Below are 57,671 nucleotides of genomic sequence, written 5' to 3'. Positions count from 1 at the left end.
GGGTTTGGTCTCAATGGTGTTCGCCTTCTACATGATCATTTTATTCGCAAGGACCGCGGAGGCAGCAACGGGCTCATACCCTGGCACCAGGATTCCATGTTCTGGCCAGTTGGCCGAACGGGACTATCAACATGGCTGGCAACAGACGATGTAGGCGTTACAGAAGGTTGCCTGCAGGTGATTGCCGGCTCTCATCGTCATGCCGCATCTGCACCTGTGGACTTCATGCAAAGCGAGTGTGAATTCGATTCTGCAAATGTAACTGTAATCCCGGTTCGTCGTGGCGATGTAGTGCTTCTAAACAGTAAGACATGGCACCGGAGTGAGCCGACCTCTGCGTTTAACTCCAGGCTCGCTCACCTGGCACTTTGGATCCCCGAGCAGACCCGTTATCGACCGGAAAAGGCAAGTTGGCATCCGTTGAATCAACAGGTAACGGTATCGGCCGGAGAGCTTCTTAATGAGGATGAGTTCCCAATCTTCGGTATGCGTGAGCAAGGACATGGTAATAGCCAGGAAAATGATCACAATGGCGTGGAAACGCAAACAGGGATGTTCAACGCGCGTCAGCGTATCGAGAACTTTGTCAGAGAACGATCCAACACGGATGGGACGTTGGGCCAACTGCTGTCCGATGTAGCTCTCAGGAACAAACTCGCCATGGAGCTTTCTGGAGTAGGTCACACTAATTTTGATGATTGCTTGTCGTTGGTAGAGCGTGTCTGGATCAGTGCATCAGCGTACGAACGCCATCGAAGCCGTAACGTGTTCAACAGTGCGTACGCGGAATGGGACCAATTAACTTTAAGCTTATATCGGACGAGCTGAAATGCAGTCGCAGTTAAAATCTTTTGAAGAGTTACATTCCGCTCTTGCAGAGTTCATCGCTATTCAGTCTGTGGCGGGCAACTCGAGAGAAAACAAACGCGCCGTTCATTTTGTTGCTTCGCACCTGCAGGAGCTGGGGTTTGATGTCCGTATCAAAGGAGGCGAGCTCCTGGAGCAGCCAGTTATCGTGGCAAAGCGACCATCAACCAATAGTGAGCGGAAAGTGGTTCTGTATGGGCACTACGATGTTGCTGAGCCCGGCGATCCAGATTTTTGGGCATCAGGGACACCTTATGTTCTTCAATCCCGTGGTGGTCGGCTCTATGGGCGAGGAGTGGCTGATAATAAAGGCACCTTACTAACCCGAATAATGGCGCTTCGGGGATTGATTCGAGCCGGGGAGTCGCTGCCAGAAATGTTGTTCCTTATTCAGGGAAAGGAGGAGGTTAATGTTCCTTGCCCGGAGACTCTCGATATATTCCGTCGCGAAGTCGCTCACTATGAGGCAGATCTGTTCGTGGATGAAACCGGATTCAATGACCTGGACGATGGATCTGCAATCATGTTTCTGTGGTCGAAACGCGGTAAACCGGTGAAAGACTCAGTGGGGAGTGACTATCTCGCTATGGCCGGATTAGACCGAATTGAATGGCGCCATCTGAATAAACTGAATGGTGGCGAGAATTGTCCATTTTTGAATGCCCTCCCTGCGGATGCTCTATACGTTGGTTTTGGTCCCAATGACAGGTTGCATCAAATCCATAGACCCAATGAGTCCTTGTCGCAAGATTTACTCGAAAAGCACTACTTTGATTTTTATCGCTTCATGAGTGCTTATGCTCAACAGTAAATGCATTGCAATTGTTGTTGCAGTCGATTGGGATTCGATCGAAAACGTTTACCGCCTCTCGGAGAGTCTCCGAGGACATTTGCATAGTTACGAGTTGGATATTCAGGTGTTGGTTTACAACGCCCCCGCCGAGCCTGAGAAGCACCATTTATCTCCATCAATCAATGTCTTTGCTTGGGTTCCTGGATACACACCGATCGTCGTCAATAGAAATCGATGTCAGCAACATCTCAAGCGCATAATGAGGGCCAACGGCTGTTTCGGCATGGTGTTGGATGATGATTTGGTCTGGCACATGAAAGAGGCAGAACTTGATTGCATTTTAGGTGTGCTGCTTGCCGATCAAAGTGACATGGCCTTCCTTGGGCTGGACGGCGATCCACCCATACCCAAGGAGTACAGCAGGGCTTGTCCGATTCTTGATGCTCTTCTCCATCTACGGAAAGCGGGGGAGCTCAGTCAAGGAATCTCAGATAGATACTTCGCGGATGTAAAGCTGGCCAATGGTGAGCCACCGCCGTTTAGTCATCATGATTATTACGCTCTGAAAAAAGAGAAATTTCATGCGAGGCCTTTCAGTCTTGACCTCAATGATTTTGTTTACAAGCTCTATCGGGGGCAAGCTACTACACGAACACAGCAGAGTATCTCCGCGGTGACTGAAGTTACAGGTCGAGAAAGAGGGGGAGCGACACTGGTTCTAAATCCGAAGATCTTATCCGTTCCAAATCGATCAATCTCACTTGGGGGCTATGTCAGTCGGCGAAGCGACATGGTTATGGCTTTATCAGCATTCCGAGAGGGGTTCCGGATGCACTGTACGCCTCCAGCATTGAGACATGTTCGCAGTGAATCATTCGATTCGCATGACCCTGCGAAGTTGGTCTCTGATGTATTGGGGGTTGCTCTCGTTGAGAGCATGATAAAAAAATCTAACTTCAAGTCGGAGTTTGAAGCTCGCGCTCGAGAAACCATTACTATCCTTACTGAGACTAATAAAATGTTCTCCCTTTTCAGCAAGGCAAATGGCTTGAAGCCTGACTCCTTATCATCCATCGATTTGATGCGATACGAGAATCAGCAGACCATCGAATGCATAAATCATTTGGTGAGTTATTCGTCCAAAGACCTACCAAGCATGCCACCATTTTCGTGAATGGCTCAAAGATGGGCTAAAAAATACCGCCTCGCCAAGGATGTTTTCCAGCTTCTCACTGACGTCCTCGCCAATAGGCTTGAGCTGACATCTGCTGCGGCAATGAGGGTTTTGGTGAATGAGAATCTGAGACAGCTCTGATGGCATTGGGGTGCACTTGGGTTTCTGAACTGGTCGAGCCGCTTTATGCTCCTCAGGCATCGCCTGATCCAGCTCCGTTTCGATCGCTGAAAGGTCGGTGTCGATCAGTTCGTCCTGCAGCTTGGGCCGCGGGGCATTCTGGTGCTCAACGCGCTGAGCGTATTTGTGGAGCTTAGGGATGGCTCCTTCGTGAGTCAGTTTTTCGATGATGGCGTTGCTACGCAATAGCTCCCAAGATTTTTGGCTCGAAGTTTGGTCATTGGCATCAAGAGAGTCCAACGGTTCTATTACCAGGGCACAGAGGTGATTGTCAGATCGAGAGTCTTTTGAGTGCCCATTCGGTGAGTAAAGCATTCGTGCTGCCTCCAAAACTTTGTCGATCCTGGCTAACGATCATAGCAAGCCCTCTGCAGGGCTTTTGACGGCAAATTGACAATTTTGGCTGCATTCGAGGGCTTATGAGCTTTTTGAAGGAGAATTTGTTACCGGAAGTTATCTGATAGGAACACTGCAGACCGGATGTCGTAGCTGACGTGAGAGTACGATGCTTACTTCGAACGGTCCGTTCTCTGCCCCTCCGTCTTCAGCAACAACCTACTTGAGGTCGATGTCCCTCCCGATTTCACCTCATTCAAGACGCTCAATTTTTCTCCCTATCTTAATCAGTACAACCCCTGATTAAGATAGCCATGCATCTTAATCAGGGAAACTGGCGGCTACATAAGGTGAGGATGAACCTTTGGTAATGTTTTTTTGAGATAGCTATCCTAAATTCGCCAAATACTGATTAAGATGAGGAGTTTCATATCAGCGCTCGGATTTCCGTTTAATTAAAACTATCTTAATCAGTATTGATTGATAGATAGTCATTCATCTAAATCAGTAAAGTTGGCGGCTAAAAAAGTGATGATGAACCGTTGGTAATGTTTTTTCGAGATAGCTATCTTAAATTCGCCAGATACTGATTAAGATGAGGAGGTTCATATCAGTGCTCGGATTTCCGTATTGCTATGGCAATCTGAATCGAGCTGCAGGAGACCAGCGCATTGTCTGTAAGGTCGAAAAGCTGGAATTAGTCGAATTTATCCTGAATTTTGCCGCAGGGGATCCGATCTTCCGGGATTTATCTAATTGTCGCTGGTCAAGTGTTGCATCTGCGCACGTCTGACGTGGTTGTGCGCTTCGAGTACGCAATTCTGGTTTTTAAGGATTCGAGCGGTTTTATGCATACGTTTGTGCGCGCTTGCGACACCTGTGTACGTCGGTTCGGCGTTCATTCCGGGAAGAGATTTGCCCGTGGCTGGCCAGTTTGGAAGCGGTCAAAAATGGCATGCCCAAGAGCTGAAGGTTTCTGTAACTTTGCTTCGGTTAAATACACGGTCGAGCACTGACGCTGCGTCACTTCGATTGTTTACGATGGCACATCCGACTCCATGCTTATCCCAGTATTCGTCACTACCAAGCACTGCCAAGGTCTTATTAGCCGGCGCGAGGATGATCGATAATAAGGGTGAAATGGAACCGCATCGTAAGGAGTCGCGGTAAATGTGCGCCGAAGACATTGAATCTAAAATTCTTCCACGGCTCGCCGTATATTTGCTGTCGAGACAGATGAACTGTTTATGCTCCTTTTCCGCAATCTCCAGCACCATGTCCGGTCTTCTTTCCCGTGAGATGGAAAAATACCCGTACTGGTTGGGTGTTTCGAGAGAGCGACATTTCATCTGGTAGTAGAGAGAAATGTGTTTTTCATCCGCATCTCCTCTTAGAAGGAGGTCTGCCGATCTGGGATTGTGTTCCAACCGCCAGACAAATCCCGGAAACCTCAATTCGAGCGCCTCGGCGATAGCTACAAAGCACCACGCCTCATATATCTCCCATGTTGGGGCAATATAGTGTTGTTCTTCAGACGCCATTTCAGATAGACCCTGGCGAAGAATCCTGATGCCAGTCTGGTGGGTCATGCTGTAGTGAGGATTTCCGGAAACCGCGTTGAACTCTGCTGCTCCTCGCTTATCCATATTTACTCTGGCAAACGGGTCTCTGCGTGAAAGCCAGCCCAGTTGCTTATCCACAGACTGTAGGAAGCGAATACGGCGGGGCAATCTGGCCATCAGATCGGTTTCGGTTTCGGATACCCCAACCCGAAGATCCCGTAAGTCAGCGAGCAAAAGTCTCGTCAGTCGTCGAACCTCGACCAATTGCCTTGCTATGAGCCGGTTTGCAGGGTTGTCCAGCGATGGTTCGTGAAACGGTACGTCCAGATTCCAGTCTTCTGGAGCCAGGGCCGTTTCAGATGTTCTGTCTTCAGCGAATGCTGCAAGCAGCCTGGGATTGCTGATCAAACGCCGAATGGTTGTCTCATCGACTCTTTTTGCCATGTGCAAAGGCATTTGTTCGCGTCGGCTGTTGAGTCGGATGATTGGCCGTTCGCAGATAGCATCTAAGCCAGAAAGGTAACGACCTATAAATTGTCGCAAACGCGAATAACGGAGCCACAATGAAACAAAATTGGAACGCCCGGCAAGATCTTGCACTGCAGGCTCGGTACCGGTCACTAGCTGGGGCACATAATCCACAATCTGCTGAAGATATTCGTTGAACTGCTCTCGCCCTGTTTTATGCATGGCCGGAGCGACGTCCACCGTATAACGGAGTGGGGAAGCCAGATCCGGAAGTTCCAGCTCAAAGAACATCTCACCCGCAAAAAAACCTGGCTGCCAGACCCAGTGTTCGCCGGAGTCGTCCATTTCCAACAGGGCGTCATCCGCATAGAGTTTGGCATTTCTATCCGGAACCTGTATCAGGTAGCTTTGCGCTTCATTGCAATCCAGCAGTTTTTGCTCAGGGTCGAGATAACCAAGCAACCCGTGTGATGAATCCGCTGAGAAAACCCGAAGTTTCATATCAGCGCCAGAATCGCATCATGCCCGTATCACTCAAATCTCTTTTCAACGTCTCCACCTTCGCGCGGCATCTCTTGAGGTCATACTCAGTGAGTACCTTGATCACCTGCAAAAGGGCTTCGTGGAGCCTTTGGCTCTCGGACCCTCGCAACTTGGGGAGAACTCGCGCATATATGACGTCATCCAATGCGTGAGAGAGTTCGATGTCCGGCATCTTTTGAGCGAGGGCCAAATAGGAGAGAACGTCCTCTACCGTGCGCCAGCCAAAGTGCATACGTTCGGTTTCTAACGCGCTGAGAAGGTCGGTGAGGCAACCTTTTACTCGTGATAAGTCCTGAACGTTCAGGCCGAATTTTTGCCAATTCGGATAGTTTTCCAAATTGATCTCCCAAAACTCCATTGTGAAAGCACGGTCGAGAACCTTGTCTGAAATGCCGTGAGTGGTTTCATCCATGTTCACGGTCCCGATAAAGGCCACATTACTTGGATATGGAATCGTGCTCGGTACACCGTCAAAGGATTTTCCTTCGTTGTGCAAGCGCAGGTGATCGCCAGTCTCCATAGCCGACAGTACTGGCGCAAAATACTGCTCTGGATGAGACAGGTTCATCTCATCCAGAATCACAATAAATGGCTCATTCGGATGGCTGGCAGCCTGCAGCAGGAAATCCAGCAGCGGAGAGCGGACATAATTATCAGGCCTTAAAGGATTAATGTGGCCGAAGAGTGGCGATGAGTCATACCAGCCTGGCTGTACCGCCTGAACAAACACGTGCTTGTCGGCTGGAAGGTTGAATTGCTGTGTAAGGGCTTGCCCATAGCGTTGGGCCAAGAGGGTTTTACCGGATCCGGAAAGGCCCGCAAGGATGGCAAAGTGACGACGCTCATGAGACCACAAACCAAAATGAAGCTGACTCACAAGTCTGGATGCAAAGGCAGTACTGGCGGTGACTTCGTTTACAAGGGCAATCTCGTCAATGGTGCTTATATTGAGAAAGTCAGTGTCGATATCTGGAGCATCTGTCTCTTCACCTAGATCCGTCGGTTTCAGGAACTCTGGCGTCCAGTGAATTTGGTCCGTCCATTCTTTGCCAGCTTCGGTCAATGAGAACATCCCATTCTCAGAGCTTTTGATCAGTTCAAAGCCTTTCAACCATTTTATGATGCTTCCCGGCATGAAGTCTGAGGTCCAGCCAGAATTAACCTTCTGAAGCAGGGTATAGAGTTCGCGGCTTGTCTGGTCCTGTGCTTTCAATGCAAGCAGAACATGATCAATTCCCAGAACCCGGGTCAGAAAGATGGGTATCAGTTCCCGAGGATCTTCCGTTTCCAGATACAGCTCGCCGCGAGTTGTCTTTGCGACAAAGCCTTCGTGTTCCTCGATCACGTAGAACTCATTCTTCAGAACATTAACCGTGGTTCTGAGGCTGCTTTCCCGGTAATCCGGGAACTCCGATCGCAGAAAATCAATGAGTTCGTCTCGTCGAACGCCGTCCTCAACAAAACTCAGAGCCTTGATCAGCGTTGCTATGCCACCTCGAATGCTCGTCAAACCTTTACGTCTTTGGAGCGCGGGCAAGGGTTTCAGTTTTACCTCACCCTGGTCATTTGCCACCTCAGCTACCGTTTCGGTATTGGTGCCCTGGACATGACCTTCATAAACAAACCAGGGGAGTGTCATGCGTTCGGCAAGAGCTTTGGGGGAACTTTCCACCGAGCCCAGTAGTTCCTCCAGGCGCAGCATCAAATCGTGCTGGCAAGTAACCACTTTCGGTCGGCGAGAAGAATCCCCGAACCACGCCCTGTGACATTCCTGCGCCATCAGGTCGTAGGTGATGGTACTAAAATAACGCGGATAGAAGGCAGCCATAACCCGACAGATTTTCACCCAAGCGATCCGATTGGTGTACTGCTTCATCCGTATGGCAATTTCATCATGAAAGGCCTGAAGTCGGGTAATTCGCTCTTCCGAACTTTCAGGTAGCGCCTTCAACGACTCCTCAGCAATCCAGGATCTGAATTCAGGATCCTCAAGAGCGGTAGATATATTAACCGTGCCCATTCCAACGCCGCTGACAGCGTTTTCCTCCCATAGCTTCTGCTGAAATTCCAGAGTTTTTCGGGTTTCTAGATCCGCATTGCCAACGTATTCAAGAAATTCAGCCAAGCTGGAAAGCCAGACAGGGTTCCTGTCAAAGGGCGATATACCGTCGAGAATATTCTTGAGCTGCTGTTCTTGGGTTAGATCCGTTTGCACTATGTGATTCTCCTTGAATCCTAATTAATCCTCGATCAGAGCCTTCCATTCGACTGCACTAACAATTTCGCACGTACTTTGATCGGTAGGGCGGCACCAGCGGGCAACTGACATATTCCGCATATAATCCAGAGCTTCGTCGTAATCGGTGAATTCCAGGCTCCCGTGTTTGCTTTCAATAAAATAACGACCGCCAATCGAGGATTGATGCCGGCAAAAATAAGAACCATCCCGGGCGTAAGGTACCGTAATCATCCTCACGAATTCAGGATCCGGCGACTCGGTACAAGAATCAACAGCATCGGAGTCCGGTGTTGAGATCTGGGACGGACTTGCGGAAGCAAGCCGATGTATGGCGTCTTCGTCCAGTTTTACCCATATTACGGAGCCACTAGCGTGTTTATAAGGAACCGGTTGAGCAAGGGGCTCTATCTCTGACAATACCCAGGCATAGCGCCATTTATAATCCGGAGACTCGTAGATATCAGAAGGGACTTGATGTTTGGATTGGTTCAAAGCTAGCTCACGATTATCGAAAGGTCCCTCAACGCCGTCCAAATGGCAGATACCAACAATCGTTTTACTACCTTTTTTGATCAGGGCAATCGGCCCGCGCATTTTTGTCCGTTGGCCCCTCATCTCCCATACCTTCTCACCATTCAGGATTTTGCCAATCCATGGTTCAGCGATGATGAGCCCACGGTTAATAGCTGATTTGTTGTGTTCTGGAGCGTTGTTTTGTGAGGTTCTGAATAAAGCCGGCTTCTGATCCACGAGCTCCCAGTTGGGCTTCCTCTTACCGGATTCTTCAATCACGATTTTAATCCGGAGTGCATCGCTTTCTGATTTACGTGGCTTCTGAGGCGCTTTGTTGCCGCCAATAAGAAGGAACAGAAAGATGACTGACCCGATTATGAGAGCAAATTCCATATGTATTCCCGTTAGTCCGTGCGCGCCCCGGCCACCCGTTTGCGTCACTCTAAGTTTCGTCGTTGCTCTGCCTCATCAGAGGTTAACCACTGAATGCTTGGTGACGACTTCTCAAGATGAACGATGCCATGGAGGGTATTTGTACGCCCCTCACCGGCCCGGTGCTGAATGAGGGTATTCAATAACTCCATAAGCATGAATTTGAAGTTTCGATCTTTCAAAAGGGCGTGATCTTCATCTTCAAATCGCCAAGTTGCGCCACTTGCTCCACCAGTGTCCTCGTCTGCGAAGAATATGATGTCTCCTGTAACGGGTGTTTCCGAAAGCAGTTGTTCAGTGAGCTGATTCAGGCGATTTTGGGCGAACGATAGTTCGGGATTCATGAAGTATGGTCTCCGTCGGTCCAGCTAAGCGGTTTCCACCAGACGCTAATAATTTTTTGAACGCTGATGCCAGATCGGCATACCTATCAGACATCAACGTCGCGACAAATGTTGTCGTTTTATGCTGTGCTGGATTCAAGGAGGGCCCGGGCCTCATTTACCAGTCTCACCTGATGCTCAACCATGTTATTAATGACGGCTTGCCGGTTTTCATCTTCCAGCAAATCAAGGACAGCCCCATCAAACGAGTGAAAGTTGAGGATGGCAGGCTCACGACTGGGGTACGGGTTGTAGTAGTAGCAAATCAGCCAATCTGCTTCCTTGTTGGCTACCGCGTTACCGTCGTTCAGCGTTTCCCTGAGTTTATCTTTTATGTCGGGTCGCGAGACTGCTGAACCCGAGGGGCTTTCGATGCGCAGACCGTAGTGGATGGCGTGGTAGATGTTCACGTACAGACAGAGCTTTTCTCCGTTGAGCTCTCCAATGGTGTGTTTGATGCCAACGTGTTTACCGCCGCGACCGTTGAAGTAATTGTGAGAAAGCTCCCTCAGGCTTTTATCCCCGTAGACGACGGGCGCTTCACCAAGCGCATTGGCCATAGCGGAAGATAGTTCCTCCCAGAACCGCAGCATGACCGAGGATTTGGCTTTAGGCAGTGCCTTCTCTACTGCCAGGGCAGTTTCCAGATCGTCACGGTTGTGGGCCAATTTCTCGGCAATAAGAGAGGTCATAGAGGTTCCGGCTCCGGTGAGGGTTTCGAGTAGGCGCTTGTATTGGATGAGGGCGTAAGATAGCTCTGGTTTATGCTCACAGAGGCCGGCAAAGTGATCGATCCACTGGCGGATGTCTTCTGCAAATGAGAGGCAATGAACATTCTCCTGTTCAAGATCCCTGAGGCTATACGCTGAAGGTGGCTTGCCATCCAAAGTGAGATAGGCCAGCACTGCGGTTTTACGATCTTTGGCCCGTTGATTGAGCTCTGTGAAATAGTCCTGGAGCTGAGCCTTTTGATCTCCGGCGTCGATCTTTACTTCAATGCCGATAATAAGGTCGGGAGACTCAACCACGATATCCACACGCCGTCGGCCTTCGGTTGCCAATTCTCTTGTTATCTTAACGCGCCCGCTCACATCCAGTGAAAGTCCCAGGATATCTTTGACAAATGCATCAAGAAATCGGGAACCCTCACCATGTCGTCCGGTAGGACTAAGCAACTCCGCGAGGTACCGGGAGTGGGTCCGGTTTTCATCGCGCTGGACGCCAAGGATGGAGAAAATATTGAAGCACTCTCCGTGCTGGTTGGCGCTTTCCTTACTGGTCTCGACCAGATCAGTCAAGCGGCGAAACCTGTCTGTGAATTCTGTTTTGTTCGAAGCGTCATTGAGCCTACTCATACTGCTACTTCTTTCCTATTGTGGTGTTTCCCGCAACGCGCTGACAGGCTAACTCCGCCACGCTGGAGGTTTGGTCATTTGCACAAAGTGAGTCCAACAGTTCCGTTGCTAGGGCACAGAGCTGATCTTCAGATCGAGAGTATTCTGATTGCCATTTCGGTGAGTGACGCATTTTCTCTGCCTACCTCCAAAACCCTGTTGATGCTGACTAAGGATGATAGCAAAACCATGGCAGAGCTGACCTGCTCCCCTCTAGCTTAACCGTTTTCAGCTTAGTAATGTTCATCACAGTAGAGGACGATGAACATGAAAAAGCGATTTTCAGAAGAGCAGATCATCAGCATTTTGAAGGAAGCCGAAGCGGGCCTGGCGGTGAAGGAGTTATGCCGCAAGTACAACATTTCTGACGCCACTTTCTACACCTGGCGCAAGAAGTTTGGCGGCATGGAAGTTTCAGAAGCACGCCGGTTGAAGGCTGTCGAAGACGAGAATGCCAAGCTCAAGAAGCTATTGGCTGAATCTCTCCTGGACAACGAAGCTCTGAAGGCTGCTCTTAACCGAAAGTACTGACCGTCGAGAACAAGCGCGAGGCCGTGCGGGCGATGCAGGAGCAAACGCCGATTTCACAACGCAGGGCCTGTTTTCTCGTCGGGTTATCCCGCGCTTCGTTTCATTACCGCTCCACCGTTGCGGCCGGTGACAATGTGCTCAGCGAGCGCATTACGGAACTGGCCCACGAGCGACGTCGGTTTGGTTACCGACGGGTTCACCAACTGTTGCGACGGGAAGGAATCGACGTGAATCATAAAAGGGTTTACCGGCTTTATCGGGAGGCTGGTCTGGCCGTACCAAAGCGCAAGCGTCGCAAAGGTATCGCCATGGAGCGTCAGCCACTGGTGTTGCCAGAAGCTCCGAACCAGACGTGGTCCATGGACTTCGTCATGGACTCACTGGCGTGTGGTCGGCGGATTAAATGCCTGACCATTGTTGATGACTTCACCAAGGAGTGCCTCGACATCCCCGTGGCAAACGGCATCTCTGGTAACCAGGTTGCCCGCACTCTGGATGCCATAGCAGCCTTTAGAGGCTACCCGCAGGCTGTCAGGACAGACCAAGGACCGGAATTCACCAGCAAGGCTCTGGACCAATGGGCTTATGACAACGGTGTGGAACTGAAGCTGATTCAGCCTGGAAAACCAACCCAGAACGGCTTTATTGAAAGCTTCAATGGACGTTTTCGTGACGAATGCCTGAATGAACACTGGTTCCGGGATCTGGCTCATGCCCGGGAGATCATCGGTAATTGGCGACGAGACTATAATGAAAACCGGCCCCATTCAGCTCTGAGCTACCAGACACCGCTGGAGTTTGCCGCTGGCTACCGGACTACGGGAAAAGGGTCGAAATTAACCGACATTACTAAGCAGTGAGTGGTTTAGTGATCGGGGGCAGGTCAGAGCTTTTGACGGCAAATTAATAATTTTGTGTGCATGCCAGAGCTTTTGAGCTTTTTGATGAAAAATTTGCTGCCAGAGTATTTCTAATAGACTCAATGCCACGCCTAATTCGGGGCCCTTGATTTTTCACTCCGTATTTAACAGTACAACCCCTGATTAAGATAGCGATTCATATTGATTAGGAAAATACCTGCTGCAAAGGAGGTTTATAAAAAACTGGTAATAAATTTTCAATATGGCGCTTCTAAATTAGCCAAATACTGTTAAATACGTAGCGCTTCATATCTACGCTCGATCTCAGTATTTCTAGGGCTATATTTAATAGTACTGATTAATATGAAGCCTCCAATCTCTCCATGCCCCGTAATTTCCAAGAATCCAGGGGTTCTCTGGAACCTCGGACGACTGGAATCAGTCGAATTCGGACTGAGGCCCTGATCTCCTCGCAGGGAGGCCAAGCCTCTGATCTGACATGCCAACTTTCCGAGGTCAAATGCTCTGTTGGGGAGAAGCTTCTTAAGTTGGGAGGGCTGGACGTTGCATCTGCGCACGTCTGACTTGGTAGTGCGCCTTCTGATTATTTATAGCGATTTTGAGAGCTTCGAGCAGTATTTTTAATGCGACTGTGCGCGGTTGCGACACCTGTGTACGTTGCCTTGGTGTCCAAGCTGGCAAGTAGAGGTGGGCCAGAACTCGAACACATCTACTTAGCGAAAGTTATGTCTGCGTCATAAACATCGATAAGGTTTTCACGGGGCCTAGTTCGTAGCCGCTCAAAAGCCATTCTCTCGGCGAGTGGCCATCCAGATCAGCAGTCGGTGTCAGCATGAAACGCGTCAGTGTGAGAGGACGATCAATTGCCTCAGCTGACACTAGTAATTCGGCAAGGTGGGGTAGTCTGCCTGAATCGCTAAACTGCCAACCGAAGAATACTGGCGTGGAATCTTCAAGTGTCAACGCCAGTAAGCTCGGGGGTGTGCGGTTTGATTCGATTATCACCATATCTTCCGGTGCGTGGAGTAATCTCGAGACCTCCTTAAGCGTGAGTGACTGGGCCGCAATGGACCTGCACTCTGAAATCACCTGCAAAGAAATCTTCGTGCGGTTTTTCAGCCCTTCAAGAGATGTGGGAGAAGCTTCGAGGCCCCGAGCCCCTCCTTGTTCGAGTACAGCTTTTTCAGAGACTGAGAGAGGTTCGGCTGATGGCCAAATTTTGTTTGGAATTGATTTGGTTAAATGGAAGTGATCGTCCAGGCCCTTGCCGGCTGGCAAACATGCCCCAAAGCCGAGCGCCCTAATGACTCGGGCTTCGAAATCAGTCAATGGGCTTAAGCTCTCCAAATCCTAACCTCCCATATCTCTGCTTGCGTAAGGACGAAGATAGCTGTTCTCCAACTATTTGTTACCTGTGTCGGGGCCTCTAACGGTTGCGTCTCATTGCAGATTTCTGCCTGGCTTTCCGCGCGTAGATTCGTGCGTAGTTCTCTAGTCGATCGGCTTGCCAATAGCCCAAGAGACCTATAACCAAACATGTGATGGTGAATACTGAAAAACCCAAAAAGCCAGCCATCAGGTTCATAAGAACTTCCTCATCAAACTATCCCAAATTAATCCTACACTTTTTTGGGAAGTCTCCAACATCGTAAGTCTCAGCAAATTTGGAGGATTTGGGATCTGTGCAAGCATTGGGTTTCTGACAACAAAAAGGAGCTCAGACTATGCAAACAAAATTTATCACCAACATCATCCGATCAGAAATTTTCGTGCAACTGCTGAAGGCGATTGTAGCCGCAATCATAGTGGGTTGGATCTTTCTGATAACCCCCTCCGGCTATGGAAGCGAGGAGGCCAGCGCCTGGGAAAACTTTGATACGGTGTATGCTGTCGTTACGCCGTTAATGAGGAACAAAATTACCCTTACATTTTTGGCGGCCGCTACAAGTTGTATGGTCCTAGAAGTGTTTAAGCAAAACCCATTCTTGAAAGAAAGGCTCATAGAGTTCGGACTGGATTGAGATGGGTGACTGGGCGGGGTTTATTCAACTCTCGATTCAAACTCCGCCTTGCGCTGCTGGTGCAGATCTTCGGTTACTCAGGTATGAGCAGGGAGCCAGGCTAGGGTAGTGCGCCCACAAGTGAAGCCGGACAAAGTAGATGGCGACAAAGGTAACGCAACTTATTGATATTACTGACGCCTAAAATGCCATTTTGGCTTCACTTAGTTTCTGAGAAATGTTTCTCAACTAATTGAAAATATAGTATTTATATTTATTAAAAGTGCCAGACTGCAACTCCGTGTACGCCGGTTCGATTCCGACCCGCGCCTCCATTTTTACCCTTTATTATCAACAACCTGACCCTTTCGGTCGGAGTCGAGTTTCTCACCCCAAAAATATCCAAATTAAACCCCAAAAATTATCCGCTTTGCCGAGCTGCCTTTTAAGCACCCCAAAATAACGCCCAATTTTCCATCTGCAAGGCACCTCCAGGAAATCTGAAAAGGTTTTGGGTAGGGATCTCAAAACGGAAAAAGCAGCGGCGTAAGCCAGATTACCACGCCCATGGCAAGCAGCTGCAGGGGCACCCCAACCTTGGCGAAATCGAGGAAACGATAGTTTCCCGGCGCAAGTACCAGGGTGTTGACCGGCGAGGCAATGGGGGTGGCAAAGGCGGTGGACGCCGCCAGGGCCACGGTCATCAGTACCGGTTCGGGACTGACCCCCATTTGCTGCGCAGTGGCAATGGCAATGGGGGCCACCAACACGGTGGTAGCGGTATTGGAGATAAACTGGCTGAACACGGATGTGAGCAGAAACAGGCTGACGCAAAGTGCACGGGGACCGGCATCGCCAAGGCCCGCCACAAGCTGGTCAACAATCAGCGCCAGGGCACCGCTTCGCTCCATCGCCAGCGCCAGCGGTAGCAGTCCGGCAATCAGGACCAGGCTGGTGGCATTGAGGGAGCGATAGGCTTCCGGCAGTGTCAGGCAGCCACTGCCGATCATGGCCAGCGCCGCCAGCAGAACAGCGGTCAGGTTCGATGTCAGGCCGCTGACCATCAGCACCAGCATCCCGAGCATAATCGCCAGCGCCAGAGGGGCACGCTGGCCGTGGCTGGGCACTTCTTCCATTTCCTCGGGCGTATCCAGCAGCACAAAATCACGCTCCTGCTGCAACTCACGAAGCCGGTTCCAACCACCGACCAGCAACAGCGCGTCGTTTTCTTCCAGGCGGGTGGCGCCAAAACGCGTGGCCAAAGCCTCTCCCGCCCGCCGGACACCAATAACACTGAGCCGGAACTGTTCACGGAAGCGCCCCTCCTTAAGGGTCTTCCCGATCAGTGAAGAACCGCGTCTCAGTGCCACCTCTGCCACCCCGAACTCCTTCCTGACCCGCTCCATTTCGCCCTCGGGAAAACCCAGGGACGACAGGCGCTGTGTCAGACACAACTGTTCAACGGCTTCGGGTGAACCATACACCAGCAGCCGATCGCCTGCCTCCACGCGGGTTTCCGCCAGAACCGGCACCAGAGTAGAAAGCAATCGCCCCGCCCGTCGGATGCCAAAAAGCGTGACTTCGTAGTGTGTGCGCAGGCCGGCCTCGGCCGCCGTTTTGCCAGCCAGCCCCGAGCCGGCCGGCACCGAAAGCAGGTGCAGCTGATCGGCAATGTCGTAGCGTTGGGCAAATTCTGCCAGGGGAGGGTGGGCTGCACCGTGTTTCTCCACGGTGCGGGTGGGCAGCAGGTGGCGGGCAACGAAAATGAGGTAGATCCCGGCCACCAGCAGAATCACCAGGCCAATCGGCGTGAAGTCAAAAAACCCGAAAGGGGTCATGCCCGATTCGCGCATCTGGCTGGCGACCACCAGATTGGGCGGCGTGCCGATGAGCGTCAGCATGCCTCCTACCAGGGAAGCATAGGCCAGCGGAATCAGCAGGCGAGCCGGGTTCATGCCTGAACGTCGGGCCATGCTCAGTACTACAGGCAGCAATAGCGCTACGGCGCCGGTTGAGCTCATGAAGGCTGAGAGCAACGCAACGAGCGGAATGAGTACAGCCAGCAGGCGGGTCTCGTCAGATCCACCTACCCGCAGCAGCCACTGCCCTGCAGCTGCAGCAACACCGGTTCGGAAAAGCCCTTCTCCCACCACAAACAGGGCAGCAATCATGACCACCAGCGGGTTACCGAAACCGGAGACCGCCTCGGCTGGTGAGATCAAGCCGGACAGGGCAAGCACAGCAACTACCAGCAGCGCGACCATATCCATACGGATTCTGTCGATCAGAAAAAGACCGACAGTGGCCGCCAGCAGCGTGAGGACGAAAATAATCTCGGCGTTCACAGGCAGTTTCCTTGAGCGGACAAAAAACGGAATAGGGAATCACGGATAAGTTGTCCTTAACTCAACAGATGAGTCAAGGGGTGTCCCTGCTGGCTCGCACCATAGCCTGAATTGTCTATAATCGGGCACCACCCATGAGGAAACGTTCGATGCCCGCTTTGCCCCGCTCCGCCAAATGCTATCCCTTAATTAACCACCATGGCCACGGCGCCTGCCAGTGCGGCTCGCCGATGCTGTCCCAGTTCCATGAGCGCATGATGGCGGATATTAGCCGCAGGCAGTTCATTGGGGGTGCTGCCGGTGTTATGGCTATGTTCGCGGGATTGCGCGCGCCTAGCGTTCTGAGCCAGCAGCCCCGGGACGAAAACCGACCGATTCTGCTTAAAAACCTGAGGCTTTTCGATGGTAGCGGCGGACCGCTGCGTGAAGGCGTCGCTATCCGCATTGAGGACGGTCGCATTCAGGCCCTGCTTGCCAACGGTGCAGACTTCGGTGATGCGGAAGTTGTGGATTGTGGCGGCCGAGTGGTGATGCCGGGTCTCATTGACGCCCACTGGCACACCACATTGGCTGGAATCAGCCAGCTTGAAGCCATGACAGCGGACCCGGGATATGTGCATCTGGTCGCAGCTAAAGAAGCGGAACGTACGCTAATGCGTGGCGTCACTTCGGTTCGAGATGTTGGTGGCCCTTCCTTTGCCCTCAAGCGCGCGATCGACAAAGGCATTGTCGATGGCCCGAGGGTGTTCCCCGCCGGTGCCATGATTTCGCAAACCTCCGGCCATGGTGATTTCCGCATGCGGCACGAGGTGCCTCGGGGTACTGCCTCGCCCCTGAGCGAGCAGGAAAAGCAGGGAGTCGCTGTAATTGCCGATGGTGAAGCCGAGGTGCTCCGCCGCACTCGTGAACAATTGATGTTGGGGGCATCCCAGATCAAACTGATGGCCGGCGGTGGTGTGGCCTCCACTTATGATCCGCTGGATAGCACTCAGTTTACCGAACGGGAATTACGCGCAGCCGTAGACGCCGCAGAGGACTGGGGTACTTACGTTGCAGTTCATGTCTACACGCCCAAGGGCATTCAGCGGAGTCTGCGGGCGGGTGTGAAGTCCATCGAACACGGTCAACTGGCAGATGAAGAAAGCGTTCGCATGATAGCAGGCGAGGGCGCCTGGTGGAGCTTGCAGCCGTTCCTCCAGGATGAGGATTCCAATGTTTATCCTGATGCCGCGCGCCGGGAGTCGCAACGCATGGTGGCGGAGGGAACGGTGCGGGCTTACGAGATGGCGCAGCATTTTGATGTCAAAACAGCCTGGGGCACGGATATTTTGTTCAGTCCCCAGAACACCCAGAACCAGTTGCGTCATCTCGCCAAACTCACACGTTTTTACGATTCGCTCACCACGCTGGCGATGGCGACTGGTCGCAACGGTGAGCTCCTGGCTATGTCTGGCAATCGAAGCCCCTACCAGGGCAAGCTTGGTACCATAGAGTCCAGCGCTCTGGCCGACCTCTTAGTGGTGGATGGAAACCCGGAGCGGGGGCTGGAGTTTTTGAGTGACCCGCAGGCCAACCTCCGGCTCATAATGAAGGGAGGTCGAGTCTACAAAAACACCCTTTAGCGAACCCGCCCGGGGCTGCTCACACCTGAATTATTCGCGCAGATCAACGGTTTCCACGACCGCTGCTGCGATGTCCTCTTCTTTAAAAAGAATCGGTCGCCACTCCAGGTCGCTGTATAGCTCTGTCTGATCTTTGAAGTGTTCGGCTTCGGGATCGTGATCCTGACTATAGCTAAGGAACATATCAGCCTTAGGGCCTTCATCTGTGTACTGAAGCGCCATCACAAAGCTGGAGCCATAGTTTATTCGGTAAGCCAATTCATCCTGACCATCACCGTCTTCGTCCAGTGCGAACAGAGGGCTGTCTTCAGTCGGCTGCCCCGTCAGAGTGTTCGCCAAATCAGAAGTGCTTCGGGAATTGGCTTTGGTTTCGGCCATGTTGAACACGCCCTCGAACGAATAACCCCCGGAGACAGGAATTGGCTGCTCGCCTTCAGCTTTGAGGACATACTGCAGCGAACCCAAAGAGGCATTCAGAGAAAGGCCATTTTCCTCTAGCCTTGCCGCCGCAGCCGCCAGCGCCTGAAGTACCGGATCATTGGTTGCGTCTGCCGGGTCGATCGGCGTCAGACCGGATGGCGTTGTTACCGGCGCATCGGGATCAAAGCCTGAGGCAAACAGGTCGTCGTCCAGTTCCCGGTGGCTCGATACACGGAACTCTGCAAGGAACTCCCGCATCAGGTGCGCACCCGTGCTATTGATGTTGTAGCGGCCATCCCAGTTGATCAAGACCTGACAGGCAGCGGTAAGGTCAAATGCTGCGCTCTGATAGGTCACCGTCGGGTAGTTGATACAACGCTGGGTTAGAGCGTTTTTCCACTCACCACTGAACAGCGAGCCATTGTGGGTCATCACACTCTTGAGCTCCTCCAGGGAGAATCGGCCGTCCGAACCGGCCAGCCCGGAACTGCTGGAGTCAGTGATCAATTTTGCATTGAAACGAGTGCGTGTGCTTCGAATGGTTTGTTCTGGCCCGTAAAGAATACTGAAACCTTCCAGCGGTTCATCGAGGTTCGAGAGCCAGTGGCTGCTGTTAGCATTGAAGACATAGTCGTTGCGGGTCTGTTTTGGCGCCTCGCTGAAAGGCACCAATCCTGGCGACAAGGTTTCACCGGTATCCAACCACTCAAAAATGGAACTGTTTCCGGGCAGCAGGACGCTGCCGGCACCATCCTGCCAGATTGGCGCCAATTGCGGAGACTGCGATGCAGCCCGCCAGTATTGCTCGGCCTGTGGAGTAAGGTTGGGTACCAGTGTGCCGTCAACATAATTGGCGGTACCTTCCCGGTCGATCATCAGGGTGTTTACCCAGGGAATGCCCTGGTTTTCTTCAAATGCCTGGAAGAAACCCTCACGACTTTCAGCCTTGGCCATCGCAAGCCACTGATCCAGCATCCGGGTATTGCCCAGATTGGCGTCCCGGAAGGCGACTGCAGAGTCCTCTGTCCAACCCAAAACTGGCGATAAAGAAGCCAGATTCACGACGGGGCCATGGTGGCTGAAATAGACTGCTTGACTGTAATCAGCAAGGCTACCGTCCGGCTGCTTCACTGTTATTTCCACGGTTTTGGTCGCCATATCACGGTAGGCACCGTCGTATTCATAGCGGGTTGCATCAGCCGGATCGAGTTCCAGTTGATACAGGGTAAATCGCTTGGATTGGGAGACTGTGTGAGTCCATCCCAGATGGTTATTAAATCCAATCACTACTGCCGGCAAACCAATCATCGTGATACCGGTCACGTCCAGTTCGCCCGGAATCGTTAGATGGTTTTGGTAAAAACGCAGCTCGCCATCCCAGGGGAAATGCGGGTTACCCAACAGCATACTGTTGGCACCGTCTGTTTTTTCATTCCCCAGTGCCCAGCCGTTACTGCCAATACCTTCTGAGGTAAACACTTTGGCAGGATCCAGCTGCACATTGAACTCGGCTATATTGGAAGTGGGCGGCCGCGCGGCGGCGATCGCTTCGAGGAAATTCCGGGCACTGGCCAGACCGGCAAGATCCAACTGGTAGGCGAGCAAATCCTGAGCGGTTATCGGCTCAACCCACTCGGCACCGCGGCAGGGTGATGGATAATCCCCGGGACCCTGACGTTCCGCAAGAGAACGATTGAAGCCTGCGGCGTAACCCTTCAAAAGTTCGCTGGACGTGGGAGACAGTTCTTTAAATAATTCAGCGGCCTGGGCCGGATAATCAAGCGCCTTGTAGCCTACGTCCGTCAGCAGGTTTCCGTTCTGCTCGCCAGGCCCGAAGTAACGGGATTTCTGGGATTTCAATTTGACCAATTGTTCGGACAGTGTGCACAGATTGTTTCTGGCATGGTCGTAACCAACACCGTAGCCGAGAGAGCCATAATCATTTGCGGTAATGTGTGGCACCCCATACTCGGTGTAACGAATATCAGCTTGATAGGACGGAGCCTGATCCGATGGTGACGAAGAACTTGCGTTATCCGACCCACCGTTGCAGCCTGATAAAATAATCGTGCCAAGTACGAGAAGGGTCGTGCCTGATCGAATTTCCATAGAGGAGTCCTCGTTGTTTTTGTGTTTCTGCGAGGTCTATTTAACGGTATCGGTTGGATTGGATCGTCCGCATCGATAGATTCGAATAATTTTTTATTTAACTTTAAAAAACAAAAGCCTGTGAGTTCGAATCGATCGATTCGCACGTGGAGACGAGATGAATTACTGGACGGGAACCGTCGCACTAGTGTGCCTTTGCATCGGAGTCATCCTGCTTTTCGCCAGTTTGAGCTGGTTTGTGAACAGACAGCAGGACAGGCTTCCAATGGCATACCTTCTTGCTCTGGTGTGCCTCGTTATCCTTCAGTCTCTGGAATTTATGTACCAGGCCAGCGATTTGATGGAACGGTTTCCGTTCTTTCTCAAGCTGTTCGACCCGCTAATCGTGATGATGCCGTTCTGTATCTATGGCTACATTCGAGCCATTCTGGGCGATAACGCGCTGAACAAGGAAAAAAATTGGTGGCTACATGCCGCTCCGATGATTGTGGTTGCTCTGCTTGCAATACCTTTCTGGAGCATGCCGGGGGAACTCAAGGTTTACTGGATGTTTCAGGGCAGAATTGCTGAATCGCTCTGGCAACCGATCACACTTTATGGCAATTCCTATTTAGCCGTGATCGGTGCTTCCAGTCTCTTTTACTGGTGGCTGCAACGAAAAAAGGGCATCAATACTCGAAAGGCGGCCGTACGTGAATGGGTGAGGCATCTTCAACTCATTCAGTTGATTATCGCTGCCAGTATGACTGCCAGAATTATTGTCTACTTTGTCTTTGGTGAAAGCTTTTCCGTCGCCTTTGTTCTCGCGCCTACAACGGCTTATCTTACCTACCTGCTGCTTACCCACGCTAACCCACCTATGCACGTACAGCGAACGGCCCCTGTGCCGTTAGCATCACAGGAATCAACCGAGCAGAGAAATCCAGCGCTGATTGACGAGACCGACTTAACTCTGTTCAAAGAACTTGGACAAGCCATGGAAAAAGGGCTCTTCAGAGAAAATACACTGACCCTTAGAATTCTCGCCGAAGCTTGTGGCACCACAACTCATCAGGCGTCGGCTGCAATCAACCTCTGTTCCGGTGTAAATTTCTATGAATGGGTCAATGGTTATCGTATCAAAGCAGCTTGCGAAGCCCTGAGCGAGACACCTCAGAGCGTTTCTGAGATCTGTTACGAGGTTGGGTTTAACTCGAAATCAACATTCAACACCGCTTTTCGCAGGCAATTGGGCTGCACACCAACCGAATATCGCAAAAAACATGCGCCAAAGTGAAAGTTGCTTGAGAGCCACACAACCGTGTTAGCCAGCCAGGGTGTTCGTAAGCCTAAAACCGTATTCATTCCGTTATTCATAGTCTGGCGTCATCCCGTCTCCATATGCTTCAATAATCGGAAAGCAGTCAAGCCAGCCAACAAGGCAGGTTTACATACCTCGGCGCCTGGTCAACAACAATGAGCACAGACGATAAGATGGTCAAACGCCGGCGCTCTGCTCTACGTGGCCGTCAACTGGAACCGGCGGTACTGTCGGAGCTGCGGGACCTGATCGGTGACGAACGTGTCGATTCGTCATTGCGAGACCGCGATCGCCTTATCGAGCACCTGCATGTATTGCAGGACGCGGACGGTTACCTCTCCTTGTCTCGCCTTCGGGCCCTTGCGGCTTTCATGAACCTGCCCATGGCCACCATTTATGAAACGGCCACGTTCTACGCCCATTTCGACGTTATTCACGATGAACAAGCCCCGCCGCCTGAGATAACTTTGCGGGTGTGTGACTCGCTTTCCTGCCAACTGGCGGGCGCAGGGGCACTGCACGAGGCGCTGTCTGATGGGACTGACCCGAGCCAGGTGCGTGTGGTCCACGCGCCCTGCATGGGGCGTTGCGATACAGCACCCGTGGTGGCCGTGGGACAACATCATGTATGCAACGCCACTGTTCAGACGGTAGGCAAGGCAGTCGAACAAAAGCAGGTTCAACCCGACGACATCCATTGGCAGAAGCTGGCGGATTACCGCTCGGTGGGTGGTTATCAGTTGCTGAAGGATTGCCGCGACGGACGGGTTACCGTCGAGTCCCTTGCGGAAGAACTTCAGCAGGCTGGTCTGCGCGGCTTGGGCGGCGCCGGTTTCCCCACGTTCCGCAAATGGCAGGCCGTGCGGGCCGAACTCGGGCCACGCTATGCGGTGATCAATGCCGACGAGGGTGAACCGGGTACCTTCAAAGATCGCTATTACCTGGAACGAGAACCCCACGTCTTCCTGGAAGGCGCGCTGGTGAGCGCCTGGGCGGTTGAGGCGCAGGCTCTCTACATATACCTGCGGGATGAATATCCCGGCCTCCTGGGTGTGCTGAAAAACGCCGTTGCCGAGCTGGAAGCTGCGGGCATCATAGAACCCGGTTTCGTAATCCTGCGCCGGGGCGCGGGCGCCTATATCTGTGGCGAGGAATCCGCCCTGATCGAGTCCCTGGAAGGCAAGCCCGGCAAGCCAAGGCATCGCCCGCCGTTCGTGGCGCAGAAGGGGTTGTTTAACCAGCCCACACTCGTTAACAACGTCGAGACCGTTTACTGGATTCCGCGCATCCACGCCCAGGGCGCCGACTGGTTCGCCAGCCAGGGGCGGCATGGTCGCAAGGGGCTGCGCAGCTTTTCGGTGTCAGGTCGGGTCGCGCGGCCCGGTGTGCACGTCGCACCCGCTGGCATCACCCTCAATGAATTGATCGAGGAATACTGCGGCGGCATGGCCGAAGGGCATCGCTTGCTGGCCTATCTGCCCGGCGGGGCGTCCGGTGGCATATTGCCGGCCAGCAAAGCCGACATTCCGCTGGATTTCGACACCTTGCAGGAACATGGCTGTTTTATCGGCTCCGCTGCCGTGATCGTTCTGTCTGATCAGGACGATTTGCAGGCTGCGGCTGCCAACTTGTTGGGCTTCTTCGCGGACGAATCCTGCGGCCAGTGCACGCCCTGCCGTGTGGGCACCGAGAAAATGCTCACCTTGCTGGAGCGGGATACCTGGGATGAGCAGACGCTCAAGCAGTTGGCCAGGGTGATGGCGGATGCGTCCATCTGCGGACTCGGCCAGGCCGCACCCAATCCGGTGCTGAGCCTGCTGCGGGATTTCCGCAGTGAACTCGCCAGCAGCAACCTGATAGCGAAAGGTTAGGGGAGGCAGCCATGAGCGAATCGAAAACAGCCATGATTGATGCGACCACAAGCTTCACCCTGACACTGGACGACGTGGAAGTTCAGGCCCACCCCGGCGAAACCCTTTGGCAGGTGGCCAAGCGCGCCGGCGAGACCATTCCGCACCTGTGCTTCAAAGACGCCCCGGGTTACCGAGCGGATGGCAATTGCCGCGCCTGCATGGTGGAAGTGGAGGGTGAGCGGGTGCTCGCCGCAAGCTGTATTCGCGAGGCCGCGCCCGGCATGGTGGTGCGAAGTGCCGGTTCCACCAGAGCCCAGGAAGCCAGGAAAGCGGTACTGGAATTGCTGCTGGCCGATCAACCTGCGCAAGATAGCAGCCCCGATCGTTCAAGCCACTTATGGGAAACGGTGGACCAACTGGCCATTGATGCAGCTGCCGTGCGTCAACGTCTCCCGGCCCGTTCAGAGCGTGACGATCCAACGGTTCACCATGTTGCGCCGCGGTCGGACTCGCTGGCCCACGCCCGGGGCCATGACGCCACTCACTCTGCCATGAACGTGAACTTGGACGCCTGCATCACCTGCGGGTTGTGCGAGCGCGCCTGCCGCGAAGTGCAGGGCAACGATGTCATCGGCCTGGCGCATCGCGGTGCCGCGTCCAAGGTAGTGTTCGATTTCGATGACCCCATGGGCGACAGCACCTGCGTTGCCTGTGGCGAATGCGTGCAGGCCTGCCCGACCGGCGCGCTCATGCCCGCCACCCTGATCGATGCCCAGGGCCACGGAGACTCTGCCACGGCCGACCGAACCGTGGACTCCATTTGCCCCTATTGTGGCGTGGGCTGCCAACTGACCTATCACGTGAAAGACAAGCCCGCTTCTGCCGAGGGAGCAACAGGCGAGCCGCGAGGACGCATCCTGTTTGTGGAGGGCAAAGACGGCCCCTCAAATCAGGGCCGGCTCTGCGTGAAAGGCCGTTTTGGCTTTGATTATCCGTCTCACCCGGCAAGGCTCACCCGGCCGCTGATTCGCCGGGAGGGCATCCCCAAGGGGCTCGACCCGGACTTTGATCCGGCCCATCCGTTAACGCACTTTCGAGAGGCGAGTTGGGAAGAGGCGCTGGATCTGGCGGCAGGGGGGCTCACCCAACTTAAAACCCAGCACGGACCGGATGCGCTCGCCGGCTTCGGCAGTGCCAAATGCTCCAACGAAGAAGCCTGGCTGTTCCAGAAACTGGTGCGCACCGGTTTCGGCTCCAACCACGTTGATCACTGCACGCGGCTTTGTCACGCCAGTTCCGTGGCCGCATTGATGGAGTGCCTGGGCTCTGGCGCCGTCACCGCCTCCTTCATGCAGGCGCTTGAGGCGGATGTGGTCATCCTTACCGGCTGCAACCCGGCGGTAAACCACCCGGTGGCTGCCACCTACTTCAAACAGGCAGCACGAAACGGCACCAAGCTGATCATCATCGACCCCCGGGGCCAGGCGCTGGATGCCTATGCCTGGCGCAGCCTGCGTTTCTCGCCGGGTGGGGATGTGTCACTGTTCAACGCCATGCTCAATGTGATCATCAGCGAAGGACTCTTCGACCAGGCCTACATTGACGCCCACACCGAAGGCTTCGAGGCATTGGCCGTCAGCGTTGAAGGTATGACCCCGGAGGTGATGAGCCCGGTCTGTGGCGTGGCGCCCGACACCATTCGTGAAGTGGCCCGGGCCTACGCCGAGGCTGACAGAGCGATGATTTTCTGGGGCATGGGCATCTCCCAACACGTGCACGGCACCGATAACGCCCGCTGCCTGATTTCACTGGCGCTCGCATGCGGCCACACCGGCCGGCCCGGTACCGGTCTGCACCCCTTGCGCGGGCAGAACAACGTGCAGGGCGCCTCCGATGCCGGTTTGATCCCCATGGTGCTGCCAGATTACCAACCCGTCGGGGATGCCCAGCTGCGCGCCGCCTTCGAAGAGCTCTGGAACACCGAACTGGACCCGAAGCCGGGACTCACCGTGGTGGAGATTATGGACGCCATCAAGGCAGGCACCATCAAGGGCATGTACATCCTCGGCGAAAACCCCGCAATGTCCGACCCGGACCTGACCCACGCCCGGGCTGCCCTCGCTGCCCTTGAGCACCTGGTGGTGCAGGACCTGTTCGTCACCGAGACCGCCCAGTTTGCCGACGTTATCCTGCCTGCCGCCGCCTGGTCGGAAAAATCCGGCACCGTCACCAACACCAACCGCCAGGTGCAAATGGGCCGTGCCGCACTGGCGCCGCCGGGGGAGGCAAAGCCCGACTGGTGGGTTATTCAGGAAATGGCCCGGCGTTTCGGGCTGGCATGGAACTACGCCGGCCCCGAGCAAGTGTTTGAAGAAATGAAGCAGGGCATGCACTCCCTGGATCATATCTCCTGGTCTCGCCTGGAGCGCGAGGGGTCCGTTACCTATCCATGCCCCGCGGATGACGCCCCGGGCCAGGACGTTGTCTTCTCCGATGCCTTCCCGCGCGCAGGCGGCCGCGCCAGATTCTCACCGGCCAGCCCGCTGCCACCGGACGAACCCGTGGATGCCGCCTATCCCATTGTGCTGACAACCGGGCGATTACTCGAACACTGGCACACCGGCGCCATGACCCGTCGGAGCCGGGTGCTGGATGAGCGGGAGCCGGAAGCGGCAGCCTACCTGGCTCCCGCTGAGCTGGATCGTATGGGCGTAGCACCGGGCAATGACATTCAAATTGCCACCCGGCGCGGCACCATCACCCTGACGGCGCGGGCCGATCAGACCATGCCGGAGGGCATGGTGTTTGTTCCCTTCGCCTTTGTGGAGGCGGCAGCGAACGTGCTCACCAATCCGGCCCTGGACCCGTTCGGAAAGATCCCGGAATTCAAGTATGCAGCTTGCAGGTTGAGCCCGGCGTAGCTTCCCAGACAAACAGGCTCCTCCCGAACGACGTTCATTGTCGCATCGCGTCTGTAAACTGCTCGCGGTTGGTCTAGAATAACGCCAAAATTCCCAGATCTTTCAGGTAGATAAAATGCCAAAGTTTTTGCATACGGCAGACTGGCAGATGGGCCGGGCCTTTACCCGTTTCGAGACCGAAGACGGCGCAGCCCTGGTCGAGGCCCGGTTCGAGGCCATCGAAACGCTTGCACGGCTGGCCAATGAGCATCACTGCGATGCGGTACTGGTCGCAGGTGACGTTTTTGATGCCCAAACGGTCTCCGACCGCACCATCCGGCGTGTATTCAACGCCACAAAGGGGTTTACCGGCCCCTGGATCATGCTGCCAGGCAACCACGACGCAGCGCTGGCAGAGAGCGTGTGGACCCGAGCCCAGCGATTGGGTGCGGTACCGGAGAACGTGCATCTCGCGCTTCAGCCCGGCGTTATTGATCTGGAGCCACAAGGCCTCAGCATCCTCTGCGCGCCGCTGACCCAGCGCCATACCTATGGCGATCTGACCGAGCCATTCGGCGGCTACGAAACCCCTGAAGGTTTTCTCAGAATCGGCCTGGCCCACGGCAGCGTCCAGGGCCTGTTGCCGGACGAGATTGATTCCACCAACCCCATAGCGCCAGAACGAGCAAAAGCCAGCAGCCTGGACTACCTCGCCCTTGGCGACTGGCACGGCACCAAACAGATTGATGAGCGCACCTGGTACAGCGGGACGCCCGAGCCGGAACGGTTTCGTAACAACGAAGCAGGCAATGCCCTGATCGTTGACGTGTCCGGGCCAGGGGCAACCCCGACAGTGACTCAACTACCAACCGGTCGGTATCAATGGCACCAGTTTCGGGAAACCCTGGCGGTCCACTCCGATCTTGAGCAACTGCTGGAGCGTTTGAACGCCTTGCCGGAATCCGCCGTGGTTGATCTGCGCCTTGACGGTTCGGTGACCCTGGCCGGAGAAGAAACACTCTTGAAGGCCTTGTCGGTTGCCGAAGCACGATTCCGCAGCCTTCGCTGTGAGCGGAGCGGACTTCAGCTGGCACCCACCGATGAAGACATTGCGGCCCTGAAAGCGGATGGCTACGTGGGCGAGGTGGTTGAAAGCCTGCGGGAGCGGCAGGAAGGAGCCCAGGACGATGTCGCCCGGGACGCGCTGGCCATTCTGGCGGGGCTGCTCAGGGAGCGGGAACAGGAGGTGGGGCAATGAAGCTGCAGCGAATGCGCATTGAACAGCTGCGCCAGTTCCGCAAACCCTTTGTTTTGGATAACCTGCAACCCGGCCTCAACCTGATTCACGGCCCCAACGAGTCCGGCAAAAGCACCCTGGTACGTGCCATTCGCGCCGCGTTTTTCGAGCGCTACCGTTCAACCGCCGTGGATGACCTGCGCCCGTGGGGCGACTCCGCCGCGGCGCCCACCATCGAGCTGGATTTCGAGCACGACAACCGTGCTTGGCGCCTTACCAAAAGCTTTCTCCAGCGCAAACGGTGCGACCTGGTTGTCGGCACTGATACCTACAGTGAAGACGACGCCGAAGAAAAGCTGGCCGAATTGCTGGGCTACCAGTACCCGAAACGTGGCGCCAGCAAAGCCGAGCACTGGGGCATACCGGGACTGCTGTGGGTGGAGCAGGGCACCGGGCAGGACATCGAGCAGGCCATCGAGCATGCCGGCGATCATCTGAAGTCCGCCCTGAACTCCATGGTCGGAGAGGTGGCCAGTTCCGGGGGCGACGACCTGATCGAGACGGTTCGCAGCCAGCGGGACACCTTGCTGACCGGCACCGGCAAGCCCCGGGGCGATTACCAGAAACTGGAAAAAGACCGCGCTCAATATGAGCTGGAAATAGAAGAGCTGAAGGAGCGGGTGCATAAATACCAGGAACAGGTCGACCGGCTTGGCAAATTGGCCCAGGAATATGATCAGGCCGAGGCCGAGCGCCCATGGGAAGACGCCCAGCGCCAGCTGGAGGAAGCCCGCGCACGCTATCAGCAGGTTGAGCGCCTGGAGCAGCAACAGAACCAGGAGAAAGCCACGCTCAGCCAGCTACAGCAAAACCACCGCCTGTTGCAGCAGAACAAGGAACACCTGGAAGGGCTCAGTCGCCAGCTTGAGGGCAGAAAAGCCGAACTGGACCGAGCGGAGCGAGACCTCGCTACCGCAGAAGCCCAAACGCCGACGATTGCAGGCCGTTTGCAAGAAGCCAGAACCGCCTATGAGCAAGCGGAAAAGCAACGCAAACTGGCGGGTTTGCTGCAAACCCGACAAAGGCTGGAGCAGGATGTCCGCCGGCTTGAACAGCAAAAACAAGTGCTGACCCAGAACCTTGCCAAAGCAAAGGAATACCACCAGCAGTTGGAGCAAGCGAGGCAGCAGGCCCGGGAAAACCGCATCGATGCAGAGTTGGTCAAGAAACTGCGAGCAACGGGCAACCAGCTGAACGAAGAAACCATTCGCTCACGGACCATCGCCACCCGATTGAGCTGGCAGCTGGATGCTGGCGCATCGCTGACGCTGAACGATGAATCGCTTACCGGACAAGGCGAGCAGCAGCTTCTGGAAGAATCGACCCTGGTGATTCCCGGCGTGGGTACCCTGGGCATAACGCCGGGCGGGGAAGAGCTGGCCAGCACCCGGAGGAAGCTAAAAGCCCTTGAGGAAGATCTGGAAGAAGAGCTGAAGACCCTTGGCGTGAAATCCCTGCAACAGGCGGAGGACCGTCTTTCCGCTTTTGAAAGTGCCGGACGAGCCGTGAAGCATGCCGACGAGTTGTTCAAATCTCTGGCGCCGGCAGGCCTTGAGCAACTTGCCTCCGACCACAAAGAGGCGGACGGCGAGCTGGAGAAAGCAAAAAAACAATTGGAAGCCACTCCCAAACCGGACCCGAAAGAGAATGTGCCGGCCCTGGAAGAAGCGGAGGCAGCGTTCACCCGGGCTGGCACCGCACTGGATAAAGCGGAATCCGATGAGCGCGCGCATCAGTCCAGTTTAGCCGCCCTGAAACAGGCCCGGGACAACGCCAAAACCGAATGGCAGCGGCTGGCGGATGAAGAAAAGAGCCCGGAACGGCAACAGCAACTCCGCCAGATAACCACCGACCTGGCTCACATCGAAAAACAGCAGGCCGAACTGCAAGCCAGCCTCGAACGCCGCGAACGGGAAATCCGCGAAGCCCGCCCGGAGTTTCTCCGACAGGACATCGAGCGTTACCAGAACGCGGTTAACCAACTGCGCCAAACCCAGGAGAACCGGGGGCGAGAACTCCGTGATATCAAAGTCAGGCTGGAAGCCTGGGGCGCAGAAGGGCTGGAAGAACAGCTCAACGAGAAAGAGGCGGAGTACGACCAGTGCAACCGCCGCTATCAGGAATTGCACCGCCGCGCCCAGGCACTGGATCTGCTCCTGAATTTGCTCACCGAAAAGCGCCAGGCCCTGACACGCCGCCTCCAGGCGCCGTTGCAGAAACACCTGAACCACTACCTTTCAGTGCTGTTCCCGGAAGCATCGCTGGAAGTGGACGAACAGTTACGGCCCGGCACCTTTAGCCGGGGCAGCGAACTGGGGCAGATCACCGAACTGAGCTTTGGCGCCCGCGAACAGATGGGCCTGATCAGCCGCCTGGCCTATGCCGACTTACTCCGGGAAGCGGGAAGGCCAACGCTGGTCATCCTGGACGACACCCTGGTGCACAGTGATAGCGACCGCCTGGAAGACATGAAACGCATCTTGTTTGATGCAGCCAGCCGGCATCAGATACTGCTGTTTACTTGCCATCCAGAGAAGTGGCAGGACTTGGGGGTGGCGCCGGTGGATATTCAGGCATCTAAGGAGCAGGGCGTTTAGTCCCCTTAGTGAAACAAAGCAGGGCTTCTCCGTCACTATGCGATCTTTTCGGCGCGACCTGAAGAGCACAATATCCAGTCAGTTTGTATTGACGTTTCTCAGACCAGCGACGACCATCCCAAAGCGGACACAGGTTACGAAAATAGTCACTCATTACCGGAAACATAATGTTCGAACAAACCTTCAGAAACATCGATAACGTCCTCTGGAAAGAGGCTGGTTGCGCCACCGAGCTGGACTATACGGAACAGACCTCCTGGATGCTGTTCCTCAAGTACCTCGACGACCTCGAATTTGAGCGTTCCCAGGAAGCGGAACTGCGTGGACTGTCCTATGAGTTCATTATTGATGATGCCCATCGCTGGTCCCGCTGGGCCGCGCCCAAAAAGGCGGATGGCAGCTTTGATCACGATAATGCCCTAACCGGGGATGACCTGATCCAGTACGTCAGCTTTGAATTGTTTCCCTACCTCCACGGGTTCAAAGAACGAGCAAGCAGCACCGATACGATTGAATACAAGATCGGAGAAATCTTTGGCGAGATCCGCAATAAGTTCGCCAGCGGTTACAGCCTGCGGGACGCCCTCGAACTGATCGATGAACTCAGTTTTGGCTCCCAGGCCGAGAAACACGAGCTGTCACACCTTTATGAAGCCAAGATCAAGAATATGGGCAACGCCGGGCGCAACGGCGGCGAGTACTACACGCCGCGCCCGCTGATCCGCGCGATGATCAAAGTGGTTAATCCGACCATCGGCGAGCGTATCTACGACGCTGCAGCGGGGTCGGCGGGCTTCCTGTGCGAAGCGCACGATTATTTGCGTTATGGTCCGGACGGGGAGGGTGATGACAAGCGACTGTCCACGACGGACCTAGAAACCCTCCAGACTCGCACCTTCTTCGCCAAAGAGAAAAAGAGTCTGCCCTACGTCATCGGGATCATGAACATGATCCTGCACGGCGTTGAGACGCCCAATATCGTCCACACCAACAGCCTTACTGAAAACCTGAGCGATATTCAGGAGAAGGATCGCTTCGACATCATCCTCGCCAATCCGCCTTTCGGCGGCAAAGAGCGCAAGGAGATCCAGCAGAATTTCCCCATCAAAACCGGCGAAACGGCATTCCTGTTCCTGCAGCATTTCATCAAGTACCTCAAAGCGGGTGGCCGTGCGGCGGTGGTGATCAAAAATACCTTCTTGTCCAACTCGGATAACGCTTCAAAGGCCCTGCGCAAAGAACTGCTGGAAAGCTGCAACCTGCACACCATCCTCGACTGCCCCGGCGGCACTTTCCTCGGGGCGGGTGTGAAAACCGTGGTGCTGTTCTTCGAGAAAGGTGAGCCAACTCAAAAGCTTTGGTACTACCAGCTAGACCCCGGACGTAGCCTGGGCAAGACTAACCCGCTGAATGACGACGATCTGAAAGATTTTGTCGCACGGCAAGCGAATTTTGAGAGCTCCGAGAATTCCTGGGCTGTCAGCATCAGCGATGTGGACCCGGAGTCCTTTGACCTGTCGGTGAAGAACCCTAACAAGGCCGAAGAGGAACCTCTTCGCGATCCGGAAGTGATCATCAACGAGATTGAGACGCTCGATAAGGAAAGCGAAGAGATTCTGGAAGGGATTCGGGGAATTTTATGAAGCCTGATGATTTTCCTTGGATTCCATTGAGAAAAATTGTTCATGTATTGAGTGGTTTCGCATTTAAGAGTAGCGAGTATGCGGAAAGCGGCCATTTTTTGGTTCGAATTGGGAACGTGCAGTCTAGTGGTTTGGTGTTAGATAAACCGAAGTATGTTGTCTTGAACTCGAGAACGCAGAGATTTGAATTGCATGCTGGAGATATCCTAACTTCTTTGACTGGCAATATTGGTCGCGTAGCCGTTGTTGAAGAAAGGCATCTTCCAGTGGCCCTAAATCAGCGTGTAGCGAAAATCACGCCGATCAGCAATCAAGAGATTTCTGCCGAGTACCTATATTATTTTTTGTCTTCTCAAAATTTTCGAGATTCCCTAAACGCAAGTTCGCATGGCGTCGCGCAAAAGAATGTCAGCCCAAAATCAGTTGGCGATATTTTAATCCCGTTGCCAGAGTTAAAAGCTCAAAAACGCATTGTCGCCATCCTCGATGAAGCCTTTGCCGGCATCGACGCAGCGATGGCGAATACCGAAAAGAACCTCGCCAATGCTCGGGAGTTGTTTGAGAGTTATTTGAATTCAGTTTTTAGCCAATCGTCTTCTTCCTGGACTCAAACAACGATTGGCGGGATATTAAGTAAAGGGGTAATAGAAAAACCGACAGATGGTAATCATGGCGAAATACACCCCAAAAAAGCAGATTTTGTTCAATCAGGTATACCCTTCATTATGGCCGCAGATTTGGTTAACGGGACCGTAAACCAAACCGACTGTAATTTCATAAGCCGAGGGCAAGCAGACTCGCTTCGTAAGGGATTTGCTATCAACGGTGACGTTTTACTGTCTCACAAAGGCACTATCGGCAGGAGTGCGATACTGGAAACTGAACTCGATTACGTAATGCTTACTCCGCAAGTAACGTATTATCGAGTGAAAAACACTGAAATATTATCGAAAAAATTTCTTTACTACGCTTTTCATTCTCCTAGGTTTTCACGCGAGATGGCCAGAATTGCTGGCGCTGGTTCGACTAGGGCCTACATTGGAATCACTAAACAACTCGAGTTGCCAATTGCTTTCCCACCTATGGAAGCTCAAGAACGTTACACGGAGATTTTTGGTGAACTTTCGAGGGAGTCCAGGCGTTTGGAACAGCTTTACAAAACCAAACTTTCAGCTTTAAAAGAGCTGAAACAATCACTTTTACAGAAAGCCTTCTCCGGCGAACTCACAGCGCAAGCAGGTGAACCAGAGGTGGATGAGGCCGTAGCATGAATGAAGCAGAAACCCGAGCCGAGCTGATCGACCCGGCCTTGAAAGAAGCGGGCTGGGGAGTGGTGGACTCGAGCCGGGTGCGGCGAGAAGTGATCGCGCCGGGTCGGCTGCAGGGCGGCGGACGACGGGCAAAGGCGGATATTGCGGACTACGTGCTGACCTATCAAGGCCAGAAGCTGGCTGTGATTGAGGCAAAGAAGCGGTCCCTGCCTGCAACAGAGGGTCTGGGTCAGGCCAAACGGTATTCCGAGCGGCTTCATGCACGATTTGCCTATAGCACCAATGGCGTCGGGATCTACCAAGTGGATATGCTCACCGGCGAAGAAGGTTTGGTTTCGGGCTATCCATCTCCCGATGAACTCTGGGCGAAGACCTTTGCCGAGCGCAATGTCTGGCGCGAACGCTTCGGCGCCGTGCCGTTTGAGGACAAGGGCGGCTTCTGGGAGCCTCGCTATTACCAGCACAACGCCATTTCCCAAGCGCTGGAAGCCGTCTCTGGTGGTCGCGACCGTATTCTTTTGACCTTGGCAACCGGCACCGGCAAGACGGCCATTGCCTTTCAAATCACCTGGAAGCTGTTTCATGCCCGCTGGAGTCTGGCTGCGCAGGCTTCTGGTGAGCCAGGACGGCGGCCGCGTATTCTGTTCCTCGCCGATCGCAATATTTTAGCTAATCAGGCCTTCAACGATTTCTCCGCTTTTCCGCAGGATGCGCTGGTACGGATCGATCCGGAAACCATCCGCAAGAAAGGCCGCGTGCCCAAGAACGGCAGCATCTTCTTCACTATCTTCCAAACGTTCATGACAGGGCGTGATGAAAACGGCGACCCGGCACCCAATTTTGGTGACTACCCGCCTGACTTTTTCGATTTCATTATCATCGACGAGTGTCACCGTGGCGGCGCGAACGATGAAAGCAACTGGCGCGGCATCCTGGAATATTTCAGCCCCGCTGTTCAGCTTGGCCTGACCGCAACCCCAAAACGCGACCATAACGCCGACACCTACGCTTATTTCGGCGAACCGGTCTACATCTATTCCCTCAAAGAAGGCATTAACGACGGTTACCTGACGCCCTTCAAGGTGAAGCAGATTGCCACCACCGTTGATGATTATGTCTACACCAGCGACGACGATGTGGTGGAAGGTGAGATTGAAGAAGGCCGGCGTTACACCGAGTCAGACTTTAACCGCGTCATCGAAATCGAGGCTCGGGAAAAATATCGGGTTCGGGTGTTCATGGACCAGATTGACCAGCGCGAGAAAACCATTGTTTTCTGCGCGACGCAGGAACATGCGCTGGCAGTGCGTGATCTCATCAACCAGATGAAGACCAGCACGAACCCGCATTATTGTGAGCGGGTAACGGCAGACGACGGTAAGGCTGGCGAACAGTTTCTCAGACAGTTTCAGGACAACGAAAAGACCATCCCTACCATTCTGACCACCTCGCAAAAACTCTCCACCGGCGTCGATGCGCGCAACGTTCGCAACATTGTTTTAATGCGCCCTGTGAACTCCATGATCGAGTTTAAACAGATCATAGGTCGCGGCACCCGACTGTTCGATGGCAAGGAATACTTCACCATTTACGACTTTGTGAAGGCCTACGAGCACTTTAACGACGAAGAGTGGGACGGTGAACCGCTTGCGCCTGAACCTTGCAGCCAGTGCGGCCAGATACCCTGCATCTGCGCAGTAGAGCCACCAAAGCCTTGTTCTGAATGCGGGCAACGACCCTGCGCATGCGAGAAGGAACCACCAGAGCCGTGTCCGAACTGCGGTGAGCGCCTCTGTATTTGCCAGAAGAAGCGCAAGGTGAAAGTAAAGATGGCCGATGGCAAGGAGCGCACTATTCAGCACATGGTTGCCACGACCTTCTGGGGCCCGGATGGCAAGCCCATGTCTGCCGCCGAGTTTATCCAGCGTCTTTATGGCGATCTGCCCGAGTGGTTTGCCGATGAAGACAAACTCCGCGAACTATGGAGCCGCCCAGACACGCGGAAAAAGCTGATGGAAGGGCTGGAGGAGAAAGGCTACGGCGCGGATCATCTCCAGGAAATTGGCCGAATGATCGAGGCCGAAAAAAGCGACATTTATGATGTGCTTGCCTTCATCGCATTCAATCAGCCTCCGGTCACTCGCTCGGAACGGGTCGAGGCTCATCGAGAACAGATTTTCGGTAAGTACGATTACCGACAGCAGGACTTTCTGCGCTTTGTTCTGAACCATTATGTGGAACGTGGTGTTGGTGAGCTGGACCCGGACAAACTGCCACAGTTGATTGAGCTGAAATATCACACCGTTCGGGATGCGGTTCAGGAGCTGGGGCCGGTAGCGAACATACGAGATGTGTTTGTTGGGTTCCAAAAGAATTTATATTGAAGTGCTGCTCGCCAACGTTACGAAGGCAACAGGGAGTTTGTAATGGAACAAAGCTGCCCATTTTGCGCTGTCGCAGAAACATCAGAACAAGGCGCAATGCCGTCGAACTCGTTGGCTCATATCCGCCTGGATGGCTTTCCGGTTTCTGAAGGCCACTTGTTAATTGTTCCCAATCGCCATGCCGCCGACTGGTTTGATCTGACTCCGGCTGAGCAAAAAGCCATCATGGAGCTGGTAGAGCAAGGCAAGCAGTGGCTTGAAGAGCGTTATCAGCCGGATGGCTACAATATTGGTATGAACTGTGGAACGGCAGCAGGGCAGACGATTCTGCACATGCATTGTCACCTGATTCCAAGGTACGCGGGAGATCAAAAAGATCCACGTGGTGGTGTGCGATGGGTCATCCCGGAAAAAGCTGATTACTGGAGCGGTCGGTGAGTTTGCTTGATTACGAGAAGCGCTTCTCAACGCTTCGAGTGAACGGTGGCGGTGCTAATAAGAGCCCTCACAAAGTGGCCATGTTGCAGGCGGTCATGGATCTCGTTGAGTCGGGTGAAGTTGCGAATAATCGTTTCTATTTTGACGACAATCTTAAAAGTCACTTTACCAGACGCTTTCAAGAACTGGCGTCTCCCTCGGATCGGAACAATCCCCATCTACCGTACTTCCATCTCCGAAGCGAAGGGTTTTGGCACCTCAAAGTTAGACCCGGTCAGCGCGAGTCATATGAGCAACTGACAACGGCAACATCGCCGGGCGTCATTAACGCCCACGTCGACCATGCGTATTTGGACGATGAGTTGTTCGAGCTGCTGGGAAACCAGATTGCCCGGGAGCTTCTTAGATCCGCGCTGTTGACTAGCCTTGATGAGAAGTCGATTCGTAACCTCCTTAAACCTGAACGTGGCGGCTGGGACTGGCTGGAGTGTGAATTTCTAGTCAATGATTACGTGACAATGCTCGAGAAACACCTCGTCGGTGCGCCGTACAGCAAAGCAGAGCACCGCAGGACGCTGCAGCCGCGTTTGAATAATCGCTCCGAAGGATCGATTGAATACAAACACCAGAACGTCAGCGCTGTGCTCTTGGAATTGGGGCTTCCATACATCCCCGGCTACAAACCTGCTTTCAACTATCAGCAACAGCTCAAACAGGTAGTTCTGTCTTATCTTGCGGGCCATCAGAAGGTCGTTGATGACGTTAATCTAGTTGCGGATAAGGTCGCCGAAGAGCCGGATCATAATGATCGGGCGTGGGATTCAGTGTTTGATCCGGAGCCGCCAGAGCGCATTCCTTATGTCGCTGAAGGCAGGCCAAGCTACCTGGCGAAACGTATCGACTTCTCTGAAAGGGAACGCCGAAATCGCCAGCTGGGCGAGCGCGCTGAAGAATTTGTTCTTCGCATGGAGAAGCAGAGGCTTACCGCTCAAGGTCGACCGGACTTGGCGGGAGATGTCGAGTGGTCGAGTAAGGAGCGTGGCGATGGATTGGGCTTCGACATTCGCTCTTTTGATGCGGCTGGAGATCAAGAGCGCTTCCTGGAAGTTAAGGCGACGAACTCAGGGAAGTATCTGCCGTTTTTCATTAGCGAGAACGAGCGGGCGTTTTCTAACGAATACTCAGACGCGTTCCGTTTGTATCGGGTTTACGAATTTACCACTGCTCCGAAATTCTTCATCTTGCCGGGGGCGATTGAGCAACATGTGCATTTGTTGCCGCAAAATTACAGAGCTCGGTTTTAATGCGAGACATTTTCCGGTCGTCTTATTCGAAGATAGAAAACTCCAGGAGCCATGCGCTGATTCTAGAGGGATGGTTACCGGTAGACCTCCAGCCTGAAGGTAAAAATGAAAGGAAACATTATGCACAAGCGGCAGGCAGCGCTCGTTTTCTCGCTTTGTTCAATGTTCTTATCGGCAACCACCATGGCGACAGAAGAAGCGGAATACACGGTACTCCTGAAGGAGGAGAATCTGGAGGTGCGTCAGTATAAGCCGCAGATCCTTGCAGAGACGGTCGTCGATACGGAATTTGAAGAGGCGGGCAGTGAAGCCTTTGGTCGCTTGTTTAAATACATTTCCGGCAATAACCAATCCCAGCAGGAAATCGCCATGACTGCGCCCGTTGGTCAGGTGGCTGAGAGCCAGAAAATCGACATGACAGCACCGGTAGGGCAGACGCAGGTCGACGGGAAATGGGCGGTCAGTTTTATGATGCCTGGATCATTTACGATGCAGACCACTCCGAAACCCAGGGACGAGAGGATCACCATACGCGAGGTGCCCGAGCGGACGATGGCAGCCATCGAGTACTCCGGGTTTTGGAGCAAATCGAGCTATCAAAAGAACAAGTTGAAGTTGGAGGAATGGATCAACAAAAAGGGATTCATTATTCAGGGCAAGCCAGTCTGGGCGCGATATAACGCACCGTTCATGCCCTGGTTTTTAAGGCGAAATGAAATTTTGATCCCAATAAACAATTTGCAGTGATAGCGCGTATCAGTCTACTCACCCAGGCATCACGATCATCATAGGAAGTTTATTCATGCAAAACGTGCGCGTCGCCATTGTTGGCGCCGGCCTGGCGGGTTTATACGCCGCTTATTCACTAGAGAAGAAGGGCATCAAAGACTATGTCCTCCTCGAGGCCCGGGAGATTCTTGGTGGGCGGATTGCTTCTACGATCCACTCTGATGGTAAACCGGATGCGTCAGGCGTTGTGGGCTTCGATCTCGGGCCCTCCTGGTTTTGGCCCGCATTCCAGACCGATATGGCGCGACTGGTAGATGAACTTGAACTAGAGACCTTCCAACAATTTGAAACCGGCGACATGCTTCTGGAGCGTTCATCGAATCAGCCGCCTGAGAGAACACGTGGGTACGTCAATTCTCCGCCCTCTATGCGAATCGCCGGTGGCATGTATACCCTCATTGATGCGTTATACCGGCGGATTGATTCAGCGCGAGTAGTGACGGGCCAGGCGGTTCGTCATCTGCGCATGTCAGAACCACATGTCGAGCTGGTGAGCGAAAATGCGAATGGAGAGACCTTTAGCCACTTTGCAGAACATGTGCTGTTGGCCATGCCGCCCCGATTAGTTGAGTCTCAGCTTACGTTTTCGCCCGCCTTGCCGAACGAGCTTGCAAGACGGTGGCGAGAGACAGATACCTGGATGGCCCCTCACGCAAAATATATTGCCGTGTTTGATCAGCCTTTCTGGCGAGAGCAAGGGTTATCCGGGGAGGCTCGGAGTGCCGTTGGGCCGATGGTTGAGATCCACGATGCCTCTACTCCGGGCGGGAGGGCGGCCTTGTTTGGTTTCCTGGGTGTACCTGCTGACGTGCGCAGTCGTGTTTCTGAGGAAGAGCTTATTACTGCTTGCCGCACACAGTTCGTGCGACTGTTTGGTTCGCAAGCGGAGAATCCAGAGGCAGAATTTATCAAGGACTGGGCTAGAGAGATTTACACCGCCACCGACGTGGATCAAAGATCCTCTGGCGATCACCCTGTGCCTGCCTTGTCGCCGAGCTCAGGTGCATGGGCTAACCGGGTAACCGGAATTGGCAGTGAGTGGTCACGTGAGTTTACGGGGTATCTGGCCGGCGCTATTGATGCGGTAAATCGCGGTTTGGATTCATTTTAGGACTGTTCGAGGGAAGGGGCGGAGCCCCGGCGCGAGCTGGGCTTCCGCCCGAGCCCGGGGAATAGTTGCCGGGTTACTTCTGTTTCTCAGGCGAGGATTCGTACTCGCGAATCATGCCAGAAAGCTGGTCTTTCAGATTGAGGCGCTGTTTCTTGAGATCCTCCAAATGCTCGTCAGAGGTTTGCTCTGCACCACCTTCGAAATGGTGAACTGCATGATCTACCTCGTGGTACTCTTCAAACAGTTTTGCGAAATGATTGTTGCTGGTTTTCAGGTTATGAATAGCTTCTTTTGATTCGGGGAATTCATGAATCAGATCGTGTTTTTCCAGTGACATAAAGACAATCCTTTTGAGCGCGAGGTGTGTTTAAAATTGCGCTGTGAACGGAGGACCATACGGCAGAGTGACGACCAGTGACAAGCCGCGCAGGCGTAGGCATTTTTGCTCATGATTGTCTTGAGCTCGTAACCCGGAAATTACCACATTCAAAACCATCAGGATGAAGTTATGCCCCAATCGCCCCTCGCCGAACCTCTGAAACTCCCCTGCGGAGCCGTCCTGCCTAACCGACTTGCCAAGGCTGCCATGACCGAGGGGCTGGCAGACGATCAGCTACACGCCACCCATCGCCATGAAACCCTTTATGGGCGCTGGGCCGATGGCGGAGCAGGGTTGCTGATTAGCGGCAACGTGATGATTGATCACCGGGTGCTGGAGCGACCGGGTAATGTGGCGATTGATCCGGCGCCAGATCTAACAAAAGGGGAGGGTGAGCCCGAGGGTATGGCGCAGTTGCGTGCCTGGGCCGAGGCGGGAACCCGCAATGGCAACCATCTATGGATGCAGATATCCCATGCCGGTCGGCAGTCGCCGCGATACGTGACCACACGCCCAATGGGGCCTTCGGCGGTGCAGCTTTCGCTGATGGGCAACTATGCCCGCCCACGGGCACTCACGGAGCCGGAGATTCTCGACTTTATCCAGCGGTTTGCCAACGTGGCCCGGATCGCCAAGGAGGCGGGTTTCACCGGCGTTCAGGTGCATGGGGCTCATGGGTATCTGTTGTCCTCTTTTCTGTCGCCGGTCACCAACCAGCGCACCGATCGCTGGGGTGGTTCGCTGGAAAATCGCGCCCGTTTCCTGATTGAGGTGGTGAGGGCGACGCGTGCCGCTGTGGGGCCGGAGTTTCCGGTGGCGGTAAAGCTGAATTCCGACGATTTCCGCAAGGGCGGCTTTACGCTCGACGAGTCTGTGAACGTGGTGCGGTGGCTCAATGAGGAGGGTATTGATCTGCTGGAGGTGTCCGGCGGCACCTACGAACAGCCGCGGTTGCTTGGATACAGTGGTGATGCCGGCACGGCGAGCGAGGGGCCGGCCATGAGGGAAAGCACTTGCAAGCGGGAGGCTTACTTCCTGGATTACGCTCAGAAGATTCGCGAAGTGTGCGATTGCCCGCTGATGGTCACCGGTGGATTCCGAACACGGGCGTTTATGGAAGAGGCGATTGCCAATCGCGAAACTGACGTGATTGGCCTTGGCCGGCCGCTCTGTACGGATCCAGATACGCCTAAGGATCTGCTAGAAGGGCGCATCGATAAGACGGTTTGCCACGAAGATCACATCAAGCTTGCCCAGCGAGGGTTTTTCTCGCCCGCCAGTCCACTGATGCCAATTAAAGTCATCAACGTGCTGGGCGGCCAGGCCTGGTACTACCAGCAGATTTTCCGGCTGGCGGATGGCGAGGAGGCTGATCCTGACCTGGGTATCCTCAAGGCCGTTGGGGCTTTTGTTAAGGATGAATTGAGCCGGTCCCGGCGGGTGAAGAAGGCCCGCCGTCAGCCAGTGGTATAGATTTTAAAATCCTGGTGAAGTTTACCCCAATGCTCTTTCAGCCCTCTTTTGTGAGTCTCATCCATCGGCAGTGTATCTAAAGCTTCCGGCCATAGGTCCCGTGCTTTGCTTAGCGTGTCGTCCAAATGCGGCTTGATCGCCCGCCACGGAACGCCTGACTTTTCCGCCCACCGCTGAAAGTGCGCCATGGTGACGGCATACCACTCCTTTGTTTTGCCGAGATTGAGCGCGTACTGGGTTTCTCCCTCGATATAAACATTGGTAGTCACAATATCGTAGGCGGGGGACAGTCGCGGTGTGACCTTGTCGGGGTATAGCAAGCTCCAGTTCTTCAGGTGCGCATCGCCATTTGCCAGGATAATATTAACCAACAAACGCCTGGCAAACTGTTGGGCGTCGGCCAGCCCATCGCCAGAAAAATCATAGATGACCTTGCCGATAGCCTCATAGTTCGCGGATGTGTATTTTTCGTGCGGATACTTCACCAAAATTTGGGCGAAGTCTTCCATGTGAATGCGCTGATTGCCCTCGCGGTCGAAGCGCTTGATGGCGAAGGCTTGCTTCTCATCGGGTAGGTTGATTTGCGGCAGATTATCGAGCTTGTCCAGCTCAACAAGACGGATCTCGGGAATATCAACACCCGCGAGCCCCGCCAGTGACATGGCGGTGTATTCGTTCAGCGGTGCAAATTTGTGCTTGGTGGAGGGCGTTTTGATGATCCAGTCACCCAGCACATTGTCTTGCGACAAATTGTAACGCCCATCGCTTTCCTTCATGGAAAATTTCATTTGCACGCCAGCGAGGGAAAACCGGTCTTTTCCTTTGTTACGAAGAGCCTCTGTATCGAATTTGACCGCTTTGACTTTCCCGTGAGTGTTTAGCACGTTGTCGAGTAAATAGGCGGGAACCTCCTGAGGGTCCATGGGGGTGGCTTCGATAGCCCCCGGCAAATCATTTCCGAGATACGAGAGTATCTGAAATTCATTATCAACATGCACCTTCAGGACTTGCGCTGTGAGTTCACGTAGGGCGCCTTCTGGGAGCAGATTAGACAGTACAGGATGCAGTCGTTGATTTCGTGCCCACGGTTCCGACATTAGCCTGGCTGCATTCGGAAACGTGGGGTGGGTAATTAAACTGAATGTCGGGCGTGCGGGATTATTTCTGAAGGTATCCGCAATGCTCAATACATTGCGACCATTCTGAAAGCCCGCGAGGTAGCCCACCAGAACGCCATGGATGGTGAGCTGCAATACATTGACTTCATCGTTGGCGTTTGGGCTCACTCGTTTTCTCCTAGCAATCCTTGCCATGGATCATCGGCTAGTGATTCACTTTTTATCCTGGTGGATTGATCTGGCCCGCCAGGTGTCGTTGAATCTTCCGCGAGTACAGCCAACACCGCGCTCAGCTTTTCCTGCGGAATAAGCAGCAATTCGCTTTTAAGTCCTTTGGCTACCAGCTCAAGAGTATCGAGCCTCGGATTGCCTTTGGATTCCAGCCGCTGATATTGCTGGCGGGACATCCCCACGCGCAGCATCATGTCGTGTTGCTTTAGCGCCAAGGCTTTACGGCGAGTTTTTATCTGTTCGAGTAGTGAATTCATGATGAAGCTTATAGGTTGCTATTAGTCCATATGAAACACGGTAGTTGCTATTTATAGTTTTTGCAATACATATGTTGCTATTCGGCTTGCCGCCCAAACGGGGCCGGCTTTAGCGGATGGTTGCCTACCTCAATAGGATTCTCTGGATCGAGCGGGGGATAAACCGGGTGACGAATTCGGCAGCGTAGGTCTGGGGTGTAACCAGATATCGAGGCTTGGGACGTCCTGCTTCTGCAGCCCTGACAATCTTTCTCGCGACGTCTGACGCACTGGCTGTAAAGGGCTTGATTCTGGCGCCCGGCGCGAGCGCTGCTTCCATTGCTTCGTATTTTTCCTGGTGCACGGCGCTTGCCTGCCCAAGCACGGGCTGCAAAGCGGCCAGGGCATGTTCTCTGAATCGGGTCACCACGGGGCCCGGAAGCACAAGTGAGACACTTTCCAGGCTGTTGCTGCCCTGTTCATCAAACCAGAAGCTTTCATGGGCCGTGTTCATCGCGGATTTGGCGGCACAGTAGGCGCCTTTCATTTTCTGGGGTGCGATGGAGAGAACGGAGCTAACCGCGATGACCCGCAAGGGTTTACCGTGCTGTTCGCAGAGCCCCAGGCAGACAGCAGCCAGCTTGATGGGGCCGAATACGTGGGTACTGAACTGCTTTTGCCACATGGATTCGGACAGGTCGCGAAGCGCGCCGAATTGCCCGTAACCGGAGTTGTTGACCAGAATCACCCGCTCGGCTGCCGCAATTTCTGCCTCCAGCGTGGCGGCAAGGCCTTCGATCTGCTCAAAGGACTCAAGATCGAGCGCCAGCTCCAGATCGGCAGACTCGACACCAGTTGGCTGTCGGGACAGCGCGATCACCCGGTAGCCTTTCCGGGCAAAGAGGGCACAGGCTTCACGGCCAATGCCGGCGCTGGCACCGGTTACCAGGGCGAGTTTGGTCATCAGTACAGAGCCCAATCCTGCATCTTCAGTTGAAAGTCACCAACCTGGCGCCCGGAAACAAATAGGCTGACTGAAGCCAGGTGCGAAAGATTCAGTGCTACCTCATCGGTCAATGTTTTGCCGCGCCAGGTAGGGATGAACTCACTGAAGGGGAGTCGGATGCGGCTCCATTCTTCTGTACCTGGTGTGAATGCATGCTGGTAAACAATGGTTCGCCGGTTGGTGCTGTTGCGAAGGCCGATCTTATAGGTTTTTCCGTCGCCCTTTGCCAGCAATTCAATGCCTGTCCATTGTGAGGCATCGACGGGTTCCGGCAAGTCTGCTTTGACAGAGGCAAAGCCGCCGCCGTTATCCAATCGCACGATGCCTTGAAAGAGACCGACGCCTTCCGCAGAGTTAACCAGCGCTCCGTCGGATTGTCCGCCCATTACTTGGTCACCCAGGGAGTCCCATTCCAATCGCTCGCCCTTGGTATCGAACGTAACCAGGGTATGGCTGCCGCGGCTGTTACTGTGCGTGTCTTTCATTGGCTTTCTTTCGGTCGCAGGTGCTCACTGCGCTGGGTGGTCGAAACGTTAATGATGCAATGTCGCTCTCTGCTCGGACGCGTTTATAAGCCCTAACCGATAGCTCTCTGGACTGCCACATAATGCGTGACTTCGTCGCCATCCATCAACGGTGCGATTTTCCATTCAATGACAAACGAGGAGCCGTCCTTGCGGTAATTAATGGTGTCGCCGTGAAAGGTCCGTTTATTTTTCAGATCGTCAGCCAACCGCTCTTTGACTCCGCTCTCGGTTCTCGGTCCCTGAAGCAATCCTGGTGTTTTTCCGATTACTTCATCTGCAGAATAGCCGGTTAGATTGCTGAAGGCCTGGTTTACATAGATGATCACAGAGTTTGTATGATCGGAAGTAGCTTTTGTCACCATGATCGATTCAAAAGCCAAGTCAGCGACGGTTTGAAACAGTGGAGATTGAAGAATGTCTTCAGAATTGTTCATACATATTCCTTTGCGTTAAAACTGGTTTTGTTTGGTGACTCCCTTCTAATCTACGAACCGCATCAGTCACTGTATCAGTTGGGTATGACGTCGAACATGTCCACGCCGCTGTCATCAAAAGGTTTGGATATATGGCTCATGGCGCGCTCTTGAAGTGATCTGGGGTTTCGTTCTGCTCGTTACCTTGTAAAAAGATCGTACGCTGAAGAAAGGAAATTGATGGTGTTTCAAAGTAAACGAAAGCAGGAACTGCAGGCCGCTCTGGAAAAGCTGGAGGCCGCCGAGAACCGGGTGGCTGAACTGGAGGCCGATTGGCAGGCAATTCAACGGTCGGTGGCGCTTGCGGTAATGAGCGGCGATGGATTGTTTGAGTCGGTCAGCGATGTGTTTCTGGATATGTTTGGCTACCAGGAGCAACACCTGATTGGTAAGCATCACCGGGTGCTTTGCAAGCCTGAGGATGCGCGTGGTGAGGAGTACATCAGGTTCTGGCGTGAACTGGTTACAGGCCACGTGCAACAGGGCCGATTCCTGAATCTTGGTGCCGACGGGCAGCCGGTCTGGCTGGAAGCTCGCTATTTACCGGTTTTGTCCGATAAGGGCATTGTAAAGCGCATTATCATGATGGCCAGCGGTACTACTGAAGCCTTGCCAGCCTAGCTGCTGAAAAGCCGCCACATCAATTATCCACAGCAGGGTTCCCGGCAGACGTTTGTATAACGGGATCAAAGGTTCTAGCATGGTTAATAAGCGGTCAAAAATGAAGTCTAAGGATCCAAGCATTTTGACCGAAGTTTGCTTGCGCTGAACGCAAAGGTTCTCAATGGCTTGAGTACCCTAAATGCTCGAATGGAGGCGACATGCAAGCCAATTCCTCATGGCCGGATGCCCGTCCGGCACTGAAACAGTACCGCACTCCAAGCCTTAACAAGGCGATTTGGCAGCTCATCAATACACTGGTTCCTTACGCCGGCTTGTGGTACCTGATGATCCTCTCTATCCGGCATGAAGTTTCCTATTTGTGGACACTGGCACTCTCGGTAGCGGCGGCCGCGTTTTTGGTTCGCCTTTTCATTTTGTTCCACGATTGTGTTCATGGGTCGTTCCTGCCATCAACACGTGCCAACACCTGGGTAGGGCGGCTGTTGGGTGTCCTCGTCTTTACGCCCTTCGACGACTGGCGCCTCAGCCACCTTCGTCACCACGTCAGCTACGCCAATCTCGATACCCGGGGCTTTGGTGATATCTGGACGCTTACCCTACGCGAATACAACGAGTTGCCGAGGCTTAAGCGTTGGCTTTACAGGCTCTACCGTAATCCGGTGGTGCTCCTGGGCTTTGGCGCCATTTTCAATTTCCTGCTCAGCAACCGGCTGCCGAGCAAGAAAGTTCAGCGCAAAGAGCGAAAGAGCGTCCTATTCACGAATCTTGCTATCGTTGGTGTATTCCTGATCGCCGCCCAAACGATCGGTTGGCAGACTTATTTATTGATTCAGCTGCCTGTGCTGTGGTTGGCGGGTATGGGCGGTATCTGGCTGTTCTACGTTCAGCACCAGTTCGAAGGCGGTTACTGGGCCCGAAAAGGGGAATGGGATGCGTTGCGGGCTGCCATGGAAGGCAGCTCTTACTATCAATTGCCGGCTATTTTGCGCTGGTTTTCGGCGAATATCGGTTATCACCATATCCATCATCTCAATGCCCGGATTCCCAATTATCGTTTGCCCGAGTGTTACAACGAGGTTCCCGCTGTGCGCGCCAGAGAGCCTTTGACCTTGCGGGAGAGCCTGCACAGCTTCCGGCTCAAACTCTGGGACGAAAGCCAGGAAAAGATGGTCGCCTTCCCCTAGCGAAAGTGGAGACCCCAGCCAGAGAGATTAGAGCTATGAGAATACTGATGGGTCAATCAGATAATCGGAAATCCGCATTGACCTCCACCGCGATGCTTGCCGTGATTCGGTACGCCATGGGAGTCAGGTATGTAGCATTGGGATCTCTGCTGGCACTTACGAGTCTTCCCGCCATTGTCTTCGCCCAACCATCATGTCCGGGAATTCATGTGAAAATTCCGAACATTGAAAACAACACAGGGACTGTCGCTTGCGCACTTTTCGAATCGCCGGAGGGTTTCCCTGCAGAGTTTCTGCACTCGGCGACCCATATAGTGATGATGAAAATCCAGGATACGAAGGCACGTTGTAGCTTTCTGGATATTCCTACGGGAACCTATGCGCTGGCCGTCATCCATGATGAAAATATGGATGGCAAACTCAACACGAACTTTCTGGGGGTTCCCACGGAAGGTTATGGTTTTTCAAGCGGTGCAGAGGCTGGGATGAGTGCGCCTTCGTTCGAGGCTGCCAGATTTTCGTACGATGGGGGAACTCTGGACCTGGCCATTAGGTTGAGTTATTGAGCGCCTCTATTCATTACTCAAGATGGAGTTACCGGACGGTTACACAATATCTCACTGGCGATCCAGTAAATCCGCAGTTAGTGGATGGCGAGCTGGAAAGCCATCATGCCCAGAAAGGCCAGTACAATCACAACACCAACGGAAGCCGGCTCCAGCTTTTTGTTGGCATCCGGCAGAAGCTCGGCAAACACCATCCATATCATGGCGCCCGCGGCCAAACCAAGGCCGAAGGGAAGCATGGGTTTGAAGGTACTTACGAACAGGTAGGCGGGAATGGCCATCAGAGGTTGCGGTAAGCTGCTGAAAACACTCCAGCCGGCTGCCTTGGTAACGGACATGCCTCTTGGCACCAGGATAAGTGCAATGGCAAGCCCCTCTGGGATGTTATGGACGGCGATGGCTGCCGTTATAAAAACGCCGAGATCCCGGCTGCCGCCGTAGGAAACGCCAACGCCAATGCCCTCTGCGAAGGAGTGGGCGGTCATCACGCCAACGATCAACAGTGCCTTTTTAGCGTCAGCGCCCTTCAATTCACTGACGTCAGGGGAACCCTGATTCTCGATCCATCGGTAGGCGAGGTAGACCAGCACCAGGCCTGAAACCATGCCAGCAAGGGTGAGCCATTCCTGCTTGGCCAGCCCTTCTTGAATGAGGCTGTGACTTGCCGCGAGCATCAGGCCGGCGGCGATTGCAGCACCGATACTGAGCCATTTCTGATCGATTTTCTTGCTGATAGCCAGCGGCAGCGCACCTAACCCCGTCGTCAGAGCCGTGATTAGCGCCGCTATAAAAACCGTTGTTAGGGTAACTTCCAGGACCATTTGGACTCTTTTGCTGGTGTGTATGAGTTACACTCTTGGCTAAACACACTACCGAAAAACCTGCTCCAGAGTAACAGCGGTGCATCCTTGAACGACTATCTCGACAAAATCCTGCGTGGCCAACCGATCAATTATGAAGCCTTCCTGAAGAAGCTTCCGGAGCAGTTTCGCAGGCGCCATCGGGACATGTTTGCCACAGAAAAAGTACAGTCCAACCGGTGGCTGGTCACGGTCCGGGATGAAACTGCTTTCGCGGAGCTGCAGAACGTCGCGGAGGCTCCCTTAAACAGAGTAGACGCCGCCAAAAAAGGTGACTCTCATCGCCATGGCACTGAAGTAAGTTTTCTTCTGATTTACCATGCGGGATTGGCATCCAGCCGTCCGGATGTGGCTGTTATCAAGAGCGATTCTGTTGACATCGGTTTTCAGCGCGCCGGCTCTGTGCTGGTAATAGAAAACGAGCGTAACTTCTACCAGTATCAGCAGATGCTGAAATTTACCGGTGAGGTTCTCGGCAGGCCCTTGCATCTGGTGGACTGCGATGTGCTATTGGGCGGTGGCAACCGTATTACCCGGCGCGCGATTCTCGACTGGTTGCAGGGCTATGAAGAAGTATTCTGCGCATTCGATTATGATGCGGGTGGTCTGCAAATGTTCTCGACGATCGCGGCCTCTCTTGGTGGGAAAGCCACCTTTGTTCAGCCGCCCGACTGGCAGACATGGCTGGCGTGGTTCCGCAAACTACCGGACTCCACCGAACGATTCACAAGGGCGATTTCGTTGGCAGAGGGGCTTGGTTTTGTGCCCCTGGCAGAAGCGTTTCGATCGACCGGCAAATTCATGGAACAGGAGATGATTCTGGATGAGTGACTCCCAGGGGAGCCCAGGCAATTTCAATTTTGGTATTCGCCGTCTGGTGTTGGTGGATTCCGCCGGCTTCTGTTACGTGGAAATTCCGGTGGACAACCATGGCTTGATCCTGGGCCCGGGCAATCTGGGCAAGTCCAGCCTGTTGAATTCGCTGCGTCTGTTTCTGCTGCCGGAAAACAACTTCAAGAACAGCCGCAAGAAATTCGCGTTCCGCAATGCCAGTGCCGGTAGCTTCTACACCAACGAGGAAAGCTATCAGCACTATTTCCCGAGCCAGTTCAGTTTTCTGATCATGGAAGCGGAAAACCCGGCTGGCGTGCATTGCCAGATCCTGTACCGGGACAGCGCCAGTCAGCTCAGCTATGGCCGCGCTTTCGTGCCGGTGGGCTACGACCAGCTGCGGCCGCTGTTCTGGAATGGCGATGATGAGGACGGTATCGGCCAGGCGGTGCCGGAGCTGTCGTTCAGCCGTTTGTCCGAGGCCTTGAAGAAGTTCTCCAAAGAAACCCGCCTGGTGAATGACCCGGCCAAACTCAAACAGATGCTGTACAGCAGCGAGCTGATGAACGCCGATGCCGTGCGCTATTCGGTGCTGCCTCTGGGTGAATCCGACGAGCGCCGGGTGCAGTCTCTGCGCACGCTGATCCTGTTGCTGTTTGAAATGAAGGCAGACGATCAGGCCATGGCCAATGCGGTGGCCAGCATTATCGAGGCAGACAAGAAGTTTGCCGACGATGCCTTTGATTTCAACATCGACGACTTCCTCAACCGCCATGATCAACTGAAGCAACAGCAAATCCAGTTGAACCGGATTGAAAAAGAGCGTTCACGGTTCGAGAAGCTTCAAAAGGATTATCAGGCCTACCAGACCCTGCTTCGCAGTCAGCACGATTTTGCCGCCTTCCGGGATGGCGTCACCCATGCCCTGCAGGACATCGGCTCACGGCGCAAAACCGCTGTAGAGGCATTCAATGAACAGAACGAGACCCTGCGCCATGTGCTCCAGGCTCTGAAAAAACTGGAGCAGGACGCCAGCGGCCTGAAGGGCGAGATCCGTTCCGCCGACCGGCGTATCAAGCAGGCCGTGCAGAACCAGAAAGATGGCGAGCTGCTGCTGTCTCAGTATGGCGACAATACCCTGCAGGAAATCGAGGACATCCAGAAAGAGGAACTCGATAGCAAGAAAGGGCATCTGGCTGCCCTCAAGAGTGCCGCCCAGGCGGAAATTCGTTTGGAGCAGATCGAGAAAAAGAAACAGGAACTCGAGCGCAAGTTGGAATCCCTGAAGGATCGGGAAAGCAAGCAACATTGGCAGCTGCAGAACCAGTTGGATGAAGCCACTGCGGCACCGCTGCGGGCCGTGGACCCGCGATTGGTGATGGCCAGCCCGGGCCAGGATCTGGACGCCGGCAGCAAGGCGGCCATCGAGGCCTTTGCCCGGCTGTTTGCGCCCACGGATAAAGGCTTTGACTGGTTCGATGCTGAATACCCGGGCCAGCCGGCCCGGCAGACGGATTTTGCAGAGCAGCGCCGGCATATCGAAGGTGAGCTTCATGGCCTGGAAAAGGAGCGGGCGGAGCTGGCAGACACCACCAACCAGGAACATGACCGGCCACGGTTGATCGAGCGCACCGAAAAGGAGATTCGCGCTATCGAGAAGGATCTGGATACCCTGAGCCGTTACCCGGGAGCAAGCACCACCCTGCGCGATGCCACCGAGGAAAAGCAGGCGGCGGAGGAACAGCTGGCCAAACTGGAAGAACAGGCCCGGCTGGAGCAGGAGAAGCAGGATGCGGTGCAGCAGAAAGCCGCCAAAGCCAGGGCCGAGAAAGAGCGTATCGAAGAACGGGAGCGGGAACTGGCGGGCCTCAGCCGCAGCGTCGGGACCGTGGAGCATCGCTTCCCGCATCTGAAAGCGGTGGAAGCCGAGCAGCCACTGGCGATTGAGGAGGTGTCTGTTGCCGCGTTCGACGACCTGCAAACCCAGCTGGACGACTTGGAAGAGCGCCGCCGCAGTATTCTCGACCACCTGCGACAGTTCGTGTATCTCGGCATCCACGAAGATACCGAAGGCGAATTGCAGAAAGACAGCCCGGTGTCATCCGTTATCCGGGAAACGTTCAAAAACCTCTCAGACCTGTTCGCCGGCATGGCCGAGCGCTGGAACGTTCTGGAGCAGCAGGTTGGTATCCACAATGAAACCGTTGCGAGCTATCGGCAGGCCCTGAAATCGAACCACGAGCACATTGCCCGTTTCGAAGCGCAGTTGAATCGCGAGCTGGAGGGCGTGCGCATCAACGATCTGGTGGAAATTCGCGTGGATATCCACACCGATCCGAAATTCCGCAATCTGGTGGAAGAAGCCAACAACATCGACCCCTATGGGAACCAGTTGCAGTCAGACGCGTTCTACGACCGTTTGCGGGTGTTCGTGGCGGACTTTTTCGGGGAGGGCGGTAGCAAACGCCTGACCATGGACAAGGTGATCACCGGCATTTCCTACCGCACGCGCAAGGAGAATGCCGCGAGCCTGGATAAGAAAGGCCAGTCCACCTCCACCACCGCACTGATCAATCTGGAACTGGTGTACCGGCTGCTGAAACGCGTGTTGTATCCCGGTGTGCAGCTGTCGTTCCCCATGGTGCTGGACGAGCTGGCCAGCGTGGATATCAGCCAGATGCCATCGCTGCTGGAACGGCTGCGCAAGCAGGGTTTTAACCTCTTTTCGGCAGCGACACACAGCGCCAGCGCGGAGGTGATTTATCTGATCGGCCGGCACCTGGAAGTGGGGCAGATGCGTACCGCGCGTCCCTACAGCCCCCAACGCACCCTGGTGTTCTGGGGCGGGGCCGAGGGTTTTACCAACGGCGAGCCCCTGAGCCACTGGGCGGACCAGACCCAGAACAATCTGCTGGAGCCGGCGGATGAGTAAACGCTTCAGCACTCTGGACACCACCCGGCTGCTGTTCGAACACCCGAAGATCCTGTTCCGGATGATTGAACGGATGGACCGGAACGAAGCCCGGTATATTCGCGAAAGCGATCTGGTGGCCGAGGTGATGGACTATACCCGCACGCTCGGCAATGCGGATCGGGACCGGGTGCGGCTGGCCTTGAATACCGACAACCTGTTCCGCAGCGGCCTGGTGATCGACATCATCAAGGCCGAGGGTGAGCGGCGGCTGGTGCTCCAGGATGCGCTGATCAACCTGATGCGCGCCTGTAACGCCTCGCTGTACCAGGAACTGACCGATGCCCGCCTGCGTGGCCATCTGGTGACCTTGCGGGATGTGCGCAATCGGCTGGAAACCAGCAGCTTCAGCGACGCGGACCCGGACTATACCGAACTGCGGGATGATCTGAACGAGCGGGTCAGTCAGCTCATTGGCTTGCTGCGCCAGAATGTGCTGCGCATGCAGACCATCAGTGCCCAGCTCGCGGACCTGTCCGGCGACGCCAGCCGGGCGCCGGAGAAGTTCCTGGAATTCCGTCAGAACCTGTTTGAGCAGATCGTTACGCTGTACGAGCGCCACATCAAACCGACCCTGGTGTTCCTGAATCCGGACACGAGGCTACCCGATGGCAGCAACCTGTTTGATACTCTGGAAGCGATGGTCCGGCTGCTGGAGAGCCACGGCGATGATAATCTGGCAGACCAGTTGTTCCGTTCCTCCATCAGTCTGAATGCCCTGTACAAACCCATTCAGGCGGTGGCCCAGGAAGTGGAGCACTTTCTGCGCAAGACCCGGCAGGGGATGGTTCAGTACAACGCCATGGAGCACTTCTACGGCAAATTGCGCGAACTCAAGGCCGAAACTGAGACCCTCAGCCTCAAGAGAAAGTGGTTGGAGGGTGGCGACTTTGCCCGCGGTACCGGCTTTCTGGTGGGGCTGCGGGCCCAGCAACGACCGAAACACTACGCGTTCGGAAACTCGTCCAGCTACTATCAGTTGCTGTTCAGTGAACTGGAACTGCGCCTGAACGACCTTCGCCGTAGAGCCGAGGTGCCGGTTCTGCAGGAGGTGGAGGGTAGCGGGCGTCACACACGGATCGATGTTCAGCGCATCAACCAGCTCTATCAATGGCTGGAAACCCTGGAACAGCGGCCAACCACGGATCTGGTTCGTGAGCTGCACGGCCGCCTGGACGGCTTTATTCCAGGCTATCGCTTTCCGGACCTGTTGGCAGCCCTGAACCGGCTGGTAAACTCGCCGCCGGAAGGACTGCAGGTGGTCACCACCAATCGCTTCCGGATCCTCGAGCAGTCTCCTGCCAATGAGCAGTTTGTCTACCGCAGGCGTCGTCTGGAAACAGAGGTGCCGATCAATCAGCAAGAGCAACACCATGCCTGAATTCGACGATATCCTCCCGGCCCACAGCGCCGCTATCTACCGGGAATTCCAGACGGGACGAGTAATCGTGCGTGATGTCTGGGACAGTAACCGCTCCGAGCTGCGGGCCAATCCGCTCTACAACCTGCTGTACAACCATCTGTCCCACTTCCGGACCTTTTACGAACACCTCGGTAGCGAGCTGGTGTTCAACGAAACCGGCGCGTTTTTCTTTCTCAGGGAAAGCAGTGACGATGAGGGCGAGGAGCATGACGAAAATGCCTTTCGGGTGCAGGTCATACTGCTGATTATCGGGCGGTATTTCGCCCGCAGCGGCCGGGACCTGGACTATCTCGGCCGCCCCGATGCTGGTTTGAATGAGCAGGACCTTGCCGCCCTGGCGGATGATGAGGAATACCAGGACATCCTGCGGGCAGCGCGTTTTGAAAAGGGCGCGCCAGAAGCGCTGGATTATCTGGAAAAGCGCAATCTGTTATTTCGTTCCGGCGCCGGCCGCTGTTTCCTGAGTTCTGCAGGGCTGTATTTCCTGCAGGAGCTGGTGCGGGAGTATGAGCAGGGGTAACGCCTTTAGGCTCTGAGCCCGGCCAGAAATGCCGGCATTTGGGCTTCCGGCATTGGCCTCGCGTACAGAAAACCCTGGGCCAGATCGCAGCCCAGGTCTTTCACGAGTTGATCCTGTTCAGTGGTCTCGACACCCTCGACGACAATACTCAAGCCAAGTGTATGTCCTACTGTAATCATGGCCCTCATAATGGCCATGTCACTCTCGTTCTCCATGGCGTAATGGAGGAAGCTTCTGTCAATTTTGATTCCGCAAACCGGCAGTTTGCGCAGATACACCAGTGAAGAATAGCCGGTGCCGAAGTCGTCGATGGAAATATGCACACCGGCGTGCTTCAGTCTTTCCAGTTGCTTTGTCTGTCCGTTATCTCCGCCGAACACTTCGTTTTCTGTCAGCTCCACGCCCAACTGGGCCGGGGTCAGTTCATAACGGTGGAGTGTCTGCAGGATCTTTTCTGCCAGATTCGGGTCGTTAAGCTGTTTTCCCGATAGGTTGATATCGACCCGTATGTTCTCGAGGGCTGTGCCTTTCCAAGCCTTGAGTTGACCACAGGCGGCTTCGATGACCCAATCTCCGATTCGATGTATCAGCCCCGACTTCTCGGCCACCGGTATGAATTCCGCAGGAGACACCGCCTTTCCATTCTCATCGAAACATCGCAACAGCGCCTCACAGGAATCTGTGCCGCCCTGCAGCAGGTCGATTTGCGGTTGAAAGTAAAGTTGGAGCGTGTTGGTAGCAATCGCCCGGCGCAGCAGGGAAGTAATGTCCTGATAGTGAATAAGCCGGTCATTTATGTCTGGTGTGTAGAAGCAGACACTGTTTTTACCTTTTTCCTTGGCCTGATACATGGCGGCATCGGCGTTTCCCATAAGCTCAGTGATCGTTGCTCCATTATCGGGAAACAGGCTGACTCCGAAACTGGCCGTTACCTGGTAGCTGTCTCCATCAAGGGTGAATCCATGATCCAGAGCGCCGATCAAGCGCCGAAGGAGTTCGTGAATGCCCTCCGGCCCGTCAAAATCGAACAGAAGCAACACAAATTCATCACCACCGAATCGACTAAGCAGATCGCAGTTACGAAGTTCCTTTCGCAGGGTGTCCGCAACCGCTTTTAAAAGTTTGTCGCCATGGTGATGGCCGAGGGTATCGTTGATGAGCTTGAAGTTGTCCAGATCGATAAACACCACTGCCAGTTCCCGTTCCAGCCGGGACGCTTCGTCAAGGCGCGCTGATAGTTCAGCTTCCATAAAGCGCCTGTTGGGCAGTTCGGTTAAATCGTCAAACGTTGCATTCCGATATAATTCTTCCCTGGCTTTTTTCTGTTCCTGCAGGCTGATATCAATACAGAACATTTCACACTCACCGGTGTCCTGCTTGATCATTACATGGCTGGAGTAAACGGGAACCAGATGACCTTCCTTGTGCTTAAGTTCCAATTCGGCTGCGGGAATACTGATGTTATTTTCGAGCCAGTTGTTATGCGCCTGGATAACACCTTCTCGCATGTAATCCGGGATTATCAGCTCTTCCAGTAACCGCCCCTGGGCTTCCTGCCGGGTGTAACCATATAGACGCCTGCTGGCTTCATTCCAATAAATAACCCGCCGATTCCTGTCATAGCCCTGAACGGCGACCATGGGCAGGCTCTCGATGAACTCATAAAATTTTCTCTCGCTCCGGTCGAGGGAAGATTGGGAATGTTCTTCATTAAATGCGGGTGAAACCTGAGTTTTCGGCCTTTGCTTATCTGGCATTAGCTGTCACTCCGAACATCGATTCAAAAACCAAAAGCCATTATGCATACCGTTTATACGAGCATAGGTTGGGATGCGGCCATTTTCTAGGCAATAGCGAATAGTCAGTGGCTTTCCTGGCGGCCTTTTTCAAGATCGGCTTCGAGCTGAGCAATGCATCGATCAAACGCCCGACTGATCCTCGTCTGATCCTTGATCATTGCCAGCTTCGGCCAGGTAGCCTGTTCCCCCAGGTTGATGAACATCTCCAGATCTTCTGGGCTTGGATTGGAGAGAACCTTGCGATAGAGCGACGGCCTGGGTGGAAAATGGATGTTGATGTCCCCGAGGTATTGCTGGCTGGTCATCGCGTTGGCCTGCTCGATGAGTGGCCGGATGATGCCAGGGTGCGGGCTCTGTCGGGTCAGTTTCAATGCAGTGGCGATCTGGCCATGGGCCAGGGACACCGCGGCCCGTTTTGCCCAGGCAGTCAGGCCGCTCTGGTCATGGTGGGCGATAAATGGCACCACATGTGGGTTGGCCTGGCTCACGATGGTTTTGTTCACATTGTGCAGGCGCGCCATCCTCATGAGCGGCAGATCGCCATGCACGCTGCCGTCTATCCAGCGCTCCGTGGGCATGTAGGGTACACTGCTGCCCCTGCCGCCGTCTGAATCCCGGGCTCGAAGTGTCACCGGTGGAAAAATTCCCGGCACCGCACAGGAAGCCATCACGGCCGAGTCCACCAATACGGCCGGTGAGGACAGCCAGTTAAGCAGCCTGGGTTTTTGTTGGGTGCGCGTGGGGGAGACGGAGATATTCAGCGTGCGGCCACTGTGTTCGTGCGCCTCCTTGAAACTGACGCTGCCGAGGTTGTGCTGGATATGTTCCTGCAGTTGGCCGGGATCCATGGCATGGCCGGCGCGCAGCGTTTCGGTGAGGCCCAGCCAGCGGAAGGCGTTGAGGTGAATTCGCTCGGGTTGGTTGAAGAAGTCGGCCAACTCCTGTTCGTCCCGGGTACAGATGGCGCCTGCCACGATCGCCCCCATACTGGAGCCGGCCATGACATTTGGCAGCAGATCCTCGCGCCAGAGTGCCCGGGTGACGCCAATGTGGTAAATACCGAAAGCCGCGCCGCCGCTGAGCATGAGCGCCGGCCGGCCATAGACTCTCTCGGCGTCCCGGAACATTTTCAGCTTTCGGGCGGTTGTGACGTCTGGAATGGGGTGGTCACAAATGAATGCCATGGACGTCTCGACCGCGTCCAGGAATTCAGCCACCAGACGGTTAGTGCCGCTACGGGCGACGGTGTACAGGTCGGGGTTGGATAGTTCCCCGAGATGGCGGTACAGACTCTCCTGCAAGACCCGGATCAAGCGCCGGGCATCCCCGTTTTGCCGGCAATGGTCCATGCTGGCCATATGCTTGCGCATCAGGCTTTCGTGCAGCATTCCGGTTTCTTCCTGCTCGCGCCAGGCCAGCAGGCCGTCCAGGTCGTCGAGCGCGGTGGCGGCCTCGCACCATTGCTCGTAGTCACGGGCTTGCTCAAGTTGCTGCGTTAACTGTCTGCGAGTCTTCGAGGCGGCTTTCATAGCTTTACCTTAACCGATCCTGGCAGACCTTTGCAGCGACTGGTTTCCTGGCTCCCGGTTATTTACTATGTTCGCGACCTTGGGTTGGGTTTTAGAAGTATCTCGTAATTCGTAAGAGTGTGACTGTTCTCCGGGAGACGCCATGACAAGTATTCGCCTGTGGGATCTGCCCTTGAGAGCATTTCATTGGCTGCTCGTTGTGGCTGTCTGCGGTTCTCTGATTTCGATCAAGCTCGGTGGAG

At 54.4% G+C, this 57,671-nt stretch carries 45 protein-coding genes (2 of these 45 cut by a window edge); 27 read left to right on the top strand and 18 right to left on the bottom strand.

The window, feature by feature from the left end; all coding sequences use genetic code 11:
- The 3 genes in view from ACESMK_RS04265 to ACESMK_RS04255 are tightly spaced (at most 1 nt apart) and all read left to right on the top strand, a layout consistent with a single transcriptional unit that may run on beyond the window.
- Positions 1 to 828, top strand: the 3' portion of a protein-coding gene (locus ACESMK_RS04265; protein WP_372995614.1) for a phytanoyl-CoA dioxygenase family protein. The gene continues 273 nt to the left of window position 1, outside the view; the window shows 828 of its 1,101 coding nt (coding positions 274-1,101); its start codon lies beyond the left edge, outside the window; its stop codon occupies positions 826 to 828.
- A 1-nt stretch (position 829) separates the two neighbouring features.
- Positions 830 to 1,678: a M20/M25/M40 family metallo-hydrolase gene (locus tag ACESMK_RS04260; protein ID WP_372995612.1), complete on the top strand. Its 849-nt coding sequence runs from the start codon at positions 830 to 832 to the stop codon at positions 1,676 to 1,678.
- Positions 1,665 to 2,834 carry a hypothetical protein gene (locus ACESMK_RS04255; protein WP_372995610.1) on the top strand — a complete coding sequence of 390 codons (1,170 nt, stop codon included), beginning with the start codon at positions 1,665 to 1,667 and terminating at the stop codon, positions 2,832 to 2,834. The genes ACESMK_RS04260 and ACESMK_RS04255 overlap by 14 nt, the downstream gene beginning before the upstream one ends.
- Here the strand turns inward: ACESMK_RS04255 and ACESMK_RS04250 are convergent.
- The 6 genes from ACESMK_RS04250 to ACESMK_RS04225 form a co-directional block, all read right to left on the bottom strand.
- The gene (locus ACESMK_RS04250) at positions 2,808 to 3,254 is read right to left on the bottom strand and encodes a hypothetical protein (RefSeq protein ID WP_372995608.1); all 447 of its coding nucleotides are present in this window, start codon (positions 3,252 to 3,254) and stop codon (positions 2,808 to 2,810) included. The two genes, ACESMK_RS04255 and ACESMK_RS04250, sit on opposite strands and share 27 nt — an antisense overlap.
- Before the next feature lie 1,040 nt (positions 3,255 to 4,294).
- Entirely contained in the window at positions 4,295 to 5,881 is a 1,587-nt protein-coding gene (locus ACESMK_RS04245; RefSeq protein WP_372995606.1) for a nuclease domain-containing protein, read from the bottom strand.
- Position 5,882: 1 nt separating this feature from the next.
- On the bottom strand, positions 5,883 to 8,138 hold the full coding sequence (locus tag ACESMK_RS04240) for an McrB family protein (RefSeq protein WP_372995604.1): 2,256 nt from the start codon (positions 8,136 to 8,138) through the stop codon (positions 5,883 to 5,885).
- 24 nt (positions 8,139 to 8,162) lie between these two features.
- Positions 8,163 to 9,068, bottom strand: a complete 906-nt coding sequence (locus ACESMK_RS04235; RefSeq protein ID WP_372995602.1) for a hypothetical protein — start codon at positions 9,066 to 9,068, stop codon at positions 8,163 to 8,165.
- Positions 9,069 to 9,112: 44 nt separating this feature from the next.
- Positions 9,113 to 9,451, bottom strand: a complete 339-nt coding sequence (locus ACESMK_RS04230) for a hypothetical protein (RefSeq protein WP_372995600.1) — start codon at positions 9,449 to 9,451, stop codon at positions 9,113 to 9,115.
- 119 nt (positions 9,452 to 9,570) lie between these two features.
- Positions 9,571 to 10,788, bottom strand: a complete 1,218-nt coding sequence (locus tag ACESMK_RS04225) for a PD-(D/E)XK nuclease family protein (RefSeq protein WP_372995598.1) — start codon at positions 10,786 to 10,788, stop codon at positions 9,571 to 9,573.
- 363 nt (positions 10,789 to 11,151) lie between these two features.
- Between ACESMK_RS04225 and ACESMK_RS04220 the strand changes: the two genes are divergently transcribed.
- A protein-coding gene (locus tag ACESMK_RS04220; protein ID WP_372995596.1) for an IS3 family transposase occupies positions 11,152 to 12,275 on the top strand; the annotation gives its coding sequence in 2 pieces (ribosomal slippage) (positions 11,152 to 11,410 and positions 11,410 to 12,275; 1,125 coding nt in all).
- Positions 12,276 to 13,019: 744 nt separating this feature from the next.
- Here the strand turns inward: ACESMK_RS04220 and ACESMK_RS04215 are convergent.
- Positions 13,020 to 13,625, bottom strand: coding sequence for a hypothetical protein (locus ACESMK_RS04215; RefSeq protein WP_372995594.1), 606 nt, complete (start codon positions 13,623 to 13,625; stop codon positions 13,020 to 13,022).
- 395 nt (positions 13,626 to 14,020) lie between these two features.
- Here ACESMK_RS04215 and ACESMK_RS04210 point away from each other — a divergent pair, with 395 nt between their 5' ends.
- A complete protein-coding gene (locus ACESMK_RS04210) occupies positions 14,021 to 14,317 on the top strand; it encodes a hypothetical protein (RefSeq protein WP_372995592.1) in 297 nt (98 codons plus the stop codon).
- 503 nt (positions 14,318 to 14,820) lie between these two features.
- On the opposite strand, the gene ACESMK_RS04205 is transcribed toward ACESMK_RS04210, so the two are convergent.
- Entirely contained in the window at positions 14,821 to 16,641 is a 1,821-nt protein-coding gene (locus ACESMK_RS04205; RefSeq protein ID WP_372995590.1) for an SLC13 family permease, read from the bottom strand.
- Between the two features lie 149 nt (positions 16,642 to 16,790).
- Here ACESMK_RS04205 and ACESMK_RS04200 point away from each other — a divergent pair, with 149 nt between their 5' ends.
- The gene (locus tag ACESMK_RS04200; RefSeq protein ID WP_372995588.1) at positions 16,791 to 18,263 is read left to right on the top strand and encodes a metal-dependent hydrolase family protein; all 1,473 of its coding nucleotides are present in this window, start codon (positions 16,791 to 16,793) and stop codon (positions 18,261 to 18,263) included.
- A gap of 30 nt (positions 18,264 to 18,293) precedes the next feature.
- Here the strand turns inward: ACESMK_RS04200 and ACESMK_RS04195 are convergent, their stop codons facing one another.
- The gene (locus ACESMK_RS04195; protein WP_372995586.1) at positions 18,294 to 20,792 is read right to left on the bottom strand and encodes a penicillin acylase family protein; all 2,499 of its coding nucleotides are present in this window, start codon (positions 20,790 to 20,792) and stop codon (positions 18,294 to 18,296) included.
- 157 nt (positions 20,793 to 20,949) lie between these two features.
- Here ACESMK_RS04195 and ACESMK_RS04190 point away from each other — a divergent pair, with 157 nt between their 5' ends.
- From ACESMK_RS04190 to ACESMK_RS04135, 12 genes are all read left to right on the top strand, one after another.
- The gene (locus tag ACESMK_RS04190; protein ID WP_372995584.1) at positions 20,950 to 22,068 is read left to right on the top strand and encodes a helix-turn-helix domain-containing protein; all 1,119 of its coding nucleotides are present in this window, start codon (positions 20,950 to 20,952) and stop codon (positions 22,066 to 22,068) included.
- Positions 22,069 to 22,247: 179 nt separating this feature from the next.
- Positions 22,248 to 23,963, top strand: coding sequence for an NADH-ubiquinone oxidoreductase-F iron-sulfur binding region domain-containing protein (locus ACESMK_RS04185; RefSeq protein ID WP_372995582.1), 1,716 nt, complete (start codon positions 22,248 to 22,250; stop codon positions 23,961 to 23,963).
- A gap of 11 nt (positions 23,964 to 23,974) precedes the next feature.
- On the top strand, positions 23,975 to 26,866 hold the full coding sequence (gene fdhF / locus ACESMK_RS04180; protein ID WP_372995580.1) for a formate dehydrogenase subunit alpha: 2,892 nt from the start codon (positions 23,975 to 23,977) through the stop codon (positions 26,864 to 26,866).
- A 115-nt stretch (positions 26,867 to 26,981) separates the two neighbouring features.
- Positions 26,982 to 28,103: an exonuclease SbcCD subunit D gene (locus tag ACESMK_RS04175; RefSeq protein ID WP_372995578.1), complete on the top strand. Its 1,122-nt coding sequence runs from the start codon at positions 26,982 to 26,984 to the stop codon at positions 28,101 to 28,103.
- Positions 28,100 to 30,739 carry an AAA family ATPase gene (locus tag ACESMK_RS04170; RefSeq protein ID WP_372995576.1) on the top strand — a complete coding sequence of 880 codons (2,640 nt, stop codon included), beginning with the start codon at positions 28,100 to 28,102 and terminating at the stop codon, positions 30,737 to 30,739. Before ACESMK_RS04175 ends, ACESMK_RS04170 begins: the two co-directional genes overlap by 4 nt.
- A 167-nt stretch (positions 30,740 to 30,906) precedes the next feature.
- A complete protein-coding gene (locus ACESMK_RS04165) occupies positions 30,907 to 32,382 on the top strand; it encodes an N-6 DNA methylase (RefSeq protein WP_372995574.1) in 1,476 nt (491 codons plus the stop codon).
- Entirely contained in the window at positions 32,379 to 33,653 is a 1,275-nt protein-coding gene (locus ACESMK_RS04160; RefSeq protein ID WP_372995572.1) for a restriction endonuclease subunit S, read from the top strand. The genes ACESMK_RS04165 and ACESMK_RS04160 overlap by 4 nt, the downstream gene beginning before the upstream one ends.
- Entirely contained in the window at positions 33,650 to 36,037 is a 2,388-nt protein-coding gene (gene hsdR, locus ACESMK_RS04155) for an EcoAI/FtnUII family type I restriction enzme subunit R (protein ID WP_372995570.1), read from the top strand. Before ACESMK_RS04160 ends, hsdR begins: the two co-directional genes overlap by 4 nt.
- Before the next feature lie 42 nt (positions 36,038 to 36,079).
- Positions 36,080 to 36,475 carry an HIT family protein gene (locus tag ACESMK_RS04150; RefSeq protein WP_372995568.1) on the top strand — a complete coding sequence of 132 codons (396 nt, stop codon included), beginning with the start codon at positions 36,080 to 36,082 and terminating at the stop codon, positions 36,473 to 36,475.
- On the top strand, positions 36,472 to 37,779 hold the full coding sequence (locus tag ACESMK_RS04145; protein ID WP_372995566.1) for a DUF3883 domain-containing protein: 1,308 nt from the start codon (positions 36,472 to 36,474) through the stop codon (positions 37,777 to 37,779). Before ACESMK_RS04150 ends, ACESMK_RS04145 begins: the two co-directional genes overlap by 4 nt.
- Before the next feature lie 120 nt (positions 37,780 to 37,899).
- Positions 37,900 to 38,526 (top strand): SOUL family heme-binding protein, encoded by a 627-nt coding sequence (locus ACESMK_RS04140; RefSeq protein ID WP_372995565.1) that lies wholly within the window; start codon positions 37,900 to 37,902, stop codon positions 38,524 to 38,526.
- 55 nt (positions 38,527 to 38,581) lie between these two features.
- The gene (locus ACESMK_RS04135; protein ID WP_372995563.1) at positions 38,582 to 39,679 is read left to right on the top strand and encodes a flavin monoamine oxidase family protein; all 1,098 of its coding nucleotides are present in this window, start codon (positions 38,582 to 38,584) and stop codon (positions 39,677 to 39,679) included.
- 73 nt (positions 39,680 to 39,752) lie between these two features.
- On the opposite strand, the gene ACESMK_RS04130 is transcribed toward ACESMK_RS04135, so the two are convergent.
- Complete coding sequence (locus ACESMK_RS04130; RefSeq protein WP_372995561.1) at positions 39,753 to 40,016, bottom strand: YdcH family protein; 264 nt, start codon at positions 40,014 to 40,016, stop codon at positions 39,753 to 39,755.
- A 171-nt stretch (positions 40,017 to 40,187) separates the two neighbouring features.
- On the opposite strand from ACESMK_RS04130, the gene ACESMK_RS04125 reads away from it, so the two are divergent.
- Positions 40,188 to 41,531 (top strand): NADH:flavin oxidoreductase/NADH oxidase family protein, encoded by a 1,344-nt coding sequence (locus ACESMK_RS04125; RefSeq protein WP_372995559.1) that lies wholly within the window; start codon positions 40,188 to 40,190, stop codon positions 41,529 to 41,531.
- On the opposite strand, the gene ACESMK_RS04120 is transcribed toward ACESMK_RS04125, so the two are convergent.
- The 5 genes from ACESMK_RS04120 to ACESMK_RS04100 form a co-directional block, all read right to left on the bottom strand.
- Complete coding sequence (locus tag ACESMK_RS04120) at positions 41,516 to 42,817, bottom strand: type II toxin-antitoxin system HipA family toxin (RefSeq protein WP_372995557.1); 1,302 nt, start codon at positions 42,815 to 42,817, stop codon at positions 41,516 to 41,518. The genes ACESMK_RS04125 and ACESMK_RS04120 overlap by 16 nt on opposite strands.
- A complete protein-coding gene (locus ACESMK_RS04115) occupies positions 42,814 to 43,137 on the bottom strand; it encodes a helix-turn-helix domain-containing protein (RefSeq protein ID WP_372995555.1) in 324 nt (107 codons plus the stop codon). Before ACESMK_RS04115 ends, ACESMK_RS04120 begins: the two co-directional genes overlap by 4 nt.
- 124 nt (positions 43,138 to 43,261) lie before the next feature.
- On the bottom strand, positions 43,262 to 44,080 hold the full coding sequence (locus tag ACESMK_RS04110; protein ID WP_372995553.1) for an SDR family NAD(P)-dependent oxidoreductase: 819 nt from the start codon (positions 44,078 to 44,080) through the stop codon (positions 43,262 to 43,264).
- Positions 44,080 to 44,607 (bottom strand): CIA30 family protein, encoded by a 528-nt coding sequence (locus tag ACESMK_RS04105; protein ID WP_372995551.1) that lies wholly within the window; start codon positions 44,605 to 44,607, stop codon positions 44,080 to 44,082. Before ACESMK_RS04105 ends, ACESMK_RS04110 begins: the two co-directional genes overlap by 1 nt.
- A 92-nt stretch (positions 44,608 to 44,699) precedes the next feature.
- Positions 44,700 to 45,083, bottom strand: a complete 384-nt coding sequence (locus ACESMK_RS04100) for a PAS domain-containing protein (RefSeq protein WP_230706736.1) — start codon at positions 45,081 to 45,083, stop codon at positions 44,700 to 44,702.
- 219 nt (positions 45,084 to 45,302) lie between these two features.
- Between ACESMK_RS04100 and ACESMK_RS04095 the strand changes: the two genes are divergently transcribed.
- The 3 genes from ACESMK_RS04095 to ACESMK_RS04085 all read left to right on the top strand — a co-directional run bounded on the left by ACESMK_RS04095 (position 45,303) and on the right by ACESMK_RS04085 (position 47,496).
- Positions 45,303 to 45,743, top strand: coding sequence for a PAS domain-containing protein (locus tag ACESMK_RS04095; protein ID WP_372995549.1), 441 nt, complete (start codon positions 45,303 to 45,305; stop codon positions 45,741 to 45,743).
- Between the two features lie 200 nt (positions 45,744 to 45,943).
- Positions 45,944 to 46,930: a fatty acid desaturase gene (locus ACESMK_RS04090; RefSeq protein WP_372995547.1), complete on the top strand. Its 987-nt coding sequence runs from the start codon at positions 45,944 to 45,946 to the stop codon at positions 46,928 to 46,930.
- 35 nt (positions 46,931 to 46,965) lie between these two features.
- Complete coding sequence (locus ACESMK_RS04085; protein ID WP_372995545.1) at positions 46,966 to 47,496, top strand: DUF2141 domain-containing protein; 531 nt, start codon at positions 46,966 to 46,968, stop codon at positions 47,494 to 47,496.
- Positions 47,497 to 47,573: 77 nt separating this feature from the next.
- On the opposite strand, the gene ACESMK_RS04080 is transcribed toward ACESMK_RS04085, so the two are convergent.
- Positions 47,574 to 48,317, bottom strand: coding sequence for a ZIP family metal transporter (locus ACESMK_RS04080; RefSeq protein WP_372995543.1), 744 nt, complete (start codon positions 48,315 to 48,317; stop codon positions 47,574 to 47,576).
- An 87-nt stretch (positions 48,318 to 48,404) separates the two neighbouring features.
- Between ACESMK_RS04080 and ACESMK_RS04075 the strand changes: the two genes are divergently transcribed.
- Genes ACESMK_RS04075 through ACESMK_RS04060 form a run of 4 tightly spaced genes read left to right on the top strand, consistent with a single transcriptional unit; the run spans position 48,405 to position 54,101 of the window.
- Positions 48,405 to 49,187: a hypothetical protein gene (locus ACESMK_RS04075; protein ID WP_372995541.1), complete on the top strand. Its 783-nt coding sequence runs from the start codon at positions 48,405 to 48,407 to the stop codon at positions 49,185 to 49,187.
- Positions 49,180 to 52,119, top strand: coding sequence for a hypothetical protein (locus ACESMK_RS04070; RefSeq protein ID WP_372995539.1), 2,940 nt, complete (start codon positions 49,180 to 49,182; stop codon positions 52,117 to 52,119). Before ACESMK_RS04075 ends, ACESMK_RS04070 begins: the two co-directional genes overlap by 8 nt.
- Entirely contained in the window at positions 52,112 to 53,539 is a 1,428-nt protein-coding gene (locus tag ACESMK_RS04065; protein WP_372995537.1) for a hypothetical protein, read from the top strand. Before ACESMK_RS04070 ends, ACESMK_RS04065 begins: the two co-directional genes overlap by 8 nt.
- Positions 53,532 to 54,101: a condensin complex protein MksE gene (locus ACESMK_RS04060; protein WP_372995535.1), complete on the top strand. Its 570-nt coding sequence runs from the start codon at positions 53,532 to 53,534 to the stop codon at positions 54,099 to 54,101. The genes ACESMK_RS04065 and ACESMK_RS04060 overlap by 8 nt, the downstream gene beginning before the upstream one ends.
- Before the next feature lie 5 nt (positions 54,102 to 54,106).
- On the opposite strand, the gene ACESMK_RS04055 is transcribed toward ACESMK_RS04060, so the two are convergent.
- Together ACESMK_RS04055 and ACESMK_RS04050 are read right to left on the bottom strand one after the other, a co-directional pair.
- Positions 54,107 to 55,858, bottom strand: coding sequence for a putative bifunctional diguanylate cyclase/phosphodiesterase (locus ACESMK_RS04055; RefSeq protein ID WP_372995533.1), 1,752 nt, complete (start codon positions 55,856 to 55,858; stop codon positions 54,107 to 54,109).
- Between the two features lie 104 nt (positions 55,859 to 55,962).
- Entirely contained in the window at positions 55,963 to 57,429 is a 1,467-nt protein-coding gene (locus ACESMK_RS04050) for a DUF3336 domain-containing protein (RefSeq protein ID WP_372995531.1), read from the bottom strand.
- 142 nt (positions 57,430 to 57,571) lie between these two features.
- On the opposite strand from ACESMK_RS04050, the gene ACESMK_RS04045 reads away from it, so the two are divergent.
- Positions 57,572 to 57,671, top strand: the beginning of a protein-coding gene (locus ACESMK_RS04045) for a cytochrome b/b6 domain-containing protein (protein WP_372995529.1). Its footprint extends 593 nt past the window's final position; 100 of the gene's 693 nt are visible here — the first part of the coding sequence; its start codon is at positions 57,572 to 57,574; the stop codon falls past the right edge of the window.

Origin of the sequence: Marinobacter sp. (assembly GCF_041687235.1) — a bacterium.
GTDB lineage: Bacteria > Pseudomonadota > Gammaproteobacteria > Pseudomonadales > Oleiphilaceae > Marinobacter.
This window is presented reverse-complemented; position numbering and strand designations above follow the sequence as displayed.

Coding starts and splice junctions, on each gene's coding strand:
- ACESMK_RS04260 (WP_372995612.1), top strand. CDS start 830: ATGCAGTCGCAGTTAAAATCTTTTGAAGAGTTACATTCCGCTCTTGCA.
- ACESMK_RS04255 (WP_372995610.1), top strand. CDS start 1,665: ATGCTCAACAGTAAATGCATTGCAATTGTTGTTGCAGTCGATTGGGAT.
- ACESMK_RS04245 (WP_372995606.1), bottom strand. CDS start 5,881: ATGAAACTTCGGGTTTTCTCAGCGGATTCATCACACGGGTTGCTTGGT.
- ACESMK_RS04235 (WP_372995602.1), bottom strand. CDS start 9,068: ATGGAATTTGCTCTCATAATCGGGTCAGTCATCTTTCTGTTCCTTCTT.
- ACESMK_RS04230 (WP_372995600.1), bottom strand. CDS start 9,451: ATGAATCCCGAACTATCGTTCGCCCAAAATCGCCTGAATCAGCTCACT.
- ACESMK_RS04210 (WP_372995592.1), top strand. CDS start 14,021: ATGCAAACAAAATTTATCACCAACATCATCCGATCAGAAATTTTCGTG.
- ACESMK_RS04200 (WP_372995588.1), top strand. CDS start 16,791: ATGCCCGCTTTGCCCCGCTCCGCCAAATGCTATCCCTTAATTAACCAC.
- ACESMK_RS04195 (WP_372995586.1), bottom strand. CDS start 20,792: ATGGAAATTCGATCAGGCACGACCCTTCTCGTACTTGGCACGATTATT.
- ACESMK_RS04190 (WP_372995584.1), top strand. CDS start 20,950: ATGAATTACTGGACGGGAACCGTCGCACTAGTGTGCCTTTGCATCGGA.
- ACESMK_RS04185 (WP_372995582.1), top strand. CDS start 22,248: ATGAGCACAGACGATAAGATGGTCAAACGCCGGCGCTCTGCTCTACGT.
- fdhF (WP_372995580.1), top strand. CDS start 23,975: ATGAGCGAATCGAAAACAGCCATGATTGATGCGACCACAAGCTTCACC.
- ACESMK_RS04175 (WP_372995578.1), top strand. CDS start 26,982: ATGCCAAAGTTTTTGCATACGGCAGACTGGCAGATGGGCCGGGCCTTT.
- ACESMK_RS04170 (WP_372995576.1), top strand. CDS start 28,100: ATGAAGCTGCAGCGAATGCGCATTGAACAGCTGCGCCAGTTCCGCAAA.
- ACESMK_RS04165 (WP_372995574.1), top strand. CDS start 30,907: ATGTTCGAACAAACCTTCAGAAACATCGATAACGTCCTCTGGAAAGAG.
- ACESMK_RS04160 (WP_372995572.1), top strand. CDS start 32,379: ATGAAGCCTGATGATTTTCCTTGGATTCCATTGAGAAAAATTGTTCAT.
- hsdR (WP_372995570.1), top strand. CDS start 33,650: ATGAATGAAGCAGAAACCCGAGCCGAGCTGATCGACCCGGCCTTGAAA.
- ACESMK_RS04150 (WP_372995568.1), top strand. CDS start 36,080: ATGGAACAAAGCTGCCCATTTTGCGCTGTCGCAGAAACATCAGAACAA.
- ACESMK_RS04140 (WP_372995565.1), top strand. CDS start 37,900: ATGCACAAGCGGCAGGCAGCGCTCGTTTTCTCGCTTTGTTCAATGTTC.
- ACESMK_RS04135 (WP_372995563.1), top strand. CDS start 38,582: ATGCAAAACGTGCGCGTCGCCATTGTTGGCGCCGGCCTGGCGGGTTTA.
- ACESMK_RS04130 (WP_372995561.1), bottom strand. CDS start 40,016: ATGTCACTGGAAAAACACGATCTGATTCATGAATTCCCCGAATCAAAA.
- ACESMK_RS04125 (WP_372995559.1), top strand. CDS start 40,188: ATGCCCCAATCGCCCCTCGCCGAACCTCTGAAACTCCCCTGCGGAGCC.
- ACESMK_RS04115 (WP_372995555.1), bottom strand. CDS start 43,137: ATGAATTCACTACTCGAACAGATAAAAACTCGCCGTAAAGCCTTGGCG.
- ACESMK_RS04110 (WP_372995553.1), bottom strand. CDS start 44,080: ATGACCAAACTCGCCCTGGTAACCGGTGCCAGCGCCGGCATTGGCCGT.
- ACESMK_RS04105 (WP_372995551.1), bottom strand. CDS start 44,607: ATGAAAGACACGCACAGTAACAGCCGCGGCAGCCATACCCTGGTTACG.
- ACESMK_RS04100 (WP_230706736.1), bottom strand. CDS start 45,083: ATGAACAATTCTGAAGACATTCTTCAATCTCCACTGTTTCAAACCGTC.
- ACESMK_RS04095 (WP_372995549.1), top strand. CDS start 45,303: ATGGTGTTTCAAAGTAAACGAAAGCAGGAACTGCAGGCCGCTCTGGAA.
- ACESMK_RS04090 (WP_372995547.1), top strand. CDS start 45,944: ATGCAAGCCAATTCCTCATGGCCGGATGCCCGTCCGGCACTGAAACAG.
- ACESMK_RS04085 (WP_372995545.1), top strand. CDS start 46,966: ATGAGAATACTGATGGGTCAATCAGATAATCGGAAATCCGCATTGACC.
- ACESMK_RS04080 (WP_372995543.1), bottom strand. CDS start 48,317: ATGGTCCTGGAAGTTACCCTAACAACGGTTTTTATAGCGGCGCTAATC.
- ACESMK_RS04070 (WP_372995539.1), top strand. CDS start 49,180: ATGAGTGACTCCCAGGGGAGCCCAGGCAATTTCAATTTTGGTATTCGC.
- ACESMK_RS04065 (WP_372995537.1), top strand. CDS start 52,112: ATGAGTAAACGCTTCAGCACTCTGGACACCACCCGGCTGCTGTTCGAA.
- ACESMK_RS04060 (WP_372995535.1), top strand. CDS start 53,532: ATGCCTGAATTCGACGATATCCTCCCGGCCCACAGCGCCGCTATCTAC.
- ACESMK_RS04055 (WP_372995533.1), bottom strand. CDS start 55,858: ATGCCAGATAAGCAAAGGCCGAAAACTCAGGTTTCACCCGCATTTAAT.
- ACESMK_RS04050 (WP_372995531.1), bottom strand. CDS start 57,429: ATGAAAGCCGCCTCGAAGACTCGCAGACAGTTAACGCAGCAACTTGAG.